The 57,671-nt window shown below is 64.6% G+C and carries 49 protein-coding genes and 1 other RNA gene (1 of these 50 running past the window's edge); 36 read left to right on the top strand and 14 right to left on the bottom strand.

Annotated features, from left to right (window positions below; all coding sequences use genetic code 11):
- Nucleotides 1-133: 133 nt before the first annotated feature.
- From NT151_10725 to NT151_10740, 4 genes are all read right to left on the bottom strand, one after another.
- Nucleotides 134-622 (bottom strand): Crp/Fnr family transcriptional regulator, encoded by a 489-nt coding sequence (locus tag NT151_10725; protein ID MCX6539387.1) that lies wholly within the window; start codon nucleotides 620-622, stop codon nucleotides 134-136.
- 68 nt (nucleotides 623-690) lie between these two features.
- On the bottom strand, nucleotides 691-1,038 hold the full coding sequence (locus tag NT151_10730) for a hypothetical protein (GenBank protein MCX6539388.1): 348 nt from the start codon (nucleotides 1,036-1,038) through the stop codon (nucleotides 691-693).
- A gap of 140 nt (nucleotides 1,039-1,178) precedes the next feature.
- Nucleotides 1,179-2,591, bottom strand: coding sequence for a sigma-54 dependent transcriptional regulator (locus NT151_10735; GenBank protein ID MCX6539389.1), 1,413 nt, complete (start codon nucleotides 2,589-2,591; stop codon nucleotides 1,179-1,181).
- Nucleotides 2,591-4,486: an ATP-binding protein gene (locus tag NT151_10740; GenBank protein ID MCX6539390.1), complete on the bottom strand. Its 1,896-nt coding sequence runs from the start codon at nucleotides 4,484-4,486 to the stop codon at nucleotides 2,591-2,593. Before NT151_10740 ends, NT151_10735 begins: the two co-directional genes overlap by 1 nt.
- A 192-nt stretch (nucleotides 4,487-4,678) precedes the next feature.
- On the opposite strand from NT151_10740, the gene ttcA reads away from it, so the two are divergent.
- The 10 genes from ttcA to NT151_10790 all read left to right on the top strand — a co-directional run bounded on the left by ttcA (nucleotide 4,679) and on the right by NT151_10790 (nucleotide 15,391).
- Nucleotides 4,679-5,479, top strand: a complete 801-nt coding sequence (gene ttcA / locus NT151_10745) for a tRNA 2-thiocytidine(32) synthetase TtcA (protein MCX6539391.1) — start codon at nucleotides 4,679-4,681, stop codon at nucleotides 5,477-5,479.
- Between the two features lie 35 nt (nucleotides 5,480-5,514).
- Complete coding sequence (gene dapF / locus NT151_10750) at nucleotides 5,515-6,318, top strand: diaminopimelate epimerase (protein MCX6539392.1); 804 nt, start codon at nucleotides 5,515-5,517, stop codon at nucleotides 6,316-6,318.
- Between the two features lie 209 nt (nucleotides 6,319-6,527).
- Nucleotides 6,528-7,199, top strand: a complete 672-nt coding sequence (radC, locus tag NT151_10755; protein MCX6539393.1) for a DNA repair protein RadC — start codon at nucleotides 6,528-6,530, stop codon at nucleotides 7,197-7,199.
- A gap of 19 nt (nucleotides 7,200-7,218) precedes the next feature.
- On the top strand, nucleotides 7,219-8,430 hold the full coding sequence (gene larC / locus NT151_10760) for a nickel pincer cofactor biosynthesis protein LarC (protein MCX6539394.1): 1,212 nt from the start codon (nucleotides 7,219-7,221) through the stop codon (nucleotides 8,428-8,430).
- A 5-nt stretch (nucleotides 8,431-8,435) separates the two neighbouring features.
- On the top strand, nucleotides 8,436-9,215 hold the full coding sequence (locus NT151_10765) for a TatD family hydrolase (GenBank protein MCX6539395.1): 780 nt from the start codon (nucleotides 8,436-8,438) through the stop codon (nucleotides 9,213-9,215).
- A gap of 72 nt (nucleotides 9,216-9,287) precedes the next feature.
- Nucleotides 9,288-10,298 (top strand): polyprenyl synthetase family protein, encoded by a 1,011-nt coding sequence (locus tag NT151_10770; GenBank protein ID MCX6539396.1) that lies wholly within the window; start codon nucleotides 9,288-9,290, stop codon nucleotides 10,296-10,298.
- Nucleotides 10,299-10,323: 25 nt separating this feature from the next.
- On the top strand, nucleotides 10,324-12,375 hold the full coding sequence (gene ligA, locus NT151_10775; protein ID MCX6539397.1) for an NAD-dependent DNA ligase LigA: 2,052 nt from the start codon (nucleotides 10,324-10,326) through the stop codon (nucleotides 12,373-12,375).
- 7 nt (nucleotides 12,376-12,382) lie between these two features.
- A complete protein-coding gene (locus NT151_10780) occupies nucleotides 12,383-13,759 on the top strand; it encodes a sigma-54 dependent transcriptional regulator (GenBank protein MCX6539398.1) in 1,377 nt (458 codons plus the stop codon).
- 81 nt (nucleotides 13,760-13,840) lie between these two features.
- Nucleotides 13,841-14,339: RNase P RNA component class A (gene rnpB, locus NT151_10785), an RNA gene on the top strand.
- A gap of 104 nt (nucleotides 14,340-14,443) precedes the next feature.
- Nucleotides 14,444-15,391 carry an SDR family oxidoreductase gene (locus NT151_10790; GenBank protein ID MCX6539399.1) on the top strand — a complete coding sequence of 316 codons (948 nt, stop codon included), beginning with the start codon at nucleotides 14,444-14,446 and terminating at the stop codon, nucleotides 15,389-15,391.
- A gap of 140 nt (nucleotides 15,392-15,531) precedes the next feature.
- Here the strand turns inward: NT151_10790 and NT151_10795 are convergent, their stop codons facing one another.
- On the bottom strand, nucleotides 15,532-16,887 hold the full coding sequence (locus tag NT151_10795) for a hypothetical protein (protein ID MCX6539400.1): 1,356 nt from the start codon (nucleotides 16,885-16,887) through the stop codon (nucleotides 15,532-15,534).
- Between the two features lie 409 nt (nucleotides 16,888-17,296).
- Here NT151_10795 and NT151_10800 point away from each other — a divergent pair, with 409 nt between their 5' ends.
- The 10 genes from NT151_10800 to gcvP all read left to right on the top strand — a co-directional run bounded on the left by NT151_10800 (nucleotide 17,297) and on the right by gcvP (nucleotide 27,593).
- Nucleotides 17,297-17,641 (top strand): helix-hairpin-helix domain-containing protein, encoded by a 345-nt coding sequence (locus NT151_10800; protein MCX6539401.1) that lies wholly within the window; start codon nucleotides 17,297-17,299, stop codon nucleotides 17,639-17,641.
- Entirely contained in the window at nucleotides 17,638-18,264 is a 627-nt protein-coding gene (locus tag NT151_10805) for a GspH/FimT family pseudopilin (protein ID MCX6539402.1), read from the top strand. Before NT151_10800 ends, NT151_10805 begins: the two co-directional genes overlap by 4 nt.
- Before the next feature lie 437 nt (nucleotides 18,265-18,701).
- Nucleotides 18,702-20,156: a sigma-54 dependent transcriptional regulator gene (locus tag NT151_10810; protein MCX6539403.1), complete on the top strand. Its 1,455-nt coding sequence runs from the start codon at nucleotides 18,702-18,704 to the stop codon at nucleotides 20,154-20,156.
- Between the two features lie 444 nt (nucleotides 20,157-20,600).
- Nucleotides 20,601-21,266 (top strand): hypothetical protein, encoded by a 666-nt coding sequence (locus NT151_10815; protein ID MCX6539404.1) that lies wholly within the window; start codon nucleotides 20,601-20,603, stop codon nucleotides 21,264-21,266.
- A complete protein-coding gene (locus NT151_10820) occupies nucleotides 21,238-21,423 on the top strand; it encodes a hypothetical protein (protein ID MCX6539405.1) in 186 nt (61 codons plus the stop codon). The genes NT151_10815 and NT151_10820 overlap by 29 nt, the downstream gene beginning before the upstream one ends.
- A 211-nt stretch (nucleotides 21,424-21,634) precedes the next feature.
- A complete protein-coding gene (locus NT151_10825) occupies nucleotides 21,635-22,069 on the top strand; it encodes an NfeD family protein (protein MCX6539406.1) in 435 nt (144 codons plus the stop codon).
- A 9-nt stretch (nucleotides 22,070-22,078) separates the two neighbouring features.
- Nucleotides 22,079-22,996 carry a paraslipin gene (locus NT151_10830; protein MCX6539407.1) on the top strand — a complete coding sequence of 306 codons (918 nt, stop codon included), beginning with the start codon at nucleotides 22,079-22,081 and terminating at the stop codon, nucleotides 22,994-22,996.
- Between the two features lie 140 nt (nucleotides 22,997-23,136).
- A complete protein-coding gene (gene gcvT, locus NT151_10835) occupies nucleotides 23,137-24,255 on the top strand; it encodes a glycine cleavage system aminomethyltransferase GcvT (protein ID MCX6539408.1) in 1,119 nt (372 codons plus the stop codon).
- The gene (gcvH, locus tag NT151_10840; protein MCX6539409.1) at nucleotides 24,252-24,629 is read left to right on the top strand and encodes a glycine cleavage system protein GcvH; all 378 of its coding nucleotides are present in this window, start codon (nucleotides 24,252-24,254) and stop codon (nucleotides 24,627-24,629) included. The genes gcvT and gcvH overlap by 4 nt, the downstream gene beginning before the upstream one ends.
- 99 nt (nucleotides 24,630-24,728) lie before the next feature.
- Nucleotides 24,729-27,593, top strand: a complete 2,865-nt coding sequence (gene gcvP / locus NT151_10845) for an aminomethyl-transferring glycine dehydrogenase (protein ID MCX6539410.1) — start codon at nucleotides 24,729-24,731, stop codon at nucleotides 27,591-27,593.
- Here the strand turns inward: gcvP and NT151_10850 are convergent.
- Nucleotides 27,584-28,738 (bottom strand): aspartate/glutamate racemase family protein, encoded by a 1,155-nt coding sequence (locus tag NT151_10850; GenBank protein ID MCX6539411.1) that lies wholly within the window; start codon nucleotides 28,736-28,738, stop codon nucleotides 27,584-27,586. The two genes, gcvP and NT151_10850, sit on opposite strands and share 10 nt — an antisense overlap.
- A gap of 110 nt (nucleotides 28,739-28,848) precedes the next feature.
- The gene (locus NT151_10855) at nucleotides 28,849-29,745 is read right to left on the bottom strand and encodes an aminotransferase class IV (protein ID MCX6539412.1); all 897 of its coding nucleotides are present in this window, start codon (nucleotides 29,743-29,745) and stop codon (nucleotides 28,849-28,851) included.
- Nucleotides 29,746-29,911: 166 nt separating this feature from the next.
- Here NT151_10855 and NT151_10860 point away from each other — a divergent pair, with 166 nt between their 5' ends.
- Together NT151_10860 and tsaE are read left to right on the top strand one after the other, a co-directional pair.
- Nucleotides 29,912-31,465 carry an NAD(P)H-hydrate dehydratase gene (locus NT151_10860; protein MCX6539413.1) on the top strand — a complete coding sequence of 518 codons (1,554 nt, stop codon included), beginning with the start codon at nucleotides 29,912-29,914 and terminating at the stop codon, nucleotides 31,463-31,465.
- Between the two features lie 5 nt (nucleotides 31,466-31,470).
- Nucleotides 31,471-31,905, top strand: coding sequence for a tRNA (adenosine(37)-N6)-threonylcarbamoyltransferase complex ATPase subunit type 1 TsaE (tsaE, locus tag NT151_10865; protein MCX6539414.1), 435 nt, complete (start codon nucleotides 31,471-31,473; stop codon nucleotides 31,903-31,905).
- Here the strand turns inward: tsaE and guaB are convergent.
- The 5 genes from guaB to NT151_10890 all read right to left on the bottom strand — a co-directional run bounded on the left by guaB (nucleotide 31,890) and on the right by NT151_10890 (nucleotide 40,997).
- The gene (guaB, locus tag NT151_10870) at nucleotides 31,890-33,383 is read right to left on the bottom strand and encodes an IMP dehydrogenase (protein MCX6539415.1); all 1,494 of its coding nucleotides are present in this window, start codon (nucleotides 33,381-33,383) and stop codon (nucleotides 31,890-31,892) included. The genes tsaE and guaB overlap by 16 nt on opposite strands.
- Nucleotides 33,384-33,457: 74 nt before the next feature.
- Nucleotides 33,458-36,373, bottom strand: a complete 2,916-nt coding sequence (gene secA / locus NT151_10875; GenBank protein MCX6539416.1) for a preprotein translocase subunit SecA — start codon at nucleotides 36,371-36,373, stop codon at nucleotides 33,458-33,460.
- A gap of 99 nt (nucleotides 36,374-36,472) precedes the next feature.
- Nucleotides 36,473-37,387 carry a M23 family metallopeptidase gene (locus tag NT151_10880; GenBank protein MCX6539417.1) on the bottom strand — a complete coding sequence of 305 codons (915 nt, stop codon included), beginning with the start codon at nucleotides 37,385-37,387 and terminating at the stop codon, nucleotides 36,473-36,475.
- Between the two features lie 167 nt (nucleotides 37,388-37,554).
- On the bottom strand, nucleotides 37,555-39,072 hold the full coding sequence (locus NT151_10885) for a YifB family Mg chelatase-like AAA ATPase (protein ID MCX6539418.1): 1,518 nt from the start codon (nucleotides 39,070-39,072) through the stop codon (nucleotides 37,555-37,557).
- Between the two features lie 167 nt (nucleotides 39,073-39,239).
- Nucleotides 39,240-40,997, bottom strand: coding sequence for a LysM peptidoglycan-binding domain-containing protein (locus NT151_10890; protein ID MCX6539419.1), 1,758 nt, complete (start codon nucleotides 40,995-40,997; stop codon nucleotides 39,240-39,242).
- A 227-nt stretch (nucleotides 40,998-41,224) separates the two neighbouring features.
- On the opposite strand from NT151_10890, the gene NT151_10895 reads away from it, so the two are divergent.
- The 12 genes from NT151_10895 to NT151_10950 all read left to right on the top strand — a co-directional run bounded on the left by NT151_10895 (nucleotide 41,225) and on the right by NT151_10950 (nucleotide 53,297).
- Nucleotides 41,225-42,091: a hypothetical protein gene (locus tag NT151_10895; GenBank protein ID MCX6539420.1), complete on the top strand. Its 867-nt coding sequence runs from the start codon at nucleotides 41,225-41,227 to the stop codon at nucleotides 42,089-42,091.
- 257 nt (nucleotides 42,092-42,348) lie between these two features.
- Nucleotides 42,349-43,515, top strand: a complete 1,167-nt coding sequence (locus tag NT151_10900) for a type II secretion system F family protein (GenBank protein ID MCX6539421.1) — start codon at nucleotides 42,349-42,351, stop codon at nucleotides 43,513-43,515.
- Nucleotides 43,516-43,582: 67 nt separating this feature from the next.
- The gene (locus tag NT151_10905) at nucleotides 43,583-45,199 is read left to right on the top strand and encodes a GspE/PulE family protein (protein MCX6539422.1); all 1,617 of its coding nucleotides are present in this window, start codon (nucleotides 43,583-43,585) and stop codon (nucleotides 45,197-45,199) included.
- On the top strand, nucleotides 45,196-46,161 hold the full coding sequence (gene pilM, locus NT151_10910; protein MCX6539423.1) for a pilus assembly protein PilM: 966 nt from the start codon (nucleotides 45,196-45,198) through the stop codon (nucleotides 46,159-46,161). Before NT151_10905 ends, pilM begins: the two co-directional genes overlap by 4 nt.
- 2 nt (nucleotides 46,162-46,163) lie before the next feature.
- Complete coding sequence (locus tag NT151_10915) at nucleotides 46,164-46,754, top strand: hypothetical protein (protein ID MCX6539424.1); 591 nt, start codon at nucleotides 46,164-46,166, stop codon at nucleotides 46,752-46,754.
- Entirely contained in the window at nucleotides 46,751-47,350 is a 600-nt protein-coding gene (locus tag NT151_10920; GenBank protein ID MCX6539425.1) for a GspMb/PilO family protein, read from the top strand. Before NT151_10915 ends, NT151_10920 begins: the two co-directional genes overlap by 4 nt.
- A complete protein-coding gene (locus NT151_10925; GenBank protein MCX6539426.1) occupies nucleotides 47,340-47,909 on the top strand; it encodes a hypothetical protein in 570 nt (189 codons plus the stop codon). The genes NT151_10920 and NT151_10925 overlap by 11 nt, the downstream gene beginning before the upstream one ends.
- Before the next feature lie 47 nt (nucleotides 47,910-47,956).
- A complete protein-coding gene (locus NT151_10930) occupies nucleotides 47,957-50,479 on the top strand; it encodes a hypothetical protein (protein ID MCX6539427.1) in 2,523 nt (840 codons plus the stop codon).
- Nucleotides 50,480-50,496: 17 nt separating this feature from the next.
- On the top strand, nucleotides 50,497-51,000 hold the full coding sequence (locus tag NT151_10935) for a type II secretion system protein (GenBank protein ID MCX6539428.1): 504 nt from the start codon (nucleotides 50,497-50,499) through the stop codon (nucleotides 50,998-51,000).
- Entirely contained in the window at nucleotides 50,990-51,424 is a 435-nt protein-coding gene (locus tag NT151_10940; protein MCX6539429.1) for a prepilin-type N-terminal cleavage/methylation domain-containing protein, read from the top strand. The genes NT151_10935 and NT151_10940 overlap by 11 nt, the downstream gene beginning before the upstream one ends.
- Before the next feature lie 143 nt (nucleotides 51,425-51,567).
- A complete protein-coding gene (locus NT151_10945) occupies nucleotides 51,568-52,527 on the top strand; it encodes an Ig-like domain-containing protein (GenBank protein MCX6539430.1) in 960 nt (319 codons plus the stop codon).
- A complete protein-coding gene (locus tag NT151_10950) occupies nucleotides 52,527-53,297 on the top strand; it encodes a type II secretion system protein (protein ID MCX6539431.1) in 771 nt (256 codons plus the stop codon). The genes NT151_10945 and NT151_10950 overlap by 1 nt, the downstream gene beginning before the upstream one ends.
- A 23-nt stretch (nucleotides 53,298-53,320) precedes the next feature.
- Here NT151_10950 and NT151_10955 read toward each other — a convergent pair whose 3' ends face one another.
- Together NT151_10955 and murQ are read right to left on the bottom strand one after the other, a co-directional pair.
- Nucleotides 53,321-54,409, bottom strand: coding sequence for a serine hydrolase (locus NT151_10955; GenBank protein MCX6539432.1), 1,089 nt, complete (start codon nucleotides 54,407-54,409; stop codon nucleotides 53,321-53,323).
- A gap of 5 nt (nucleotides 54,410-54,414) precedes the next feature.
- On the bottom strand, nucleotides 54,415-55,380 hold the full coding sequence (gene murQ / locus NT151_10960; GenBank protein ID MCX6539433.1) for an N-acetylmuramic acid 6-phosphate etherase: 966 nt from the start codon (nucleotides 55,378-55,380) through the stop codon (nucleotides 54,415-54,417).
- On the opposite strand from murQ, the gene xerD reads away from it, so the two are divergent.
- Nucleotides 55,379-56,362 carry a site-specific tyrosine recombinase XerD gene (xerD, locus tag NT151_10965; protein ID MCX6539434.1) on the top strand — a complete coding sequence of 328 codons (984 nt, stop codon included), beginning with the start codon at nucleotides 55,379-55,381 and terminating at the stop codon, nucleotides 56,360-56,362. The genes murQ and xerD overlap by 2 nt on opposite strands.
- A gap of 20 nt (nucleotides 56,363-56,382) precedes the next feature.
- Nucleotides 56,383-57,671 carry the 5' portion of a hypothetical protein gene (locus NT151_10970; GenBank protein MCX6539435.1) on the top strand. The gene runs 430 nt beyond the window's last position, so the window shows 1,289 of its 1,719 coding nt (coding positions 1-1,289); the start codon lies at nucleotides 56,383-56,385; its stop codon lies off the right edge, out of view.

Genomic DNA, 57,671 nt, shown 5'->3' on the forward strand with positions numbered 1-57,671 from the left:
GTCGCCCGCATCGCGCGCGGGCCACGCGGCCTACCAGCGGCTGGAGCACGCGATGGACGCCTATCTGACGGAGGTGCACCTTGCTGCGTAGAAAACTTGACTCAAAAACTCAGATCCGAATCAATCAAGACTTCTAGGCCGTCGAGCCCTGTCCGCCGGGGCTGAACGTCCGCAGCAGTTCCCGCATCCAGAGCGCCTGAAACATCGTGAGGCGGTTCGCCATCAACTCAGAGACCCGGCCGAGCACGACACGTTCGATCTCAGGATCGCCCGCGAACACCTGCAGCAGCTCCGGCCGTGCGAAGGCGATCACCTCCGAGGCCCGAGCCGCCCTCGCCGACAATGTGAAGCGGAACGGCTTGACCAGGGCGGACCAGCCGACGGTCTTGCCGGGCCCTGCAGCCTCGACGGTGATGTCCTTGACGACGCCACCGAAACTGATGGGACAGCACAGATCAACCAGTCCGCTCGTGACGACGCTGGCATACTGCGCGCTGTCTCCGAGCAGGAACAGGTACTCGCCGCTGCGCAGCGTCAAAACCCTGCCAATCGCGGCCAGGCGTTGGACCCTGCCGGCGCTCAGTCCATTGAACAGTTCGGCCGCCCTGATCTGGTCATGCATGAGCATATGTTCTTGGTGGACTGGCGATGAACCTGATGGCCCACAGCCGCGCGCGGAGCCATCTGAGATCAGTGCATGTGAACAGGTGTGGTCGGATGCCGATAGAGATTGTCGAGCGACGGGTGATGGACGAATTGAGCCACCAGGGTCTGTTCCAGCCGGACGTGGTGCTCGAGTCGATTGACCAGCGCGTCATCAAACACGACCATCGTCGGCGGCTGGATGGCGTGCGGCGGCGCAAAGAATCCGGGCAAGGCGACCATCATCGCCGCGGCCTGCTGGACTGCCTCGGCCTGGCGCGCTTTCGCCTGCAGTGCGCGTTTCTGCTCGGTGTCCTGATAGCCCATGGCGAGCATCAGGACCATTCCGCCGAAAAGGAATCCCATAGCGAGCACGAGAACGATTGTGGTGGACATGCCCCGTTCTCCTTCGCGGAAACCCCAAGCAAGTCTCGTGCCTGTCGGCGTATGCAGGGATTTGCGGCCGGGCGGGGAAACACGGCGCCGCAGAACTGACAGATCCGACAGGGTGGGCAGGACTGGACGTGACAGAACTGTCAGGGTTCCCGATTCGCGTGGCGGTCGGCAGGGCCGCCCGGAACAGGTGTGCTACCCCGGTGCCGCTCAAGAAGTCTGTAGAAGGTCCGTTCGGACATCCGCAGCGCGTGCGCCGCCTTCGCACGGTTTCCTGCCATCTTTTCCAGTACCCACTGGATGTGCCGGCGCTGGACCTCTCGAAGCGAGGGAATCTCGTCGCCGCTCACCTGTGGCGTCTGGTCATCTCCGGTCGGCCGAATCCCGACGGGAAGGTCTTCGACGCGGATGACGTCGCCATCGCAGAGCACGACGCTCTGCTCAATGACATGGATGAGCTCCCGCACGTTGCCCGGCCACGTGTGCCTCTGCAGGATCTCCATGGCAGCCTCGTCCACGCGTTTCGAACATGAGAACCGCCGGTTGAACCGTCCGATAAAGTGCTCGACCAGATCAGGAACATCCTCTGGCCGCGCGCGCAACGGCGGAATCGTCACGGTAAACGTCGCCAGCCTGTAGTAGAGATCCTCCCGGAAGTGACCGCGCGCCGTCGCCTGGGTGAGGTCACGATTGGTCGCGGCTACGACACGCACGTCGACGAGGGTCTCGCGGCTGCTGCCGAGCCGGCGGAACCGGCCGGTCTCGAGCACGCGCAGCAGCTTAGCCTGCGATTCGGGGCTGGTTTCGCCGACCTCGTCGAGGAAGATCGTTCCGCCGTTGGCGACCTCGAACAGCCCGTGCTTCAGGCGATGGGCCCCGGTGAAGGCGCCCTTCTCGTGTCCGAAGACCTCGCTCTGGAACAGTTCATCATGGAGCGCCGCGCAGTTGACCGCCACAAAGGGTGCGTCGCGCCGCCCGCTCTGCGTGTGGAGCAGCGTGGCCACCAGCTCCTTGCCCACGCCGGTTTCGCCCAGGATGAGCGTGATGGAGTCGGTCTTGGCGATTCGGGCGACCGTCTCGAGGAGTTTCTGGTTGGCGGCGCTCCCGCCGATGATGTCGACAGCCCTGTCGGGAGCCGCATAGCCGTCTTCGAGCACGCGCTGGCGTTTGAGCAGGCGCACGTGCTCGTGGGTCTTCTGGATTGCCATCTCCAGCTTGGCGATCGGGCACGGCTTCTCGAGGTAGTCGTGTGCCCCCATCTGGATCGCCTTGACCGCCGTGTCGATCGTCCCGTGGCCGGTGAGCACGACAATGCCGGCGGGGACGTTGCGTGCGCGAAGGTCCCTGAGCACCTCGAGGCCGTCGATGTCCGGGAGCCGCAGGTCGAGAAGGATGACATCCACGTCCGCGCTTGCGGCGGGGTCCATCGTGTCGCGGCCGGACGTGCGGGTGTCGACGCGGTAGCCCCGGCGGGCCAGCTCCCCCCCCATCGCGCGTCTGAAGGCGGCGTCGTCGTCGACCAGGAGCACACGAATATCGATAGTCGGGTGGGTCATTACGGTGCCTCGGCGATGGAGAAGGGAAACACGACTTCGATGCATGACCCGGCGCCAACGCGGCTCTCGACCAGGCGCACGTCGCCGTGGAAGCGCCGCATGAACGTGCGTGACAGGAACAGGCCGAGGCCCGTACCGCGCGGCTTCTTTGTCCGAAAGGGCTCGAACAGATGTCGTTGCACCTCGGGCGGGATTCCGCATCCGTTGTCGCGAATCTGCACGCGGACGTCGGTGTCGGTGACAAACCGCACGACGACCCTGCCGCCGGCATTCGCGCACGACTCAATCGCGTTGACGAGCAGATTGAGGACGACGTGCTGCACGACCTCGGTATTGGCCGAGACGATGGGGATCGATGCCTCCCCCTCGGCCACGATCTCGACGCCGGCCTCGCGCGCCGTCGGTCGGGCGAGCGCGATCACGTCGTCAACCACCTGCCGGAGATCGATGGGTTCGGTTTCGGGCGGAATGCCGCGGGCAAACCTCAGGAACTGCTCCGTCATCGTCCGGCACCTGAGGACCTGTTCGCGAATGACGTACGCGCTGTCGCGAATCGACTCGATGGTTTCGGGCGCCACGCCACCCTCGCCCGCGTCCTGGAGCTGGTCGATGATCGCCTCCGAGCAGGTGAGCGTCGTCGCCAGCGGCGTGTTCACTTCGTGCGACAGGCCCGACGCCAGGACGCCGAGCGAGGAGAGCCGCTCGATCTCGGCTAGGTGTTCTTCCTCGCGTACCCGCTCAGTGATGTCGCGCCACGCCTCGACCACCTGGCCGACCACGCCGCCATCGGTGTAGACGGGCGACGCGTACACCTCGAAGACGCGTTCTCCGCCTTCGTCGGACGCTGGCAGGCGGTAGGTGGTCTGTTCGAGACGACCGGTCGTGAGGCAGCGAGCCGTCGGGCAGTCGGGGTCTTCCTGGCATGGCAACGCGTGGCCCATGACGTGGCGGCACGATTGGCCACGCAGCATTTCAGGATGCGCGCCGATCCACTTGGCGATGGGACGATTGGCCGCGACGATCGTGAACTCCCGGTTGAGCACGATCAGACCGTCGTCGAGACTGTTAAGGACGCCCGCCATCTGCTGCTCGCGTTCGCTGATCTCGCGGATCAGTCGCGACGTGGCATCGGCCATCGCATTGAAGTCGGTCGCGAGCGCGGCAATGACATCATTTCCGGAGGTATCCGCCCGCTCGCCGAGCGCGCCGCCCGCGATCGCGCGTGCGGTCTGCCTGAATTTCGCCAGGCGCGAGAGTACGATCCTGCGGAGGTGCCATCCCGCTCCGCCCAGCATGAGGAACGTGACGACGGCTGTTGCGCCGCCCAGCCATCTCAGGTCCCAGCGGAACCGCGCCTGGACCTGGGCCAGCGACACGTCGAGCACGAGCATGCCCCTCAGCTTGACGGCCGGGTCGTGACATCGGTGGCACTCGGGTCCATTCTCGATCGGCCTCACCGATCGAAGCAGGTCAACGCCACCTTCTTTCAGCAGCACCCACCGCTGCCGGCTCGCCGCCGTCTCCGCGTGGCACACGAGACAGGTGGGAGAGGTCGGGGGCGTCTGGCTGCCGACCTCGGCTGGCCGGCTCGAGAACTTGACGACGCCGTTGTGATCGACCACCATCGCGCGGATGATTTCGGGTTCACGCCCGACAGCCTGCAGGGTGCCGGCCATCAGCGTCGTGTCCCGCTCGACCATCGAGTGGCGCAGGGCGGCCTCGATGAGTCGGTTTTCGAGATCGGCCGCGACTCGGCGCGCGTCGACGGCGTGATCGTACTGCACCCTGGACAGCAGGTACAACCCGCTGGCCAGCGGGACAATCACGAGCAGGCCGATCCCAATCGCGATTCGCGCGGAGAGCCGCTCCACTTCGGGAAGGCGCAGCCGTCTCATACCGGTCAGTAAAAGAGACAGTTCCGAATAACAGATGTGTTGGTGCCGAACCCTGTGCAGTCTAGCAGGTTTCTCCAGGCGGGCCGACCGGGTGGCTCCCCGCCACGTCGTTCGCCGCCGCATCGAGCCCTCGGGCATTCTCCTGTCCGTGCCCCTCTCGACCGACTCCTCCTGCGATAAACTTGGGTTTAGATGTCGTATCGCAACACGCTCGAAGCGCGGCTGGCACGCAAGGTCACGCGCGCCATCACGGAATACGACCTCATCGGCGATGGCGACCGTGTGATAGTCGGCTTGTCGGGAGGCAAAGACAGTTGGGCGCTCATGCAGATTCTGGACGTGCTGCGCCAGCGCGCCCCGATCGCCTTCAGCCTGGTCGCGGTGACAGTTGATTCCGGCTACGCCGACTTCCAGTACGACGCGATCAGCCGCGCCTGCGCGGAACGGGGCTGGGAGCACCACGTCGAGCACACCAACATTGGCGAGACCATTGACGACCTGCTCGATCCGGCCGATACGCCGTGTTCGCTGTGTGCGCGCTTTCGTCGGGGAGTGCTGTATCGACTGGCGGCGCGTTTCGGGGCCACCAAAATCGCACTCGGTCATCACAGTGACGATTTCATCGAAACGGTTCTGCTGAATCTGCTGTTTGCGGGCGCCTTGAAGGCTATGCCCGCTCGCCTCGTCTCCGACAAGGGACAACACGTGGTCGTGCGACCGCTGGTGCTGGTGAGCGAGGATGACGCACGCGCGTATGCCAAACAGTCCGGGCTGCCGATCGTCGGCTGCTGCTGCCCCTCGTGCGGGGACCTGGGACTTCAACGTCAGCGCGTGAAACGGCTCATCTTCGAACTCGAGCGCGAACACCCGGGCGTTAAATCGTCGATGCTTCGGGCGCTGTCGAACGTCGTCTCGAGCCATCTGCTCGACAAGCGACTGAATCCTCCCGCCAGCCTGGCCGCCACGGTCGCGTCTCTGGACGTCGCGTCGTGAGAGCCGTTAACCGAAAGGGAATCTGAGGGCCCGCCATGCCGATTGACATCGCCAAAGCCCACGCATACGGAAACGATTTTCTGTATGTGAAGGTCGCTGGATGGGACAGTCGCGACTGGGCCTCGACGGCCCGGGAAATGTGCCAGCGCCAGACCGGACTAGGCGCCGACGGCCTGATCCTCTATCAGGCTGGATCGCCGAGGCCTCGGATGCGACTGCTGAACGCCGATGGAAGTCCGGCAGAGATCTCCGGGAACGGCGTTCGTGGCCTCGCGGCCCTCTTGTCCTGGCAGGCTGTGCAAGAGGGTCTGGATGCGCCGAAGGAATGGGTGATTGACACCGATGCCGGGGCCAAACGCCTGACGTTGCTTTCGTACGACGGCACGCGCTTTACATTCCGGGCGGCCATGGGCGAACCGACGGACATCCAGCAGATGACGCTCGATGTCGGAGGGGAGCGCGTGGGCGTCGTGACGCTTCGCGTGGGAAATCCGCAGTGTGTGGTGCTCGAAGCGGTTCTGGATGACGAGCGGTACCGGCGTCTCGGTCCGCTGCTCGAGCGGCATCAGGCGTTCCCTCAGGGCACCAACGTCAGTTTTGCCAGGGTGGCCGGTCCCGATCGCGTCGACATCCTGATCTGGGAGCGGGGCGTGGGGCCGACGCTCGCCTCGGGAACCGGGGCGTGCGGGGCCGCCGTGGCCGCGATGACATACGGGGGCTGCACCAGGGAAGTCGACGTGGTCGCGCCTGGGGGCGTGCAGCGCGTGGCCTGGACCAGCGCAGGGATCGAGCTGACGGGTTGGGCCGCCGTTGTGTGGACAGGCCAATGGCTCGGGTAGGGAGGTCCGGGACGCGGCGTCGCAACACCACGGGTGCAGTTCCTTCGTACTGATTTGACTGCCGACATGGCAGAAGTTGACACGGCCAACGCTGCGCGCCGTCCACGACTGTTCACCGCGGGTAGTTCACACGGCCCGATTTCCACGTGTTGGCGCGCATCAGGCGGCGAGCGGCGCGTTGTGATCAGTTCTTGCACTGTATTGGCGGCGTGCAACACCTGACGAACCGTGACCGTCCCCGCGAGAAACTTGAACGGCTCGGTGCTCCGGCCCTCGGCGACAACGAACTGCTCGCGGTCATCCTGGGCTCAGGCACGAGCGACATGGACTCGCTGGCCATGGCCAACGCCATCCTCGAGACGGTTGGTGGAGTCCACGGACTTATCAAGGCCAGTCTCGACGACCTCTGCCGTGTGCAGGGCGTTGGCGCGGCGCGGGCAGCGCAGATGCTGGCATCGCTCGAGTTTGGCCGACGCACGCTGCTCAAGGCGCCACCTGTGAGGCCGCGTCTCGCAACGCCCAAAGACGTCGCCCTCCACCTCCTTCCCGAATTCGGTGCCCGCGCCGTCGAACAGTTTGGGATTGTGCTGGTCGACGCCAGGCACCAGTTGCTGCGCACCCGCATCCTGTCGGTCGGAACGGTCGACCGCAGCGTCGTCCATCCCCGGGAAGTGTTTCGCGAGGCGGTGTCGGCCCGCGCAACCGGCATCGTTCTGTTCCATAATCATCCATCGGGGGATCCCGAGCCGAGCCCGGACGACGTGGCACTCACCAGAAGGATGGTGGAGGCGGGCGAGTTGATGGGCATCGAGGTGATCGACCACTTGATTCTGACGGAGACCCGATATCTGAGCTTCAGGGATCTCGGACGTCTCAGGTAGTCGGACCAAGACACTAAACATGGGCAACCTGCTGTATCTCGATTGTTCGTCTGGCGTGTCGGGCGACATGCTCCTCGGCGCGCTCATCGACATGGGCCTGCCGGTCGAGCGCCTCCAGGCGGCGCTGGCGGGCATTCTTCCGGCGGGCTGTTCACTGCAGGCCTCGCGCGTGCAACGCTCAGGTATCTCGGCCACGCAGTTCACCGTGGTTGAGCCGGTCGGCGCGGGCCATGACGCTCATCACGCGCATCGCCACCTCTCGCAGATCGTGGCGCTCATCGAGGGGACGCCACTCCCGGTGTCCGTCAGGAACAAGGCCATCGAGCTGTTCCGACGTCTCGGCACGATCGAGGCCGACATCCACGGCATTCCTGTTGAACAGGTGCACTTTCACGAGGTGGGCGCGCTCGATTCGATTGTCGACATCGTGGGCGCTGTGTGGGCGATCGAGCAGTTGGACGTATCGCAGGTGGTGTCGTCGCCGTTGAACGTGGGCGCGGGCACGGTCGAAACGTCGCATGGACGCTTGCCCGTGCCGGCACCAGCGACGCTGCGCCTGCTGGAGGGGACGCCGGTGTATTCGAGCGGAACGCCCATGGAACTGGTGACCCCGACCGGGGCGCTGCTGGTGACAGGCCACGCCGCTTCGTTTGGCCCGATGCCGGCGATGACCGTCAGGCAGATGGGCTATGGCGCCGGAAGCCGCGAGATCAAGGGACACCCGAACGTACTCCGCGCGGTGATGGGGGAGACACAGGACACCGGGGCGCAGTCGACGGTTGCGGTCCTCGAGTGCAATATCGACGACATGAACCCGCAGGTGTTTGGGTACCTGCTTGATCGGCTCTACGGGTTGGGCGCACTCGAAGTCTTCTATACGCCCATCCAGATGAAGAAGAGCAGGCCAGGCACGCTGGTCACGGTGATCACGCCCGTCCACGTGCGCGATGCGGCACTCGACGTGCTGTTCCAGGAGACGACCACGATTGGCGTGCGCCATCAGGAAATGCTCCGCGAATGCCTCAACCGGGAGTGGATCACCGTGTCGACGAAGTTCGGCGCGGTTCGGGTCAAGGTCGCGAAACGGGGTGCGCGCGTCACCAACGCGGCGCCAGAGTTCGAGGATTGCGCGCGGCTGGCTGCTGAACAGAAGGTCCCCGCCAAGGACGTGCACGCCGCGGCGGTCAGCGCGTATCTGGAATTGGAAAAGCCCGGGACGCGGGTGAAGTAGTACCGATGGTCGACTCGCATTGTCACCTCGCCGACGAGGTCTTCATCGCGGATGTTGCCGACGTGGTGGCACGCGCGAAGGCGGCGGGCCTGCTCGAAGCGCTCTGCGTCCTGGACGCATCCGATCCGGCTGAATTCACCAGAGCGCACGGGGTGTGCGAACAGTGGAGCCGGATCCGGCTGGCCGCCGGTGTGCACCCGCATCGAGCGGGGGCGTTCGCCGGGGAGCCTGTGCGCGCGGCCGACCTGGTACGATCGCGGCTGGATCAGGAGCCGCTGGTCCGCGCGATCGGCGAAATCGGCCTCGACTATCACTACACGTACGCGCCGCGCGATGTTCAAATCGCCGTGTTCTCGGCGCAGGTGGCGCTGGCGCGGGAACGCGATCTACCCGTGATCATCCACACACGCGAAGCCGACAGCGACACGATTCGCGTCATCGAGGAGATCGGCCAGGGTTGCGTGCGCGGCGTGTTTCACTGCTTCTCGGGCGATCGGGACCTGGCCCTGAAGGCGATCGCCATGGGTTTCCATGTGTCGTTCTCCGGCATCGTGACGTTTCAGAAGGCGGATCGTGTGCGAGAGGCGGCAGAGGTGGTACCCCTGGATCGGCTGCTCGTCGAAACCGACAGTCCGTATCTCGCGCCGGTGCCACACCGGGGGAAACGAAACGAGCCGGCTTGGGTCGTTCGGGTCGCCGAGGCCGTCGCCGCGATTCATAAGGTGAGTCCGGGAGAGCTCTCGGAAGCGGTCACCCGGAACTACCGAGACCTCTTCCGCCCGTAGCCCCCGCGAACCGGCCGCGTGCGGGTTCCGCGCCCTGTCAGCGCGTTGACACTCATCGGTGATTGTGTTGTGATGAGCGGACGCGCCAAAATCGTGAAGAACACCGCTCTCGACCTCACCCACATCTTCGAACCCATCCGTGAAGACCTCGAGCGGGTCGACGCGGAATTCGGCCGGCACGTCCAGTCGCAGGTCGAATTGATCCCCCGCATCGGCAAGTACATCCAGTCGAGCGGCGGGAAACGGGTCCGACCCGCGGTGCTGTTGATGGCGGCGCGGCTCTGCGGCTATCGGGGCGATCGCGCCGTGCTCTATGCCTCGGTGGTCGAGTTCGTCCATACGGCGACGCTCGTGCACGACGACATCATCGACGATTCGAACATGCGCCGGGGCCGCCTTGCCGTGCATTCGCAGTGGGGCAATGACGTCACGGTGCTGCTCGGCGACTACCTCTACATCAAGTCGATGGCCCTCGCGCTCACCCACGACGAGCTTGATATCATCCGCCTCTTGTGTGACGTCACGCTGCGGATGATCGAGGGTGAGTTGTACCAGCTCACCAAGAACGGCGATCCCGATCTGACGGAAGAAGAGCACTTCGAGATCATTCGCCGGAAGACGGCCTATCTGTTCAGCGGGTGCGCCCGGATTGGCGGCATGTTGGCGAAAGCGTCGCCCGAACGAGTGGCGGCGCTTGGCGAATATGGATTCAAGATGGGCGTGGCGTTCCAGCTCGTCGACGATCTGCTCGATCTGACCGGCAGTGTCGAGCGGCTGGGGAAGCCAGTTGGAAGCGACCTGCGGGAAGGGAAAATCACGCTACCGGTCATCCACCTGCTGAAGAAGGCCGATGCCGCAACCGGCGACCTGGTCAGGGAGGTCGTGCGTGACCGCGAGTTGCCTCACGAGCGGTGGGAAGCGATCAGTCGCAAGCTGGTCGAGCACCACGCCATCGAGGACGCCTACGCCCGCGCGGTCACCTTTGTCGAGGAAGCGAAGCAGGCGCTTCAGGTGTTCCCGCCCAGCCCGGAACGGGAGGCCTTGATGGCTCTTCCGGACTACGTGCTGTCCAGGGACCGGTAGACGTTTCGCTCCATGACGGGTGCCCATGACAGCAGCCGCCAGAATCATTGAACTGCGCGATCTCATCCGCTACCACGAGGACCGGTACTACGTGCTGGCCGAGCCGCAGATCTCCGACAGCGAATTCGACGCCCTGATGAACGAGCTGAAGGCGCTCGAACGTGAGCACCCCGAACTGATCACGCTGGATTCGCCAACTCAGCGGGTGGGCGGCCGCGCCGTCGACGGATTCGCCACCGTCGAACATGCCTCGCCGATGCTGAGTCTCGACAACGCGTACGACGTGGACCAACTGCGGGCATTCGATGAGCGGGTGCGCCGCGGGCTGGCCGAGTCGGGAGCGGCGGTCGACCCGGTGACGTATGTCGCCGAACTGAAAATCGACGGGTTGAGCATCTCGCTGACCTACGAAGACGGCGTGCTTGTTCGCGGTGTCACGCGCGGCGACGGCGTCAGAGGCGAGGATGTGACGCCCAATGTGCGCACCATTCGGGCGATCCCGCTCACACTCAACGGCGCGGCGCCCGGCCGCGTCGAAATTCGCGGCGAGGTCTATCTGCCGCGGGCGTCGTTCGACCGCGTGAATCGCGAGCGGGAGGACGCCGACGAGGCGGTGTTTGCCAATCCGCGGAACGTGGCCGCAGGCACGATGCGGAATCTGGACCCGGCGCTGGTCGCTCGACGCGGGCTGTCGGCCTTCGTCTACCAGGTGATGGACGAGGGGCGAACCGGGAACACGTGCCAGAACGACGCACTGACCCGGCTTCGAGCGTGGGGGCTGCCGGTTGAATCACACTGGGAACAGTGCCTGGGGCCGGAGGCGCTCGCAGGCTACTGCGCGAAGTGGGCAGAAGCCCGCCACAGCCTTCCCTTCGACACCGACGGCGTCGTCGTCAAGGTCGATGCGTTCGCACTGAGGGAACGCTTGGGGGTCACCGCCAAGTTCCCGCGTTGGGCGACGGCCTACAAGTTTCCGGCGGAGCAGGCGAAGACGACGTTGTTGCGCATCGAAGTCGGTGTCGGGCGAACCGGTGCGGTCACCCCCTATGCCGTGCTGGAGCCGGTCTGGCTCGCCGGGTCGACGGTCCAGATGGCGACGCTCCATAACGAGCAGGAGATCGCGCGACGCGACATCAGGCCCGGCGACACGGTGATTGTGGAAAAGGGCGGGGACGTCATCCCCAAGGTGATCGGCCCGGTGGTTGGCGAACGTCCCGACGGGCTGCCCGCCTGGACGATGCCGTCAACCTGTCCGTCGTGCGGCAGCAGATTGACGCGTCCCGAAGACGAGGTCGTCTGGCGTTGCGTGAACGCGGCGTGCCCGGCCCGGATTCGGCGCAGCCTGTTGCACTTTGCGTCGCGCAAGGCCATGAATATCGAGGGTCTCGGAGAGGCGTTGGTCGACGCGTTGGTCGACGCGCACCTGGTACGGGATGCCGCCGACCTGTACGGGCTGGACGCGTCCGTACTCGAAGCCCTCATCGTGGCGCCCAAAGACCCCAAGTCAGATCGAGCGCGTCCGCGAAAGCTTGGCAAAGTCGGCATCAATGTCGCCGCGCAGATCCAGGCCAGCAAGCAGAACGAGTTCTGGCGCGTGTTGTATGCGCTGGGCATCAGGCACGTGGGCGAACGCGCGGCGCAGGGCCTGGCCGTCGCGTTCGGGTCGATCGACGCGCTTATCGAGGCGAGCGCGGACGCCCTGGAGAACACGCGGGACATCGGCCCTGTCGTGGCGGCCGCTCTTCGTGGGTTTCTCGATGAGCCGCACAATCGGGCGCTGGTGGATCGACTGCGCGCTGAGGGCGTGACGATGGCCACAAGTCTTGCCGCACAGGTCGTACCCCAGACGCTGAGTGGTCGTACCTTCGTGCTCACCGGAACGCTGGCGGGATACACGCGGGAAGAGGCCCAAGCTGCGATCACGGCTCGCGGCGGGCGGGTGGTGGGATCGGTCAGCAAGAAGACGTCGTATGTCGTGGCCGGCGCAGAGGCGGGCAGCAAGCTCGACAAGGCGACGACGCTCGGCGTGCCGGTCGTCGATGAGGCCGCGTTCGTGCGGCTGATTATGGGAGAATGACCGGGACATGAAATCACGCATTCTCGTCATCGATGACGAAGCGGCCATCCGCGATTCGCTGCGGATGATCCTCGAGTACGAAGGCTATGAGTTCGTGGGTGCCGCGACCGGCGAGGAAGGCATCGGCGTGGTCGAACGAGAGGCCGTCGACCTGGTCTTCCTCGACATCAAAATGCCTGGTATGGACGGGCTGGAAGTGCTTGGGCGCCTGAAGAAGGTGGCCGAATCGCTGCCTGTCGTGATGATCTCGGGCCATGCCACGGTGGCTACGGCGGTCGAGGCCACTAAGCTGGGCGCCTTCGACTTTATCGAGAAGCCGCTGACCACCGAGCGCGTGCTGCTGACGATCAGGAACGCCTTGGGGTTCACGCGGCTTCGCGACGAGAACCGATCGCTGCAGCGCGTGATTGAAGTCCGCACGGAGATGGTCGGGGCGAGCCCCATCCTGAACCAGGTACTGGAGTCGGTGCGCCGGGCGGCGCCAACCACAGCGACCGTGCTCATCCGGGGCGAGAGCGGTGCGGGCAAGGAGCTCGTGGCCCGCATGATTCACAGGAGCAGCCTGCGCAGCCGCGAGCGCTTCATCCAGGTGAACTGTGCCGCCATTCCGGACGACCTGATCGAATCCGAATTGTTTGGACACGAGAAAGGGTCGTTTACCGGCGCGACCGAGAAGCAGATCGGCAAGTTCGAGCAGGCCGACCGGGGAACGATCTTCCTCGACGAAGTGGGCGACATGAGCCTGAAGACGCAGGCCAAGGTGCTGCGCGTGCTGCAGGAAGGCGAGGTCGAACGGCTGGGATCGTCGCGCACCATGAAGGTGGACGTGCGGGTGATCGCCGCCACGAACAAGGACCTCGAGCAGGAGATCGAGAAAGGGACCTTCCGCGAGGACCTGTTCTTCCGGCTGAGCGTCATTCCCATCACCGTGCCGCCGCTGCGTGAGCGGGGCGACGACATCGCGCTTCTGGTCAAACACTTCGCCGACGTGTTCACGAAAGAGAACAACTTCCGGCCGAAACGATTTTCGCCGGACGCGATGGCGATGCTGCAGCACTACCGGTGGAAGGGCAATGTCAGGGAGCTGAAGAACACGATCGAGCGCGTCTTGATCATGACGCCTGGAGATGTGATCGGGGAGGACGACCTGCCGGAGACCGTCCGATCCGCGCCGCGGCAGGCGCCGCAGGAAGGCGGGCAGGAACGCGCAGGCACACTTCGCGAATTCAAGGAGTCAGCCGAGCGGGCCTTTCTCCTGGAGAAGCTCCGGGAGAACAACTGGAACATCTCCCGGACCGCCGAAGTCATCGGCACACCAAGAAGTAACCTATACAAGAAGCTGGAGCTGTACAATATCAAGCAGGAGCTCGACTCCGGAGTTTAACTGGAGACGGTTACATCACCTGCGTAACGCGGTCTGATCTCGCCGCAAGAACGGGTGATGAAATCGGTTGTAGATTCCGCCGCAGTCAGCCAGACGACCGCTGTTTCCGGAGTGCTTGCGGCACGGGCGCCGTCGGCATTACCGGGAAGGGAGGAAAGTCCGAACTCCGCAGGGCAGTGCGCCGGGTAACGCCCGGTCAGGGTGACCTGAAGGAAAGTGGCACAGAAAATATACCGCCCGACTTCGCGCTCGGCGCTTCGTCGGGCAGGCCCGCAAGGCTTGCCCGCCGTAGCTCGCCGGCAGCCGCAAGACTCCGGCAAGCGGAGGAGGGTAAGGGTGAAAAGGTGCGGTAAGAGCGCACCGCGCCCGCGGCAACGTGGGTGGCAGGCAAAACCCCGCACGGAGCAAGACCAAATAGGGAGGCGCATCAGGGTGGCCCGCCCGATGCCTCCGGGTCGGTTGCTGGACCCCGTCAGCGATGGCGGGGCTAGAGGAATGGTCGTCACCCCGAGCGAGCGCGGGCCGTAAGGCTCGCGCGAGTCGAGGGGAACAGAATTCGGCTTACGGCTCGACTGCGGCACTTACCGGGGACGATTTCAAGACCTGCGTACGGCGGCCTGTTCTGAGGTCGCCAGAACGGGTCTTGAAATCGGTTCCTTTCACCTCATGAAGTGAGGGATCTGGATGGCGGCATACTTGGTGACGGGAGGCGCGGGGTTCATCGGATCGCACATGGTCGAGGAATTGGTGCGCCGCGGCGAGCGCGTCCGCGTGGTCGACAGTCTCGTGACCGGCAAGCGACGTAATCTCGCCGCGGTCGAGTCGTCCATTGAGTTTATCCAGGGAGATCTTGCCGATGCGGCCGTCGCGCGGCAGGCCGTGGCGGGCATGGACTATGTCCTGCACCAGGCCGCGATTCCGTCGGTGCCGCGATCGGTCGCCGACCCAGTGACGTCGCACCGATCGATCGTCGAGGCCACGCTCAACATCCTGGTCGCCGCGCGTGATGCCGGCGTCAAGCGGGTCATCTACGCCGGGTCGTCGTCTGTATACGGGAACCAGCCCACACTGCCAAAGCACGAAGGCATGGTGTCGAAGCCGCTCTCGCCGTACGCGTTGCAGAAGATGGTCGGCGAGCAGTACGGGCAGATCTTCACGACGCTGTACGGACTGGAAACCGTGTCGACGCGGTATTTCAACGTCTTCGGGCCGAGACAGGATCCCTCCTCGCCGTATTCGGGCGTCATCTCCGTCTTTGCCCGCGCCGTCGTGTCGGGTCGGCCGCCAACCATCCATGGAGATGGCGAACAGACCCGGGACTTCACCTTCGTGGCGAATGTTGTCGATGGCGTCCTCAAGGCATGCCATGCCCAGGGGGCAGCCGGCCAGGTCTTTAACGTCGCGACGGGCGGCCGCATTTCGCTGAACCAGTTGTTTGACGTTGTGCAGAAGCTGGCGGGAAGTCACATGACGCCGGTCTACGGTCCCGAACGGGTCGGCGACGTCAAACACTCGCAAGCCGACATCTCGCGCGCACGAGCCGTCCTGCACTACGAACCGATCGTCAGTCTCGAAGAGGGATTAGCGCAGACGATCGCCTGGTTCAAGACTGATCCCGAGGCCCTTAATTAGAGACGGCTTCATAACCTGCGTACGGCGGCCCGATTTCGCCGCGAGAACGGGTTATGACGCCGGTTCAAATCTCTCCCATATTTCCTGTGGTCAACCGCCGGCGCCGCCATACCGCCTACGAACAGCCCCCACTGAGCGGGCTATTTCTTGAGGAGGACGTATCCCTGCGGCGGCGGATCCAGAGTCGAGTTCCAGAGGAGTCCCGACGAGGGGTGGTAATAGAGCGGATGACTCCCTCCGGGGATTGAGTTGAGCGGGACATCGATCCGTTCTCCCGTCGGCGTGCGATACGGTTCGTAGCCCATGATGGACTCTTGGCGTTTCGCCGAGAGTTCGGCATCGACATTGTTCTTATATGCCGAGCTGCCCATGATCGTCGAGGAGTCGTAAGGATTGTTTCGGGGCAGAATGCGTCCGGTGATAAGTTCGCTGGCCCGAAGAATCTTGAGATTCTCCTGGACGATTGCCGTCGCCGCAGCCTGACTTTCCCACCGGTCGGGCCGGGCGCTACGGGTCGCTGTGGCGATGAACCAGCCATAAAGGCCAGTGACATGGCGTCCGTTCATGACCATCCCGGTCAGGACTCCGTGAACGCGGGAGCCGGCCGCGTCGACAAGCGTTGCCTCGAACTCCTCGGCCCGGGCTTTCCAGATTCTTCCCAACGCATCCTTGAAATCCGGAGCGTCGACGAAGGCCAGGCGGTTGTAGGTCTTGGCGACGCTCCAGCAGGGTTGCTGGCCGGGAGAACACGGTTTGGTGGCGGCCTCGAAGAGGCGGGGGACCGTCATGGGAGAAGGATCTCCGCCGAAATCGGCATACGCCGACATCACCCCCGCGTCTCCGGTCGCATTCACGAAACTGACGGAGTTCGACGATTCCTCCAGGATCCGCCATCCCTTTGGGGCCATCGTCTCGAAATAGGTCCCGCTCAGCTTGACCAGGGCGACCCCCGGGACGCGCCGATAGCTTCCGGCAATCTCGCGCAGTCCATTTTGTTTTGCGGCAAACTCCGCCGCCGGGGCCCAGATGACCGTCAGGACATAATCAGGGGCCTGGGCGACCGCGGTCGCCAACCCGGAAATCGGCGTTCCGGAAACCACGCCCGACACTCGGGCGGTCGCCCCGAGGCGGTCGGACAAGAGATCCGCGAATTCGATTCTTGCCGCGCTGGTCGGAGATGCCTTCAGAACCGTGAGATAGCTTGTTAGAAATGCCTGGAGGGTGAAACCCGGCTTTGGTTTGACCGGGTAGATCAGGACGCCTTCCCTGGCTTGGTCGTCCTTGAGAACGGCGATGACCCCCGTCGTATAGCGGAGCCGCCATCCCGCGGGCCGTTTCAGACTGAAACCGACGACATCATCCGTGAATGCGGTTAAGGCCGGAATTGGGGGGCTTTCATGCTTGCCGCGCTCGATCGACCGTAATACGGGACTGAACAAGATCCCCAAGGCCAGGCAAACGCCGGTCCACAAGACAGTTCGACGAGCGAAGCGCATGCGTCCTCTCAATCTTCTCCTTATCGGACACCGCCGGCACCGCCACACCGCGTACGACCAACCCCACTCGGGCCCACGGTATCGCCTAGGCTCCGTGGGCGTCAACCGCCGTTGTCCGCCCGGATAGGGTGAGACGGTCGTGGGGGCGGATTCCGTCAACCATGGATGCCCGCGTCGATGGGCATGCCGCCTCGATGGACGCGCTCTGGGCCGATGTCTGCGTATCACCTGTTCTTCCAGGTAGTTACAGTGGCGGCAGGTTGGCGCCGCCGTTGGCTCTCGTCTTGCCATCCATGCCTGCGGTCTGGCGTTTCATCTGGCGCTTCCGTGCCCGACCTCCACGGCAGCGCTGGGTGACGCCGGGCCGCCCGAGCGGCCTGATGCCGCCCGACTTCAAAGGAGCATGGATATGCGAAACCCGTTCAACCGCCTGTGTGTGCTGTTGCTGGCTCTCTCTGTTGTCGTGCCGACGTGGACGGCGACAACCGACGCGCGTGACGCGCAGGACGCCAAGCCCTCCGGCGTGGCTCTCATCAATCTCAACACCGCCACGGTCGAACAACTCGATCGCCTGCCAGGCGTCGGGCCCAAGACCGCCGCGCTCATCATCGAGTACCGGCAGAAGAACGGCGGATTCAAGAAGGTCGAGGACCTGATGAACGTCCGCGGCATTGGTGAGAAGAGCTTTCTGAAGCTCAGACCGCATATCACCGTGACGCCGGTGAGAATCGACCGATCCGGCAGCGACAAGTGACGCGGCGCGCGGCTGCCGGCGGGCTGGGCGCGGCGCGCGCCCGGGCACAGCAGCGCGGCACCACGCTGGCCGAAGTGCTGATCGTGCTGGCAGGAATGATGGTTGTCGGCGCGATGGCTGCGCCCACGCTCGGGAGCCGAAGAGACGAACTGGCAACCGCTGGCGCAGCCCGTCATCTGGCCACGTTGCTTCAACACGGCCGCATGCAGGCCATCGGGCGCGCCACGCACGTGGCGTACCGGTTTCAGGTCGTGGGTGCGGGCATTCGATATGCCCTGTTTGCCGATGGCAATGGCAACGGCGTCCGCACGGTGGACATCGGCCATGGCGTGGACGCGCAGGTGTCAGCATGGGAATCCCTGTCAGACCACTTCGCCGGGGTGACCTTCTCGATTGCTCCCGGGGTGGTGGACATCGACAGCGGAAGCCCGATCGCCGGCGACCCTGTGCGGGTCGGTGGAAGCGAACTGTTGTCCTTCAGTCCCACTGGCACCGCCACCTCCGGAACGCTCTATCTGTCGGGGCGCACCGGGCAACAGTACGCGGTCAGGGTACTCGGAGCGACGGGACGCGTCCGAACCCTGCGCTTCGTTCGGGGGGGAAACCAATGGGCCTCACCATGAATCGGAGTACGGAGCGACGTCGCGCCGAGCGACGACCTGCCGAGGCTGGGCTGAGCGCGTTGACACTGGCTCTTCGCACAGGGGCGACCGTGAAGGTCATCGACATGTCGGCCGACGGGGCGTTGGTCGAAACATCCGCTCGCCTCGAACCAGGAACGAACCTCGCGATCCGTGCATTCTCTACTCGGACGGGAGTGGTCCATCGGGCGACAGTCATCCACTGCCGGGTGTGGTCGCTGGACAGCCGTTCCGGCATTCGATTCCAGGCCGGCCTCCGGTTCGAGACGTGTAATAGCTACACGTCGAAACAGCCGCCGCGTGTGTATGGGAACGCGCTTCCCAATCATTCGAAGTATCAACCGGGGTTGTGGGCGGCGCGTGGCACATTCAACCGTGATTACCGTGTTGGCACGCAGGTTGGATAGGCATCACCCGAGATGAGCAACAAGACCATGTGCGACTGTTCCACGCAGGGCGGGTGCGAGATGATCCCCCTCACGCCCAGGCAGTGTCTCCTCGAAGATGTCATCGGGACGCGCCGGGGACGAGGGAACGAGCAACGGCAGACCTGGTCGGTCGGCGGCGCCATCGAAACGATGATGTGCCGTCGGCTGTCGGCCAGATGGGTCCGGCTTCGGATGGGTCACAGTGCCAACTGGACCCGAGAAGAGTGGGCCGAAACACCGGGTATCCTGCGCGTTCCCGCCCCCGTCGGTCCGATGATCCCGACCTTTCAGCTGGAGGTGGCGCTGCACGATGGGCAGGTGCTCACCGAGAGCCAGCACCGTCTGCTCGACAGGGCCGTTGCGCTCTGCGCGATGGTCGCCGAGGTTGAACACCGCGGACCCGGCTGCCGCCCCGTGCCGCCCTCCAACGCGCACGTCAGAGACGGTGCCGCGCCGCTGATTGGCAGCAGTGGGCCCATTCGAACCCTCCGAGAGCGGATCGAACGAGTCGCCGCGACCGACTTCACCGCGCTGATCGAAGGCGAGAGCGGCAGCGGCAAGGAACTGGTCGCACGTCAGATTCACGAGCTCAGCGCGAGACGACGAGGTCCATTTGTCGCCGTTAACTGTGCGGCCCTGGTCGATTCACTGCTCGAAGCGGAACTGTTTGGGATCGAGGATCGTACCGCGACGGGAGTGCGTGGCCGGAAAGGGAAGTTCGAACATGCCGCCGGTGGAACGCTCTTTCTCGATGAAGTGGGGGACCTGTCGGCGCAGGCGCAGGCCAAACTGCTGCGCGCCATCCAGGATTGCACCGTCGAGCGGGTAGGTGGTCACGACACCAGGCGAATTGATACGCGCCTTGTGGTGGCCACCAATCGGCATCTGCGCGACATGGCCGATCAGGGCCTGTTCCGGCACGATCTCTACTACAGGCTCAGCGGCGTCGAGCTGAACGTCCCGCCTCTGCGGTCTCGCCGGGAGGACATCATCGAGTTGGCGGAGTATTTCCTCGAGCGATTCCGACCGAACCGCGAACTGCGACTCTCGACCGCCGCGACCGACGCGCTGGTGACCTACGACTGGCCAGGCAACGTCCGCGAACTCGAACGTCTGATTGAGGCCATTCTGACCATCGCGCGCGGTGAGTGCATCGAAGTCGACGATCTGCCCCTGGCAGTCCGGGGCCGCTACCAGGAGGTCCTCGAACCGTCGGTTCACGAGCAGGACTCGCTCAGAGCGTGGGCAGCGCGCTACGTCCGTCTGGTGCTTCAGCGATGCGCCTACAACAAGCGCGACGCGTGCCAAGTCCTCGAGATCAGCTATCACACGCTCCAGACATACCTGGTGCAGTCTACAGAGTTACGAGACAAGGTGAGGACGCCCCCGGCTGGCGCGAGTCCCCCTCTCGGCGAGCGCGCGATGGAGCCGGCTGCCATGTTGTAAACCCTAAGCCCACTTGTGTGGCGACCTCCGCGCGCCCGCCGCACCGCCGACCAGCGATGCCAAGCGGACGACGCAGCAGCGCAACACAACTCGGGTCGAAGGGAGAGTCACGAGGTCGACGGGCGCGACAGGTGTCGCGCCACCCGGATGCCACCGGTCGAATTCAGCCGACGTGGCAGGTTCGCCCCAGGAGGGGCGATCGAGGTCGTGCATCGGCTCGTCAGGCTGCCGCCCGCGCGTCGGGTGAGCAGGCCAGAGGCGAGAATGGACATTCGACATGCAATTCCACTGGGCCTGGCAGGACTACTGTTGGTATCAAGCGCGGCGTTCGCGGCAGAGGCCGACCCGTGTCGGCAGGGGCCTTCCCCCCAATCGGCGTCCCCGCAAGGCCGACACGCATGGCGTGCGACAACCCACCTGATCGACGACAGCACGGGGACGGCGATGCGTCTGACCCGTCTGCCATCTGGTGCGCTTCAGGTCGACATCGACGGCGACAATCTGAACGTCAGAAAGACGCTTCACGCCAACGGGGATTTCGACCTTGCGCTGCGGGCAGACGACGACCTATTCGCTGTTGTTCGACGCGGCGAGCATGTGCGCGTGTCGCGGCGAAACCTTACGGTCGACCTTGGGACAGAGGCGCTCCGCGAAACTGACCTTGATCAACTTCAACAGGTGCTGGCTGGATCGACGGCCGTTCGGCGATTCCGGGCCATGAGGAGCATGCTGGCGCCGGCCACCCGGTGCACCGGACTGGGCGCCGCCGTCGACGTGATCGACATGCTGATTGGTGTGCTCAAGGGGGAACCACCCACTCCAAGCCCTGCGACGACAGCACCGACGGTGTCGACCATGTCTGACGTGGACGACGAGGCTGAGATCGACAATTCCAACTGCTATCTGAATTGGGTGGCGGAAGTGGTTGCGGCGTGGAACGACTACGAGGGGTGCATCTACAGCTTTGCGTGGTACAACCCGCTCAGGGAAGTATGCGCCTTCGCGTGGATCATCCGCGTTGAATCGGCCTGGTTCCGCCTGGTTGGCTGCTCCTCGATTCCCATCAAGGGAGGGTCGTGCGATGTGGAAGGCGAAGACCTTCTTCGTTAATGTGCTCGTCGGTCTGTTGCTGGCCGGTCCACTGGCGGCACTGGCCTTGGTGGCCCTGCCAGAGCAGTGGCGCGGACCGGCCGTGCCATGGGCGGTCTCGGCGCTGGCGGTCGCTGTGGTCGCTATCGTTCGGCAGCCCAAACGGCCGTCCGGTTGATCACGTGGCACAGGTGCGCGAGAGGGGCGATTCCGGCGGCCGGGGTGGCCCTTCTCCCTCCTTGTCGGCGGGTAACCCAGATTATGGCGCGACGATTTTTCCCTCGGTAACACTCTACGTGGCGCGATACGACTGGTAGACACCGCAGGCTCCCTGGCCCGATAATGGCACGGCCACGGCCGTCGACACACGTGGCGAGGGGGCGTTTGTCATGTTCTGGTGGCACTGGGCAGTGCTGGGATTGGTCCTGGCTGCCCTCGAGATTCTGACACCGGGCGGGTTCTACCTGTTGTTCTTCGGCTTGGGCGGCCTGGCGGTGTCGGTCTTGACCCTGCTGGGCATTGGGGGACCGCTCTGGCTGCAGGTCCTGCTCTTCTCGCTGTTCTCCATCATCAGCCTGGCGCTGTTCCGCAACCCGTTGTTGCGGATGATGCAGCGCAAGACCGGCGGACACGCACCCGTGAATACGCTGGTCGGCGAACTCGCGATCCCGGTGACGGCGATCGAACCTGGCGCGGTCGCCAAGGCCGAACTGCGCGGCACCACCTGGACCGCGCGCAACCGCGGCACACAGGTCATTCCGGCGGGCTGCCGGTGCAAGGTGGTCCAGATCGATGGCCTGGTCATTACGATTAAACCGGAGTGAGGTGACAGCATGGGCACACTGATCGTCTTTGTCGCGCTGGCATTCCTCGTCATCATCGTCCTCATTAAGACGGCCGTGGTCGTGCCGCAGCAGACGGCCGTCGTGGTTGAACGCCTCGGCAAGTACGCGGGCACGCTGAATGCAGGCTTCCATGTCCTGGTGCCGTTCGTGGATGCGATCCGCTACCGGCACACGCTCAAAGAGCAGACCATCGAAATCCCTGCGCAGATCTGCATCACGCGCGACAATGTGCAGGTGCACGTCGACGGCGTGCTCTACCTGCAAGTGCTGAACCCCGAGCGCGCGTCATACGGAATCAGCAGCTATCTGTTCGCCATCATGCAGTTGGCCCAGACCACCTTGCGTAGCGAGATCGGCAAGATCGTCCTCGACAAGACCTTCGAAGAACGCACGAATATCAACACCGCCGTGGTCAGCGAGCTCGACAAGGCCACCGAGTCGTGGGGCATCAAGGTCCTGCGGTACGAGATCAAGAACATCACACCTCCCGTCGACGTGCTCGCCGCGATGGAGAAGCAGATGCGCGCCGAGCGAGAAAAGCGCGCCGTGGTCCTGACGTCGGAAGGTCAACGCGACGCCGCCATCAACAACGCCGAAGGCGAGAAGCAGCAGGTCATCAAGGCCTCCGAGGCTCGCAAACAGCAGCAGATCAACGAGGCAGCGGGTCAGGCGGAAGCGATCCTGGCGGTGGCGACCGCGACGGCCGAGGGCATCCGCCAGGTGGCCATTGCCATCGAGACGCCTGGCGGCAGCGATGCGGTCCGGTTGCGCGTGGCCGAACAATACGTCACGCAGCTCGGCCAGCTGGCCAAGGGCAGTACAAACCTCATTCTGCCGGCCAACGTCGCGGACGTGGGAGCCATGGTGTCGCTGGCGATGAACGTGCTCAATCAGCAGAAGAAATAGGGGCTCAGGTCCCACAACCCGAAACGTGCTGCACCCGCAACGCGTGCGCGGGAGGGGCGATTCCGTCGGCCAACGTGGCTTGACCAGGTCGACGCTCGCATAGTACCGTGGATTCGTCTTCAGCCCCTCACGCGCATCCCATGACCCAACCAGGTTCGATCCAGCTCAAACTCACTCCCCTGGATGCGCAGCATCGCGCCCTCGGCGCCCGGATGGTCCCCTTCGCCGGGTGGGACATGCCGGTCGAATATTCTGGACTCTCGAACGAACACCTTGCCGTCAGAACCAGAGCCGGCCTGTTCGACGTCACCCACATGGGTCAGATCGAGATCGCTGGCAAGGACGCGCTCGCCGCCGTGCAATGGATCACCAGTAACGATGCGTCCCGACTCAAGACCGGTCAGGCCCACTACTCGGGACTGATGACGCCGGCGGGCACGTTCGTCGACGATGTGCTCGTCTACCGCTTCGCCGAAGAGCATTTCCTGCTGGTCGTCAACGCGTCGAATGTTGAGAAGGACTACGCGTGGATCCTCGAGCACATCCGGCAGTTTGGCGACGTCGCGGCCCTGGATAACAGTTCGCGCTACGCTTTGCTTGCGCTGCAGGGACCGATCGCCCGTCAAGTGATGCAGCGGCTGACGAACTTCGACCTGTCGGACATGAAGTACTACTGGTTCGCCCACGGGGAAGTCGCGGGCGTTCGAGCGACGCTGTCGAGAACTGGCTACACTGGTGAAGACGGCTACGAGGTCTTCGTGCCGCCCAAGCAGGCGCCAGCCGTCTGGAACGCGATTCTCGAGGCAGGCAAGGATGACGGCGTCATTCCCACGGGCCTGGGCGCCAGGGACACGCTCCGGCTCGAGGCGGCGATGCGGCTGTACGGCAATGACATCGATGCAGAGACGACGATTCTCGAGGCCGACCTCGAGTGGATCATCGGCTGGAAGAAGGACAACTTCATCGGCCGCGATGCCTTGCTGCGTCAGAAAGAATCCGGGGTGTCCCGGCGCCTGGTGGGCTTCGAGATGACGGACCGTGCGATCGCCAGGCATGGGTATCCGGTGATGATCGGCGGACAGAAAGCCGGCGTGGTGACCAGCGGGACGCAGACGCCATTCTTGAAGAAGGCGATCGGCATGGCCTACGTCCCGGCCAATCACACCGCCGAAGGCACGGAGTTCGACGTGGAGATCCGTGGGCGTCTGAACCGCGCTCGCGTGGTGCCGCTCCCGTTTTACAAGCGACCGAAAGGATGAGCATGTATCCTGCCGACTGCAAGTACACGAAAGATCACGAATGGATCAAGGTCGAAGGCGGCGTCGGCCGTGTCGGGATTACCGATTTCGCCCAGAAGCAACTGGGAGACGTCGTCTTTCTCGATCTGCCTCAGGTAGGCCGCGCACTGAAGCAGGGTGACGCGTTCGGCACGGTCGAGTCGGTCAAGGCGGTGTCCGAGCTCTACAGCCCGGTCTCCGGCGAGGTTGTGGCCGTCAACACCGCGCTCGCGGAGAAGCCCGAAACGGTCAACAAGGATCCGCACGGCAGCTGGATGGTCGAAATCCGCCTGTCGGCGCCCGCCGAGATGAGCTCGCTGTTGGCTGTCGCCGACTATTCAGCGCTCGTGAAGTAGGCTGCCGCCACCATTTCTCCTCGTGACGCCGTCCGCGCCGTGAGGCGAGGCGGAGTACGGCCGATCCCGCCTGGAGGCAATTCCTGTTTGAGGGTTACTATGAGTCGTGAACTGACAGGCTCGTTTGAGTCCCGCCACCTTGGTCCGCGGCCGCACGAATGCGCCGCGATGCTCAAGACGATTGGCGTGTCGTCGCTCGATCGGTTGATGGACGAGGCGATTCCGCCCGCCATCAGGCTCGCCCGGCCGCTCGCGCTGCCGGAAGGGGAGAGTGAGTACCGTTTCCTCGGCAGGCTCAGGCGCGTCGCCGCGAAGAACAAGCCGTTCCGGTCCTATATCGGCCTCGGCTACTACGATTGCGTGACGCCGACCGTGATTCTCCGGAACGTGCTTGAGAATCCGAGCTGGTACACGCCCTACACCCCCTATCAGGCCGAGATCGCCCAGGGGCGCCTGGAGGCGCTGCTCACGTTCCAGACGATGATCGAAGATCTCTCGGGCATGCCGATCGCGAACGCATCGCTGCTCGACGAACCCACGGCCGCCGCCGAAGCCATGACGATGCTCCGGCGAGTGCAGGGAGGGACGCGGTCGGCGTTTGTCGTGGCGAGCCATTGTTATCCTCAGACCATTGACGTGTTGCGGGGACGCGCCGAACCACTCGGGATCGAACTGATCGTCGCGGATCTCGACAAGATCGAGTTCAACGAACGCGTGTCTGGCGTCCTGGTCCAGACGCCAGACGCGCAGGGCGCCCTGCACGATGTCCGTGCCCTGATCGAGCGCGCGCACGCCGCCAAGGTACAGGTCGCGGTGGCGACGGATCTGCTGGCCCTGGCGCTGGTGACACCTCCGGGAGAGTTGGGCGCCGACGTCGTACTCGGAAGCGCCCAGCGTTTTGGTGTGCCGATGGGCAATGGCGGTCCGCATGCCGCCTTTTTCGCGACGCGAGAACAGCACGTGCGGCAGACGCCCGGCCGGATCATCGGCGTGTCGGTCGACGTACACGGCAACCGGGCCTATCGGATGGCGCTGCAGACGCGCGAGCAGCACATCCGGCGCGAGAAGGCGACGTCGAACATCTGCACCGCGCAGGCGCTGCTGGCCACCATGGCGGCCATGTACGGCGTGTATCACGGCCCCGAGGGCATCCGACAGATCGCGACGCGGGTGCACGCGATGGCCGTCGCCCTCGACACCGAACTCAAAGCCTTGGGTTGCGACCAGCGCAATGCCGCGTACTTTGACACGCTCGATGTCCGCGTCCCGGCCGGCAAGCGCGATGCGGTTCGTGCCGCTGCCCTCGACGCCGGGATCAACTTCCGATTCGCCGGCGGAGCAGACCAGATCGGGATTGCGCTCGACGAGACGGTTGACGAGTCGGATATCGACGATATTCGGAAGATCTTTGCGCGCGGCCTTGGCTCAGAGACACCTGGTGCGCCGATCGTGATCACAACAGGTTCGCCCGAATGGCCAGCCGCCCTTCGACGGACATCGCCCATCCTGCAACACGCGATCTTCCATATCCACCATTCCGAAACGGCCATGATGCGCTACTTGAAGAGCCTCGAGCGCAAGGACGTCGGGCTCGACACGTCGATGATCCCGCTGGGCTCGTGCACCATGAAGCTGAACTCGGCCACGGTCATGGAAGCGGTCACCTGGCCGGAGTTTGGTGGCGTGCATCCGTTCGCGCCGGCCGATCAAGCCGCCGGCTACGCGGAAGTGGTGGCCGGTCTCGAGGCAGCGCTGCGGGAAGTCACCGGATTCGCGGCCGTCAGCCTTCAGCCTAATTCGGGCGCGCAGGGCGAATTTGCCGGCCTGATGGTCGTTCGCGCCTACCATCAGTCGCGTGGTCAGGAACGACGCACGGTGGTCCTGATCCCGTCGTCGGCCCACGGCACCAATCCCGCCAGCGCGGTGATGGCCGGCATGCAGGTCGTCGTGGTGGCCTGCGACAGCCGCGGCAACATCGACGTCGCCGATCTCAAGGCGAAGGCCGCGCAGCACAAGGACACGCTGGCGGCGTTGATGATCACGTATCCGTCAACGCATGGCGTGTTCGAAGACGCGGTCAAGCAGATCTGCGCCATCGTCCATGAGCACGGTGGCCAGGTCTACATGGATGGCGCGAACCTGAATGCGCAGGTTGGCCTGACCAGTCCGGCGGTCATCGGCGCCGACGTGTGCCACCTGAATCTCCATAAGACGTTTGCCATCCCGCACGGCGGTGGGGGACCCGGTATGGGGCCGATCGCGGTCGCCGCGCATCTGGCGCCGTTCCTGCCCGGCCACGCGCTGGCGAAGGTCGGAGGCGCGAAGGGGATTCACGCCATCGCGGGCGCCCCGTGGGGCAGCGCCAGCATCCTGTTGATCTCCTACGCCTATGTCTCGCTGCTTGGCGGGTCGGGCATGACGCAGGCCACGAAGTACGCCATCCTCAACGCCAATTACATCAAGTCGAGGCTTGAGCGCGACTTCCCGGTGCTGTACGCCAACGCCAACGGCCGGGTCGCACACGAGATGATCTTCGACATGCGCGCGTTCAAAGCCGCGGGCATCGAAGAAGGCGATATCGCGAAACGGCTGATGGACTATGGCTTCCACGCGCCGACGGTGTCATTCCCGGTGGTGGGAACCCTGATGGTTGAGCCGACCGAAAGCGAGCCGAAGGAGGAACTCGATCGGTTCTGCGACGCGATGCTCGCCATCAGGCAGGAGATCCAGGACGTCGTCGACGGCAAGGCCGACCCGAAGGACAACGTGCTGAAGAACGCCCCCCACACGATGGGCGAGGCGACCAGGGACACGTGGACGCACCCGTATTCACGGGAGAAGGCGGTGTTCCCGCTGCCGTTCGTGCGCGCCAACAAGTTCTGGCCGAGTGTGGGGCGGATCGACAACCCTTATGGCGACCGCCATCTAGTGTGCGCGTGTCCGCCGCTCGAGGACTACACGTAGGCGGGGCAGGCCGCCCGAACGACCAGTCGGGCAGTGGCGCGAACCGGTCCCGCGACGGTAGGCAGGCCCGTGACCTGTTGGACCTCAGCCGCGAACGCGGCGGATTCCAGCGACAAGAACAGAAACGTCGCACCGGCACGTCTGAGGCGCTGTGCCGCATCGCGCGCGTCGGGCAGGGCGGCGGCGTACATCCTCAGGTGATCCTGCTCGTGCGCAGGAGCCAGCTCCTCGATGGTCGCTGAGAACACTGCGTGCAGGGTGTCCGTGAAGTCGCTCGGGGCACCCAGCTTCGCGATCAGATCGATGGTCGCCTCGGGCCCGAGTCCGCCAGCGATGCCGATCGGTCCCGGGGCTCCAAGCAGATCGGACGCCAACACCGCCGTCGCATCGACGAGCGGCACTCGCCGGCCGCGCACGTCGAGGTGCGAACCTCTCAGCACTAACGGAATCTCGGTGCAACCGAGTATGAGGGCTTCGGCGCCTCGGTCTACCAGCCGTCGTGCAGCTTCTTCCATAAGTCGACGCGGAAGCCCATCGGTGTGGCCGGCCTTGATGCCGTTGCTGCCGTAGATGGCTTCCATGACCAGGCCGTCCTGCTCACCTCGTGCTGCCACGAGGGCGGTCACCGGCGCTTGGATTTCAGTGGAATTCGCGGCCGACACGATCGGCGGCGTGACGTCGCCGGAGGGCGTGCATCCGAATTCCATTGAGTCAACACCGGATCTCCGGGCCTCGTCGTCGAGTGGCGTGAGAATTCGAAGACCCGCGTGGGCCAGGGCCTGCTGATAGAGGCCAGTTGAGATCGTGCCCGTTGTCGCGAGCAGACCCACAGCACGAATGCCCATCTGCGCCGCCCGGCCAGCCGCTTGTTCGATCATGTCCACGAATGGAATCGGCGGAGTCCAGGTTGCCGCGGCAACAGCCTCGCGCAGGAAGTGGTGGGCGGTGTTACAGGGAACGCCGAAATGGGAGGCGCCCATCGCGACCAGAACCCGGACAGACTCCTGAAGGTGAGAGAGGGGTGAGGGACCCTCTCCTCTGATGGCAGCGGTCCGGTCGGGGGTCTCGGGCGCGAAGACTGCAACCACCGGCACATGGCTGCGTCCGACGATGCCGGGGATGTCGATCTGGTGGCGCACACTCATGTTCTCGTCAATGCTCCGCAAACCGACCGCCTCAGGCTAAGCCTGTCGATCCACTCAGGCAGGCTCGGCTCGGTCGAGCACGAACAAAGCGAAGCCGCGCCCGCCGGAACCTAGACGGACCGTCGGTGGGCCAATTCGCGGGCTCGACGCCTGAATTCCACCAACAGCATGTGCGTGATCGGGCCCGGTTGGCCGTTGCCGATGACCCGATCGTCGACCCGCACGACGGGGATGATTTCGCGGGTCGTGACGCTCAGGAACGCCTCGTCGGCCGTGAACAGATCCTCATCGTGAAGCATCGTCTCGTGCCCCGGAATCCCGATGGCCTGGGCGAACTCGAGAATGAACTCCCGCGTGATGCCAGACAGAATCCCGGCCGTTAGCGGCGGCGTCATCAGTTCGCCGTGCCGGACAATGAAGATGTTCGACTGCGCGCACTCGGCGAGCTCACCTCGGTAGTTGCGCATGAGGCCCTCGAACGCGCCTCGTCGCATAGCCTCCTGCATCGCCATGGCGTTGTTCAGTAGATTGTTGGACTTGATAAGAGGACTCACGGTCCCGGGGTGGTTCCTCACGATGGGGACAAGCGCGATCGTCACGCCCTTCTCGTAGATCTCGGGAGGAGACGGAGCCAGCGGCCTCAGGATGATCACGGTCGTCGGCGCTGGGCTGGCAGCCGGGTCGTACGTCATGTCGCCGACCCCGCGCGTGAGAACGATCCGAATGTAGTAATCCGATCGGGTCGCGCCCGGAGCAGCCTCCAACGCTGAAATCGTGCTCCGGATGTTCGCTTCGAACTCAGCGTCGGTGGTCGCGACCTTCAGCGCGAGCATGCCGGCCGACGTGCGCAGACGCCGCAGGTGTCGGTCCAGCAGGAATGGCTCGCCGTCGTAGGTCCGGATCACTTCGTACACCCCTTCGCCAAACAGGAACCCGTGATCGAAGACCGAAATCAAGGCGTCCTGCTGACTGCAGATGCGCCCATTGACGTATGCGACGGCAACCATGCGGCTGTGCTCCGGTGATGGGTCTCTCGTCCGCGTGGATCGCGGCTCCCGCACCAATCCGCTACGGTACCTCTTGTGGTAGAGTGCGCGCAAGACACGATGTGACAGCGATCCAGCCGGCCCCAGGTGTTCGGAGTGAGTTATGCGCGTACTGAATGCTCGACAAATGCGTGAGGCCGATCGGCGCACGATCGAGGATCTGGGCATTCCGTCCATTGTCCTGATGGAAAACGCCGGCCGGCAGGTCATCGCCGCAATGGAAGCGGCGTTCGGCTCGCTCGCCGGCCGTCGCATGACCGTGATCTCAGGGCGCGGCAACAATGGCGGTGACGGATTCGTCGTGGCGCGAGGTCTCTGGCAACAGCAGTGCGACGTCGTTGTCTGCCTCGTTGGCGCGTCCGGCGAGGTGCGGGGCGATGCCCGGATCAACCTGGACATTCTTGGCAAGTTGGGCGTGCCGGTCATTGCCGTCGCGTCGAACGGGGAGTGGAAGCGACACAGCCAGTCCGTCCTCGACTGCGACGTCATCGTGGACGCGCTCTTCGGCACGGGCCTGAGCGCTCCCGTCACCGGTCTGTATGAGACCGTCATCGCTGATATCAATGCGGCAGGCGTGCCCGTGGTGTCGGTCGATCTGCCGAGTGGACTGTCCGCAGATCAGTGCGCCCCGATTGGTCCTGCAATCGCGGCCTCTCTGACGGTGACGCTCGGGGCGCCGAAACTGCCACTGGTGATGCCGCCCGCCGAGGCGCTGGTCGGCTCCCTCGTGGTGGCCGACATCGGCATTCCAAGAAACGTGCTGGGCGGAGTCAACGGTCCCAGCATCGAGTTCATGATTCCCGCCGAAGCGCGCACGCTTGTGCCTGCCCGGGTTGCCGACGCGCACAAAGGCACCTTCGGCCACGTCTGCATAGTTGCCGGCTCGCGCGGCAAGACCGGTGCGGCCCACCTGGCCGGGATGGCGGCGCTCAGAAGCGGAGCAGGGCTTGCGACTGTCGCGACACCCGAGTCTTGTCTGCCCATAGTGGCGAGCATGGGCGCGGAGTACATGACGGTCGGGCTGGGCGAGACGGCCGATGGCTGCGTCGCCCATCGCGCATCGAAGGCCGTCCTTGGAGTCAGTTGCGATGTGGTGGCCGTCGGCCCGGGTCTTGGGACAGGACCCGAGCAGCGTGCGTTCGTCGCGGACATACTGGCGCATTCCAGCAAGCCGCTTGTCGTCGACGCGGACGCGCTCAATGTGCTGGCCGAGGACGGGCGTCGTTTCCGGGCTCGCAAAGGCCAGGTTGTGGTCATCACGCCTCATCCGGGAGAGATGGCGCGGCTCATCGGCAGCACGGCGGGTGACGTCCAGAACAGACGCATCGACGTCGCGAGTGCGTTCGCGCGGGATCGCGGTGTCATCGTGATCCTGAAAGGCTACCGGACAGTGGTGGCGGCTCCCGATGGCCGGGTATTCATCAACTCCACTGGCAACCCCGGTATGGCGACCGGGGGCAGCGGCGACGTGTTGACTGGCGTTATCGCGGCCTGGTTGGCCCAGATAGCCGACCCCGTGGATGCGTGCCGCCTCGCGGTCTACCTGCATGGCGCGGCCGGCGACATGGCCGCCAGTGTCGAGGGCCAGGTGGCGATGGCGGCCGGCGACATCCTGAGGCATCTCGGCGAGGCGGAGCTGACGCTGATGGCTCCGGCAGAACCCTCTGCCGGTCTCAGATGACGCGTGTGATCATCACGCAATCCGAAGGCGAGACCATGGCGATTGGCCGCCAACTCGGACCCACGCTGCCGATCGGATCGACCGTCCTGCTCCGTGGTGAACTGGGCGCCGGCAAGACGGCATTCGTACGAGGAGTGGCCGAAGGGATGGGCCTTGCCACCGATGACGTGAGCAGCCCGACCTTCACGCTGATTCAGGAATACCGCGGCCCGCTCCCGCTGTTTCACGTGGACTTGTACCGGATCTCGGCAGCAGAGGCGGACGACCTCGGCCTCGAGGAGTTGAATCAACAGGGTGTTGTCGCGATTGAGTGGGCGGAGAAGTTATCGCGCGCACCGGAGGGCGCCGTCGACGTGCAGATTGAAGATCTGGGCGGCGACGCGCGCCGGGTGACCATCGTCACACCGGACCAGGATCTTCCAAACTACTCCACCCGATAATTCGGCGCTTCCTTGGTGATGACGACATCGTGCACGTGGCCTTCGCGGACACCAGCCGGCGTCACGCGAATCATCCGCGCGTGCTCCTGGAGCAACGCGATCGTGCTGCAGCCCACGTAGCCCATCCCGGCCCTGAGGCCGCCCACGAGTTGATGGATGACGCCGGCCACGGTGCCGCGATACGGCACGCGGCCTTCAATGCCTTCCGGAACGAGTTTCTCGGATGCGCCATCCGCCTCCAGATCGAAGTCGTCCTGGAAGTAGCGGTCACGAGCGCCTTTCCTCATGGCGCCAATGGAGCCCATCCCGCGGTATTCCTTGAAGCTGCGGCCCTGATACAGCACGACCTCGCCCGGGCTTTCGTCGGTGCCCGCCAGCAGGCCGCCCACCATCACGCAACTCGCGCCGGCGGCCATCGCCTTGGTGATATCGCCCGAGTAGCGGATGCCGCCATCCGCGATGATCGGCACCCCCGCGGCACGACCCACCGCCGCGCAATCCAGGATGGCGGTGATCATCGGCACGCCAATGCCGGCGACGACCCGCGTCGTGCAGATGGATCCGGCCCCGATGCCGACCTTGACGGCATCCACTCCCAAATCAATAAGGTCCTTTGTCGCCTGTCCCGTCGCCACATTGCCGGCGACCAGATCAACGTCCGGGTACTTCCGGCGCAATTCCTTGACCGTATCCATGACCTTCTGGGCATGGCCGTGGGCGGTGTCGACCACCAGCACGTCAACATGGGCGTTGACCAGGGCTTCGGCCCGATCGAGCGTGTCGGCGCCCACACCAACCGCCGCACCCACGCGCAGTCGGCCAAGACTGTCCTTGCTGGCGGCTGGATACTTGATCACCTTCTGGATGTCCTTGACGGTAATGAGTCCCTTCAGCATGAACTGGTGGTCGACGACGAGCAGTTTCTCGATCTTGTGCCGATGCAGGATCTCGCGCGCTTCGTCGAGCGTGGTGCCAACGGGAACGGTGACCAGGTTCTCGCGGGTCATCACCGACGAGATGGGCCGGTCCACATTCGTCTCGAAGCGCAAGTCGCGGTTGGTGAGAATGCCCACCAGCTTGCCTTCCTTGGAACCGTCCTCGGTGATCGGCACCCCGGAAATCCGGTACTTCGTCATCAGAGCGAGCGCCTCGAAGATCTTATGGGTGGGCGAGAGCGTGATCGGATTGACGATCATGCCGCTTTCCGAGCGCTTGACGCGATCGACCTCTGACGCCTGTTCCTCGATGCTCAGGTTCTTGTGGATGATGCCGAGGCCGCCGTGCTGGGCCATCGCGATGGCCAGCCGGGATTCGGTCACCGTGTCCATCGCGGCACTGGCGACGGGCACGTTCAGGCGGATGTTGCGCGTGATCCGCGTGCTGACATCGACCTGATTGGGCAGGACCTGCGAGTGCCACGGCACCAGGAGCACGTCGTCGAAGGTGAGTGCGGTCACCGGTTCGCTGCCAGCGTGCATCATGCCTGCGGTCACCGAGTTCAGATCCATGCCTCATTCTCCCCAGACAGCCGCCACCCGCGGCGTCGATGTCATCAGTTTTGCGCTCCGTGACACTTCTTGTACTTCTTGCCGCTGCCGCACGGACACGGGTCGTTGCGGCCGACCTTGGGTTCGTCGCGTCGCACGGTCGTGATCGGCGCGTCGTCTCCGCCGGTCCTGGCCGGCCTGGACGCCTCGCCCGCTCCAACGGCGGCGCTGGCGGGGGCCCGGCCAAAGAACCCGGCATCGCCGCTCGGGGCACTCAACGTCAGCGGAGCGGAGCGCCGGCTGGCAGGCCGTCGAACGTGTGAACCGGCATCTTCGGACGCGACCGGCTTCAGCCAGAACAGGTATTGCACCGTCTCGTCGTCGATCCGGGCCTTCATATCCTGGAAGAGCGCAAAGCTCTCCTTCTTGTACTCGACGAGAGGATCGCGCTGCCCGTAGCCGCGGAGGCCAATGCCTTCTTTCAAGTGATCCAGGCTGTACAGGTGATCTTTCCACTGCCCGTCAACGATTTGCAGCATGATGTCGCGTTCGACGCGTTGGAGCAGTTCGTCCCCGACGTTTGCGACCTTCTCCTGATACCGTTTGCTGATCCGCGACCACAACTGGTCGCGCATTTCCCCGGCCGAACTCCCGGAGAAGTCGAGCGCAGCCGTCTCGGCACCATCCAGCGCAAACGTCCGCGTGGTTTCGCGCTTGAGCGCGTCGAGATCCCAGGTGTCTGGTTCCTGGGCCTCAACGCAGTACGTGTCGATGAGACCGTCCAACACGTCCTCGGCGAGACGCATCAGGTACGCCCGGCTGTCAATCACTTCACTTTCGTCGACGCGAATCCGTCCTTCGAGCAGTTCCCGGCGCAGCGCGTAGATATTTTCGCGCTGCTTATTCATCACATCGTCGTACTCGAGCAGGTGTTTGCGGATGGAGAAGTTCTGACCTTCGACCTGCTTCTGGGCCCGCTCGATCGCCCGGGTGACCATCCCGTGCTCAATCGGCACGCCTTCCTCCATTCCCAGGCGCTCCATCAACCCGGAAATGCGGTCGGACCCGAAGATGCGCATCAGGTCGTCTTCGAGCGACAGGTAGAATCGTGATGAGCCCGGATCGCCCTGGCGGCCGGCGCGCCCGCGAAGCTGATTGTCGATGCGCCGCGCCTCGTGGCGTTCGGTGCCGATGATGTGCAGACCTTCGTTGGCGACGACGGTCTCGTGTTCGGCGGCCGTCAGATCGCGGAGGTTTGTAAAGAGCCGCTCCCAGTCCGGCCGTTTGCACCGGTAGAACCCGTCGAGGTGATAGAAGTAGACGAACTCCTCGTCATCGATGAACTTCTCTTCCCCCTTCGGCAGTCGCTCGGCCAGATCATCGGCCAGGGCGCGCTGGCGAGCCATGAACTCCGGGTTGCCGCCAAGCAGAATGTCCGTGCCGCGGCCGGCCATGTTGGTGGCAATCGTCACCGCTCCGAACCGCCCGGCCTGCGCGACAATCTCGGCTTCCTGGGCGTGGAATTTTGCGTTCAAGACGACGTGTTTGACGCCGCGACGGCGGAGCATGCCGGCGAGCTTCTCGGACTTCTCGATGGAGACCGTGCCGACCAGTATGGGCTGTTTCTTCTCCTGCCGCTCGATGATGTCCGCCACGATGGCGTCGTACTTCTCAGTGGCCGTCCGATAGATGAGGTCCGGCAGTTCTTCGCGTCTCAGGACGCGATTAGGCGGCACAACGACGACTTCGAGGTTGTAGATCTTGGCGAATTCCTCGGCTTCGGTTTCCGCCGTGCCGGTCATGCCGGAGAGCTTGGCGTACTTCCGGAAGAAGTTCTGGAAGGTGATCGTCGCGAGCGTCTGATTCTCGCGTTCGATCTTCACCTTTTCCTTCGCCTCGACCGCCTGGTGCAACCCATCGCTCCATCGGCGTCCCGGCATCAGGCGACCGGTGAACTCGTCGACGATGAGCACTTCGCCGTCCTTCACCATGTAGTCGACGTCGAGCTTGAACAGCGAGTGGGCGCGCAGAGCCTGGTTGATGTGGTGGAGCAGCGGCATGTTGACCGGGTCATACAGCCCTCCCGGCTGGATGCGGTGCGCCAGCAGTTGCTCGCACTTGGCCATGCCGCTCTCGGTGAGCGTCACCGTCTTGTGCTTTTCGTCGACCAGGAAGTCGCCCGTCGCTTCGAGCGCCTCGCGCTCCTCGGCCTTCGCGTCGCCGTGCGTCACGGCGCCTGGTGCGAGTTTCGGGATCACCCGGTCGACTTCGTAATACAGGTCGGTCGACTGTTCCGCCGGCCCAGAAATGATGAGCGGCGTCCGCGCCTCATCGATCAGGATGCTGTCCACCTCGTCGACGATGGCGAACCCGTGGCCCCGCTGGACGTAGTGGGCCAGGTCGAACTTCATGTTGTCGCGGAGGTAATCGAACCCGAACTCGTTATTGGTGCCGTACGTGATGTCGCAGGCGTAGGCGTGCTGGCGTTCCTGGTCGTTGAGTTCGTGCTGAATGACGCCGACGCTCATCCCGAGAAAGCGGTAGATCCGCCCCATCCACTCCGAGTCGCGCCGTGCGAGGTAGTCGTTGACCGTGACGACGTGGACGCCTTTGCCGGCCAGGGCATTGAGATAGGCGGCGAGCGTGGCCACCAGCGTCTTGCCTTCGCCCGTCTTCATCTCGGCAATCATGCCGCGATGCAGCACCATGCCGCCGATGAGCTGAACGTCGAAATGCCGCATGTTCAACGTGCGTCGACCCGCCTCGCGGACGGCGGCGAACGCGTCCGGCAGCAAATCGTCGAGCGTTTCGCCGCGCGCCACCCGCTCCTTGAACAGGGTGGTCTGTCCCTGAAGTTCGTTGTCGCTGAGGGCGCGAACACGCTCTTCGCGCGCATTGATTTGGCTGACAGACGGCGTCAACTGCTTGAGCGTTCGCTCGTTCTGGGTGCCGAAGATCTTGGCCAGAAGGGTATTAATCATGTAGGGATCGCGCAAGACGGGGGGTATCCGATGATTGTAGGTAACCGCGCGCGGATCCGTCAAGGAACCGGCGGCTGACCACAACAACGGGGAATCAGGTTAGCGCGGGGAAACGAGCAACTGCAGCGGGTTGATAGCCTGCCCGTTCGTCATGACTTCGTAGTGCAGGTGGGGGCCGGTCGTACGCCCGGTGGCGCCCACGTAGCCAACCACCTCGCCACGCCGCACCGTTGCACCGACGCTCGCGGCAAACGCTGCCAGGTGGCCATAGCGCGTCTTGATGCCGAAGCCGTGGTCGATCACCAGCAGGTTGCCGTAGTTCCCGCTCCACGAGGCGCTCTCGACGACACCGTCGGCCGTCGCGACGATCGGCTTGCCGGGGTCCGTCGAAATGTCGAGGCCCTGGTGATACCCGGGGTCACCGGTGAGCGGGTCGGCCCGTTCGCCGTAGCCGGCGGAGAGCCAGCCGACCGTGGGCCAGATGGACGGTGTCGCAGCGGCCAGCGCCACGCGCCGATCCACATCGGTTCGCACCACGCGGAGCTGACTTTCAAGTCGGCCGAGCACGTTACGGAGCAGTCCGAAGGTGTCTTCCGGGGAGGACAGGGCCGAGGCCAGAAGCGATGACGATGCAGCCGTCGTGCCGCCACCCATCGCGCGCGCCTTGATCATCGTCGGCAGCTTCTGCATCGCCCGCGCGACTTCAGGATCAAGCGCCGATCGTGTGCCCAGTTCGTCGATCACGCCCTGAAGTGACGTGAGCTGCGTCGTCAGTTCGCCGGTTGCCGTACGGTAGCTGGCGTTTTCCATCTCAAGGGCGACGGTGTTCGAGCGCAGGGCCGACAACTCGGCCACGGTGCTCCAGCGAATCCCCAAGCCAACCAACACCGGCAGGGCAAACAGAAAGCCGACCGTCCCGAGCGTCCAGCCAAGTCTCACGGAGAAACGGCGGCCCACACCCGAGACGCGGTCAACGACGACGACGGTGTAACGGTGGGACAGAAATCCTGGCATCAGCCTCGTCTCAGGCGGGCGATTTGACCATCGCCTCCGGGACAGGGTTACCGGTACCGGCACACGAAGTCCGGTCCGAAAGTACGAATACCGGACTCTACCACACGAAACCGGGCATGGAAAGGGCGGCGGGCGTTAGACGCGAACATAAAGCGAATCATACCCCGTCAGGATACCAGCCGATATTGCAACGCCTCCGCCAGGTGCTCCGACCGGACATCGGCGTCGTCGGCGAGGTCGGCGATGGTCCGTGCGACGCGCAGGATACGGTCGTGGGCCCGGCCGCTGAGTGCGAGTCGGCGGATGGCCGCGTCCAACAACGCCCTTCCATCGGCATCGAGCTTCGCGTAACGCCGCAGCATCCGCCCTTTGAGCAACGCGTTGAGCCGAACGCCTGTTTCGCCACTTCGCGCGGCCTGGCGTTCGCGTGCCCGAAGCACGCGCTCGCGGATCAACGCCGATGACTCCTGTGGCCGCTCGTCGCCGAGTACATCAGGCGGAACCCATGGCACATCCACACACAGATCGATTCGATCGAGGAGAGGACCCGAGATCCGTCCCGTATAGCACTCGCGCTGGAGTGGCGTGCAGCGACACACGCGCACGGGATGCCCTGCGTATCCGCACCTGCACGGGTTCATGGCGCCGATGAGCAACACGCGAGCGGGGAATTCAGCCGAACGCGCAGCCCGCGCGATACGGATGCGGCCTTCTTCGAGCGGCTGCCGCAGCACTTCGAGGGCGCGCCGATCGAACTCGGGCATTTCGTCGAGGAAGAGCACCCCGTTGTGCGCCAGGCTCAACTCCCCTGGACGAGGCAGCTTCCCGCCGCCTACCAGTGCTACATCCGAGATCGTGTGATGGGGCGCGCGGAAGGGCCGTGCGGTGAGCAAACCCGACCCCGGCAACAGCAGGCCGGCCACCGAGTGGATCGACGTCGATTCGAGGGACTCTTCGTCAGAGAGCGGCGGGAGTATTCCGGGCAGCCGACGCGCGAGCATGGTCTTGCCGCTGCCGGGCGGACCGACGAGCAGCAGGCTGTGTTCGCCGGCAGCCGAGATCTCCAGCGCCCGCTTGGCGAGCGCTTGTCCGCGGACGTCGGCCAAATCGCCCCAGTCGTCGATGGCGGTGTCTGTCCGCGGCCGGGGTGCGGCAGCCGCCTCGGTGATCGGCTCGATGCCGTTGAGCACGTCGACGGCGGCCATCAGTGTCGCAACCGGCTGTGTCTGGACGCCACCGACCACCCGCGCTTCCGCGGCGTTGTTCGCCGGCACGAGCACCCGCGCGCATCCAGCCTTTCGAGCGGCGATCGCGACCGGCAACGTGCCACGCGCCGCCTGAATGGCCCCATCGAGCGAGAGTTCGCCGACGACGACGGTGTGATCGATCGTGCGCTCCAAGACGATGCCCGTGGCGGCCAGCACGCCGAGGGCGATCGGCAGGTCAAATGAGGACCCAATCTTCGGCACGTCGGCGGGACCCAGGTTGACCGTCACGCGCTGGTCGGGAAACGGGAAGCCGGAATTGCGAATCGCCGTGCGGACACGGTCGCGGCTTTCGCGGACGCTCGTATCCGGAAGACCGACCATCGTGAAGCCCGGGAGGCCGGACGACACATCAACCTCTACCTGGACGATGGTGGCGTCGATGCCGACAACGGCGGCGCTGAGGAGCGTGGCGAGCACGAGTGGGGAAGTGCAAACTCGAGGCCGCCGGCGCGGGCCACAAGACGGTGTGATTCTCTAACAATCAGGCGGAATCGCCAGACAAGCGCCTTGACCGGTCGCAAGATCTGCCACCGACACCAACCGTGGCCCTGGCAGTTTCTGCGACCTGCGAGGGGAGAGCGGGCTCAGGGACGATGGCCGCCCGAATGCTGGCGGCTTGTGGAGATCGTGAGTCGTTCGCCGGGCGTGATGCGGTCGCTCTTGAGGCCGTTCAACGAGCGGATGTTCGCGATTGTCGTGTGGAACTGCTGCGCGATCGAATAGAGCGAGTCGCCTTTCCGGACGTGGTAGGTGATCTTGACGCGATCCGCCGAATCTGAGACCGAGGGAGCCGCGCGGGCCGGAGCCGACCGGGCAGGTGTCGGTGCGGGCTCGGGCCGATCTGTTCTCGACGCCAACAGCGTGCTAAGGGCCAGCGGGATCACCAGTTTCTGGCCCGGCGTCACCGCGGTCTTCAAGCCCAGGTAGTTCGCCTCGGCAAGGTCGGTGCGGCGCACGTGCAGTTTGTTCGCGATGGTCGTCAACGACTCGCCGCGACGGACGGTGTGCCACTGGAGTGGCGCCAGTTCCTCAGGCGGCAACTCGCCCAGCCGCTGCTCGACCATCTGGGCCGTGCCCTTGGGAACGCGCAGGAGATAGGCCTCGCCTCGGACGGGCGTCGTCCAACGCCGCAGTTCAGGATTCAGCCGCTGAATGTCGTCCACCGATACCCCGGCCCACTCCGCGATCTTGCGGAGATCAGCCGGTCCCGGCAACGACACGGTCTCGTACTCGGGCGGCGCGACAGGCTCGAAGGTAAAACCGTACTGCGCCGGATTGCGGGCGATGACGATCGACGCCAGCACCATCGGCACGTACTCGCGGGTTTCCCGCGGCAGCGGCGACGCCTTGTCGGCCAGCGCCCAGAAATCGGGTTGCCCCTTCCGTTTCACGACGCGCTGAATGTACCCGGGACCGCCGTTGTACGACGCCAGCGCAAGGTGCCAGTCGCCATCGAACATCTCGCTCAGCAGCTTCAGATACCTCGCGGCGGCCAGCGTCGCTTTTTCGGGATTCGATCGCTCGTCGATGTACCAGTTCTGCGTGAGCCCCAGGGAGGTGGCCGTGCCCTTCATAAGCTGCCAGAAGCCCTTGGCCGACGCGCGCGACAGCGCGTCGGTTCTGAACGCGCTCTCGACAATCGGGATGTAGGCGAGATCGAGTGGCAATCCCTGCGACCGGAACGTGTTCTGAATCATCGGGAGGTACGGCATGCCACGTTGCATCGACGTCTGGAACCAGTCGTGCAACCGCCCCTGGAACACCTCGATCCACGAGAGCACTTTGTCATTGAGCGGGATGGGGACGTCGTGGAGCGTGGTCTGCAGATCCGCCGCCACGACCTCGCGGATTTCCGGTTTCGGCGTGGGTGTGTCCGACGTCGGCTGGTCGAGCAACTGGTCGATGGATGCGGGGACGGTCGGTTTCTCGGCGAAGCCGTCACCTTCGGCCAGCGTCCGCATCTCAAACGCGCTAATCCGATCGACGAGCCGGTCGAATTGCTCTTGAAGACGGCGATTGGAGCGAGCTCCGGACGGGGACTCCAGCAGGAGATCGATGGCGGCGTTGAACTCGACTTTCGCCCGGCTGAGGTGGCCGAGTTTCAACTCCGCAGCGCCGGTGTCGAACCTGGCTTGCGATTGGGCGATGAGCGTATCGATCGCGTCCGGTGGGGGAGTCGCACGCGGCGTCTCGGGAGTCGGCGAGAGTGCCGCCACGGTGGTCGGGGGTGCCGGCTGGGGCGTTGCCACTGGCGGACGACTCGCCATCGCGCCGCCGCAGGCCACAGCCAGCAGTCCCGCAAGCGCCGCGCAACCGCCCCGCAGCCAGAATCGTCGGTGCATCAACACATCCGGAATCGTCGTGGAGCCCTCGCGATCGATGACCGCGGGCAGACGTTGGCCACGTTAGCACGCAGATTGCGAGGCGGTCAACGTAAGTTCAAGCGCGTCAACAATAGCAGCGACGAGCGCCTGCCGCCTCGGGAGCCTGACGGGTTGCCTGTACGGGTGGCGACAGGTATCATTCCTTGATCGAGCCCTGCATCTGCTTTTGAACTGGTGAACTGAACATGCGAAGACTGATCGTCCTGGCCGGCATGGTGTTTCTGGTCGCCGCCTGCGGCAGCAAGAAGGACACCGCCGCGCCCCTTGGCTCCGCGACATTGGCACTCAATCACACCAAGATTCCCCTTGGGAGCCCGGTTGAGCTGACCTATCGATTCGAACTCGCGCCCGGCACCCAGTTGGGCAAGGACTACTGGGTGATGGCCCACTTCCTCGACGCCAATGACGAGCTGATGTGGACCGACGATCACAAGCCACCCGTTCCGTCGACGCGGTGGAAACCCGGCACGCCCATCGAGTACAAGCGCACGATGTTCGTCCCGCTCTACCCGTATATTGGCGAGGCGACCGTCACGATCGGTCTGTACATGCTTGGCACCAACGAACGCGTCCCGCTGTCGGGCCAGTTGGTGGGACAGCGGTCCTACCGCGTGGCGAAAATCCAGCTCCAGCCCCAGACCGACAACATCTTCCTCGCCTTCCTCGATGGCTGGCACGGTCCCGAGGTGGCGCCGCAGAATCAGTTCATCGAATGGCAGTGGACCCGGAAGGAGGCGACGATTCGCTTCCGTAATCCGCGGCGCAACGCCACGTTCTACCTGCACTACGATGGCATGCCCAAGGTCTTTCCCACTCCCCAAACCGCAACGATCACGATCGGGGACACTGTCGTCGACACGTTCCAGGTGGACACGGCCGACGAACAGATCCGGCGGATTCAACTCAAGGCCGCGCAGTTCGGGAACGACGACATGGTCGTGGCGCGCATTTCGCTCGATAAGTCGTTCGTCCCGGCGATCGTCACGCCGGGGAGCCGCGACACTCGCGAACTCGGCATCCGGGTGTTCCACGCATTTATCGAGCCTCAATAACGAACATGCCCGGCAGGTCTCCGGATTTCCGTGGCGGCCCCCTTCGGGATCGCAGCCGTCTTTTCGGCCTTCGACGATGTCTAAAGGACTGGTTGTCGACACGGGAGATCGCTTGAAGAGGCGGGCTCCTGTACGACAACCTGCTATAATCGCGCAACGCGTCTGGATCGCGCTAATTGTCTGACTCTCCATGGGTTGCGATGGAATATCGCTGCAGGCTGGGAACGCAAACGGGCGAAATCGTGGAGCAGTTCCACATGGCCGACGACGAGTCGGGCCTCCGGCACGATCTCGAACAGAAGGGCTTCTGCGTCATCGCGCTGCAGCCGAAAAGCGCGTTCGGGAGATTCTCGCTGCCCGTGGCGCTGGCGCGGCGCAAACGCATTCCGACGCGCGAGTTCCTCGTGTTCAACCAGGAGCTGGCCACGCTGCTGAAAGCCGGCATGCCCCTGGTCCAATCCCTCGATATTCTGCGCAGTCGTGTCGTGCACCCCACGTTCCGGTCAGTGCTCGATGCGGTGTACGAACGCGTCAGAGCCGGCAGTTCACTCTCGGACGCGTTTGCCGAACACGGCGACCTGTTTCCGGGCGCGTACACGGCGTCGCTGCTCGCCGGAGAGAAGAGCGGTAGCCTCGAGGGCGTGCTTCGCCGGTACGTGAGCTACATCAAGATGGTGGGAGTGGTGAAGCGCCGGATGGTCTCGGCTCTTGTGTATCCGGCCGTGCTCATCACGCTCGCGCTGGTCGTCGTCGGCATCATCGTGCTGAAAGTGGTGCCGGAGTTTTCGTCGTTCTACGCGAGTTTCGGCGCGGAGCTTCCGCTCGCCACCCGGGTGATCGTGAAGGGATCGGCACTGATTCGCGATCACGTCGTGCTGATCGCCGCCGTCGCGGCCGTGGCGATCGCCAGCGCGTGGAACTGGCTCGGACGCAAGGAGCAGCGGACCCGGTTCGACCGCGCCGTGCTCAAGTTGCCCTGGATCGGGTCGGTGGCGCAACGATTTGCGACATCTCAGCTGGCCAGGACGCTCGCCACACTGCTCGGAGGCGGCCTGCCGCTGGTGACTGCGATCGATATCGCCGCGCGTTCGGGCGGCAACCAACACTTGTCAGAACAGATGCGCGTGGTCGGCGCACGGGTCCGGGAAGGGGAGCCGTTTGCCGGCGCCCTGGCCTCACGGGGCGTCTTTCCCGAAGTGGCGATCAAGATGGCCGAGGTGGGCGAGGCCACAGGTGCGCTGCAGGACATGCTCACGAGCCTGGCGGATTTCTACGACGAGGAAGTCGAGACCGAACTGGCGCGATTTGTCGCCTTGATTGAACCGGCCCTCCTCGTCATCATGGGGTTGGTGATTGCGAGCCTGCTGCTCGCGCTGTACATGCCGCTGTTCCAGCTGAGTTCCGTGGTCGGCACACGGTACTAGCGGCGAGGGGAGTGTCCTGATCGTGAACGCGAACCGTTCAACCAACCCATCCACCCCGCCGAGCGAGCTGTTCGCCGATCGGACGTCGGACACGACTGGTGATCCTGCCGCCGAACTCGCGCACGCTCAACGTCTCGCGGAGCGGTACGGACTGGACTTCGTCGACCTCGAGCACTTCCGCATCGACCACGATCTGTTCCGTTCGATCCCGGCCGATCTGATGTTGCGATACGGCTTTGTGCCCTATCGCCGCGACGGCCGCACGCTGGCCATCGTCGTCTCCGACCCGAGTGACCTGGCCGTGCTCGACGAGCTTGAGGTCGTGCTGTCGACGCCCCTCCGCGTGATGGTCGGCACGCACTCCGCCATTGAATCGATTCTCCAGAAGAGCGAGAGTTCCCAGCGTGTCCTCGATGAAGCCACGGAAGGCTTCCAGATCCAGTTGCTGAAAGACGACGACACCAGCGACGAGAACCTCACGGTCGAGCGGCTGACGAGCGACATCAACCCGATGATTCGGCTCGTGGATTCCACCATCTTCACCGCCATCCAGCGCCGGGCCTCCGACATCCATATCGAGACACAGGACGATGCGGTCTGCGTGAAGTACAGGATTGACGGCGTGCTGCAGTCGGCGTTCCGGCCGATTGCCAAGCAGCACCACAGCGCCATCATCTCGCGCATCAAGGTCATGGCCGAACTCGACATCGCCGAGAAGCGCGTGCCGCAGGACGGACGGTTCCGGTTGCGCCTGCCGGGCAAGACCATCGACTTCCGCGTGTCGATCATGCCCAGTGTCCATGGCGAGGATGCCGTCATCCGCATTCTCGACAAGGAGTCGATCAGCGAGCAGTTCAGCGAGCTTCGGCTCGACATTCTCGGGTTCCCCGAGGCCGAACTGCGACGCTTCCGCAAGTACATCGCGGAACCCTACGGCATGGTCCTCGTCACGGGGCCGACCGGCAGCGGGAAGACGACCACGCTCTATGCGGCGCTCTCCGAGATCAAATCTCCCGAAGACAAAATCATCACGATTGAGGATCCGGTCGAATACCAGTTGAAGGGCATCACGCAGATTCCGATCAATGAGAAAAAGGGCCTGACCTTTGCGCGCGGCCTCAGGTCGATCCTGCGCCACGATCCCGACAAGATCATGGTCGGAGAAATCCGCGATCCGGAAACAGCACAGATTGCGATTCAATCTGCTCTGACCGGCCACCTGGTGTTCACGACGGTTCACGCGAACAACGTGCTCGACGTGCTCGGTCGCTTCCTCAATATGGGGGTCGAACCGTACCAGTTCGTGTCGGCCCTCAACTGCGTGCTGGCCCAGCGGTTGGTGCGATGCATCTGCGCGCATTGCAAGCGGCCGGCGACGATCTCGCGCGCCATGCTCGAGGAGTCTGGACTGGACCCGGTGGGCATGCAGTCGCACGTCTTCTACGAAGGCGCCGGCTGTATCGAGTGCGGCGGGACCGGATACAAAGGGCGCACGGCCATCTGCGAACTCCTTGATCTGTCGGACCGGATTCGGGAGATGATTCTCGAACGCAAGCCCACGTCCGAGATCAAGAAACAAGCCCGAGACGAGGGGATGCGCTTTCTGCGGGAGAGCGCCGTCGAGACCGTGATGCGGGGGCTCACGACACTGCGCGAGATTAACAAGGTGACGTTCGTCGAATGAGACTGCCACGCATGCTGCGCACGCCACCTCCAGCGGTGGCCGTCGACATCACGCCGCGCCATGTGGCGGCCGTCGAGGTGTCTGGCAGCACCGCAGCCGGGTTCCGCGTCACCCGGTACGGGGTCGAACCGTTGGCCGCCGGCGCCGTGGTTCCGTCTCTGAACGCGTCGAACGTCGCACGGCCCGCAGACCTCACAGAGGCCCTGCGGCGCGTCTGGGACCAATTGGGGCACCGTCCGAAGCGGGTGGCGCTGATCATTCCCGATGGTGTCGCCAAGGTGTCGTTCGTCCGATTCCAGCAGGTCCCCGCTCGAACGTCCGATTTGGACGAGTTGATCAGGTTCCAGATCAAGAAAGCGGCACCGTTCCGGATCGAAGAGTCGCAGATCTCGTACAGCAAAGGCCTGGAGACGGCCGACGGCCAGGAATTCGTCGTCGTGCAGGCTCGGCGCGACCTGATCGGCGAGTATGAGGCGGCCTGCCAGGCGTCCGGCGCGACGGCGGGCATGGTGGACCTGGCGACCTTCAATGTCGCCAATGCGGTGATCGCCGGCGATCCGGCGCTGAGGGGGGACTGGCTGCTCGTGCACGTGACCCCGGGTGGCGCGGCCCTCGCGATTCACCGCGGCCGCGATATCGCCTTCTTCCGTCACCGTGGCGGCGAGGGCGATGGCAACCTTGGCGATCTCGTGCACCAGACGGCCATGTTCTACCAGGATCGCCTCGGCGGCGCGGGATTCACCCGGGTGCTGGTGGCCGGCGGCACACAGGCCGACGGCCCGCAGACAGCACGCAAGACCATTGAGACCCGCCTGGACAGGTCGGTCGAAGAGGTCGATCCAATGAAGGCCGTGAGTTTTGCGGATCGCACGTCGCTGCCGCCCGATCTGGCCGATGCCCTGACGGCCTCAATCGGTCTGGCGATTGCGCAGCGAACCGCCGACACGGACAGGGATTTCTAGAGATGCTCAGACACAACCTGTCCACGCGGCCTTTCTATAATGAGCGCGCGGTCCACGTCGTGCTGGCAGTGGTGTCGCTCGTGGCCGTTGGGGCCACCGCGTTCAACGCGTGGCAGTTCTCCGTCCTCTCGGGCCGGACTGGTCAGTTGGAGTCGGGGCTCCAGACCACCGAACGGAAGGCCGACGACTTGCGTACCCGTGCCGCCAGGCTTCGGACTTCCATCAATCCAAAGGAACTCGACTCGACGATCGCGGCTGCCGATGAGGCCAACATCCTGATCGATCGGCGCGTATTCTCGTGGACGGAGCTTTTCAACCAGTTTGAGACGACGCTGCCCGAATCGGTCCGTATCACCTCGGTGCGTCCCCGGATCGATCGTGGCGCAGGCATGACTGTGTCGGTCGTGGTGGTGGCGAAGAACGCGGAAGGCATTGATACCTTCATCGAGAAACTGGAGAAGACGGCGGCCTTTACCGGATTGCTCTCACGCGAGGAGTTCGTCCGGGAGGATGGCACGCTGCAGGCCTCGCTCGAAGGACAGTACACGCCCGGCCTGTCGCGGGCGGCCCGGCCGAAGGCGGTGCGGCGATGACGGGCGGACTCCTGGGGCGCGTCGTGCGCGAGAAGCGGGCCGTCGTGCTGATCCTGGCGGTCGCGTTGCTGGCCAACCTCGCGATCGCGGCGCTGGTCGTGTATCCGATGTCGGCTTCGGTCCAAACCGGCGAGCAGCAGGCAGAGATCGCCGCGCAGGCCCTGCGCGCCGCGCAACGAGAATTCGCCACCGCCAACGCCACGATGACGGGCAGGACCCGCGCGACCGACGACTTGAGGCGCTTCTACACGAAGCTCCTACCCGCAGATCTCGCCGGCGCCCGGCGGGCGACGTACCTCAAACTGACGCAACTGGCACGCGATGCGGAACTCAAGGCGCAGCGGCGCCTGGAAGAGGTCCACGAGCCGCGGCAGGACGAGGTGGACGCCGGAATCACGCTGGCGAGACTGGCCATCTCGATGGTGCTCAAGGGCGAGTATGAGAGTGTTCGCCAATTCCTCAGAGACATCGAAGCGGCCAGCGAATTCATCGTCATCGACAACGTGGCGTTGGCGGAAGGCGCCGAGCCTGGCTCGGCGCTGGTCCTGACGGTGGAATTGTCGACCTACTACCGGATGGCGAGCCATGGGAATTAGTCGAAATCGGCTCGTCACGCTGGCCGTCGTGATCGCGATCCTGGCGGTGACGATCTGGTGGCAGTCCGCCGGCGATCCGGCGCCTGTCGCGCCGTCAGGGACGATGGCGCCGTCGGGTGGTCAACAGAGTGCATCGCCTCGTCCTGGCGTGGCGAAGGCGGTTCCTGTTGTCGCCCTGACGCGCTTGAGCCGAGAGGCACCAGAGCCAAGCGATACGGGTCGCGATCCGTTCCGATTCTCCGCGAACGGGCCCGGTTCAGGACGCGCGGGTGCGGGAACTGCGTTGCCGGTGACATCGGCCCCGCGGCCAGTCGCCAGCTCGGTCGAGTCGGCCGGTCCGCCACCACCGCCGCCGATACCGCTGAAGTTCATCGGGGTGGTCTCGAGGGGCGCAGGCACGAAGATCGCGATGCTCACCGACGGCCGTGGGGTCTATTACGGGACCGAAGGATCTGTCATCGAAGGGCAGTATCGCATCGTCCGAATCGGCCAGGATTCGATCGACATGACGTACCTGGACGGCCGCGGCCGCAGGACGATTCCGCTGTCCGGAAGCTAGAAGTTGGCTGTCAAGCGCGGCTGTCACGGAGCGTGGGAATGTTGAGCATGCAGAGACTGCACACTACACGGTGGACGTCGACCTCGGTCCGCGGGATGGTCCTCGTCTGCGTGGTCGGCGCGCTTGTGACGGCGTGTTCGACAGGCGGCGTCTTCCAGCGTGGCGGCCAGGCGGCCATGCGTGGCGACTGGGACATGGCAGTGTCCTACTACAGCGCCGCCCTGCAGGCCCAGCCGAACCGCGTCGAGTACCGGATGGCGCTGGAGCGGGCGCAGATTGCCGCCGCGCAGATCCACTTCGACAAGGCACGTGATATGGAGCGGCGGGATCAGCTCGACGTCGCCCTGATGGAATACCGCAAGGTGGTCGAATACCACCCGGGCAATCAGGAGGCTCGCGGGAAGATCGCCGGGATCGAGCAGACCATCCGGGATCGCGTCGAGGCGGCGCGGCCGCGTCCCGCCATCGAGGCGATGCGGGAAAAGGCGCGGAAGGCTCCGGCCGAACCGATGCTGAATCCGAAGTCGCGCGATCCGATTGACTTTACCTTCCGCGGTCAGTTGCGAGACCTCCTGATCGGGATGGGCGCGGTGGCGGGCATCACCGTCAATTTCGACCGCGACTTCCAGGAAAGGCTCTACAGCGTCGACCTGAAGAACATCTCGTTCGAACAAGCGCTGCAGCAGGTGACTGCCGCCAATCAACTGTTCTACAAGGTGCTCGGCGAAAGCAGCATCATCATCGTCCCGGACACCGCGCAGAAGCGGCCAGCCTACGAGGAACTGGCGGTCCAGCCCTTCTACCTGTCGCACGCCGATCCGACCGATCTGATGACGCTCATCAACACGATCGTGCGAGTGTATCCGCCGACCATGCAGACCATTCAGCCGGTGCTCTCCGCAAGTAAGGCCAGCAACGTGCTCCTGGTGCGGGCGACGGTCCCGATGCTGCAGATTATCGGAAAGATCATCGAGGCCAACGACAAGCCGCGTGCGGAAGTGGTCATCGACGTGGAGATTCTCGAGGTCAATCGGAGCCGGGCGAAGCAGTATGGATTCGAGTTGAGCCAGTACCAGCTCGGCCTGACGTTGTCTCCGGAATCCGCGCCGGCCGCCGGGACCACGAGCGGAACCACGACGACGAGCACGCCGGGGCCGTTCAATCTCAGCACAGTGTCCAAAGGCGTGAGCACCAACGATTTCTACGCTGCGGTGCCCACCGGCCTCATCAAGTTCCTCGAGTCCGACACCAACACCAAGGTCATTGCCAAGCCTCAGTTGCGGGGAACAGAAGGCGAAACGCTGATCCTGAACCTCGGCGAGGAAGTCCCGGTACCGAGCACCACGTTCACTCCAATGCTGTCGGGGGGGACGGCGTACAGCCCGATGACGTCGTTCGCGCTCAAGTCGATCGGCGTCAACATGGAGTTGAAGCCGCGGGTGACGTACGAAGGCGACGTCATCATCGAACTCAAACTCGAGGTGAGCGCCCAGGGCGCGGACAGGAACGTCGCGGGGCAGAACCTGCCATCGTTCACGTCGCGAAAAGTGGGCACGAAACTGCGCCTGCGCGACGGCGAATCTAACCTGCTGGCTGGACTGCTGCGCGAGGACGAGCGCACGTCGCTCAAGGGATTGCCCGGGACGCTGCACATCCCCATCTTGTCCAGGTTGTTTGCCTCAAACGACAACACGGTGGCGCAGACCGACATCGTGATGCTGCTGACGCCGCATATCGTGCGGACGCATGAACTGACGCAGGAGAACTTCATGCCGATCTACATCGGCTCGCAGCAGAATCTGGGTCTGAGCGGACCACCGCCCACGCTCGGACAGACAACCGAGCCTGAGATCGTGCCTCAGGCCGCCGCACCGCCGACGCCTCAAGCAGGCCTCCTCGCGCCAGGAACCGTGGTGCCCGGGCCGCCCGGATCGCCCATCAAGGCCGTGATTCCGGCCGGTAGTTCTCCGATTCCCGGAACCGTTGGCGTGCCTGCACAGCCAGCCGCCGCGCCGCCGGCGGTACCCCCCGCACAGCCACCACAGGGCGTCGCACCACCCGCGCAACAGGCGGCCGCGCCTCCTGCACAACCACCGCCGCAAGTAGCGCCCGCGGCTGCTGCGCCATCAGCGCCGCCGCCCGCCAAGGCGGAAGCGCAGACGCAAGTGCTGGTGGGAGCACCAACAACGCCCATGATGGTGGCAGGTGGGCCGTACACGGTGCCCCTCGCGATCTCCGGGGCCTCGAGACTGAGCACCGTGACCTTGTCGGTCACCTTCAACCCACGCGTCTTGCGCGTGCGGCTCCCGCAAGAGGGCGACTTCATGCGGAAGGGCGGAGCGAAGGTGACCTTTGCGCACAAGATTGACGAGACGGCCGGGCGGATTGATCTGACGTTGACCCGCGCAAACGACACTGTGGGGGCATCCGGCGATGGTGTGGTCGTGGGTATCATCTTCGACGCGATTGGCGCTGGCACATCGACGCTGACCGTGGCCGGCGTGGCGACCGCACCTGGCGGTACCACGGTTCCCCTCCAATTCGTGCCAGCGACGGTGACGGTGCGGTAGGCCCGGCGGGATCGGCGATGACGATGAGAGTAGCGGCTGCGAATCGGCGGACGAGGGGCGCTGGAGGATTCACCTTCATTGAACTCCTCGTCGTCACGACGATTCTGCTGATCCTGTCGGCGGCGGCGATGCCGCTCGCGCGGGTCACGATTCAGCGACAGAAGGAAATCGAGTTGCACCGGGCCCTGCGCGAAATCCGGACGGCGATCGACAAGTACAAGGACGCCGTCGATCAGGGTGTGATCGGCGGAATCGAGGTGAAAGCCGGCAGCGAGGGGTACCCCGCTGATCTCGACACGCTTGTTGAGGGCGTGACGCCCCTCAACGACATGACCGGCCGGAAACTGAAGTTCTTGAGGCGCGTTCCGTTCGACCCGATGACTCGCAGCGATGGATGGGGCATGCGCTCGTACCAGGACAGCCCTAAGTCGAGTTCGTGGGGCCGGCAGAATGTATTCGACGTGTACACGAAGAGCGAGGGCGTCGCGCTCGACGGGACCAAGTATCGTGATTGGGACTGACCGTCGCCGCATCGGCTCGTCGCGGGCTCGCGCCGCATCCTGGCCCGCCGGGTTCACGATCATCGAACTGCTCGTTGTGGTGTCGATCATCGTGATCCTGGCCGGCCTCGCGATGGCGCAGTACCGCAACAGCGTGACCCGGGCTGAGGAGGCTGTGCTCAATACGGATTTGTTCCGAATGCGCGATGCGCTCGACCAGTACTACGCCGACAAACAGCAGTACGCGCCAACGCTCGACGCGCTGGTCACCGAGGGGTACCTTCGACAGATTCCGAAAGACCCGTTTACCGGATCCGTCGACACGTGGCAGACGGTTCAGGCCGAGCCGGACCCGAGCAATCCGTCGGCCGAACCAGGAATCTATAACGTCAAGAGCGGCTCGGACCGGAGCGCGCTTGACGGCACCCGATATGCGGAATGGTGATGGACCGAAGTCCTTCGATTCATAAGTTCGTTGGCGAACTTATTCACTCAGGACTTCGTGCTGAGCGAGCAGTGTTCAACGGATCGCTTCGTAAGAATAGGCGACCGTCGTCGCGAGTCGAAGCACTCAGGGAGCAGGCCGGTATGACACGACAGAATCCGACAACGGCACGGCGCCACAGCCGATGGCTGCAGGCATGCGGACTCGCGTTGGGGCTGCTGCTGACGGCGTCCTGCAGCAAGGCGTCGCTGATGGCGCCCAGCAGTAGCACGCTGACGCTCCTGGTGAGCCGCACGACGGTCGGCCTCAGCGCCTCGGTGACTGTCACCGCCCTGGTGAATGAGTCGAGCGGTACGCCGGTCCACGATGGCACCGTCGTCGCCTTCTTCTCAACCCTCGGGACGATCAGTCCTGCGCAGGCGACCACGACGAATGGCCAGGCCACCGTGCAACTGCTGACGGGCACGCAATCTGGCGTCGCGGAGATCACCGCGACATCCGGTGGCGCCAAACTCGCGTCGACCGTCAAGGTCGGCGTGGGCGCCGCGGCCGTGGCCCGTGTCGACCTGATGGCCAGTCCCACGTCATTGCCTTCGATCGGCGGCACCACGTTGTTGACCGCCACCGTGAGTGACGGCGACGGCAATCGTCTCTCCGGGATCCCGGTCACCTTCTACACCGACAACGGGAACCTCGACCAGAGCGGTGTGAGCACGAATAGTAATGGACAAGTCCAGGGCCAACTGACGACGACGGTGAGAGCCAGCGTCACCGCATCAGTCGCCGGGGGCACCAGCGGGTCGGTGAGATCCGATCCGGTGATCATCACCGTGAGGACCCAACCGACGGCGTCGTTTGGCACCGTCACGGTCTCGGGGTTCCAGGCCACCTTCGTGTATTCCGCGTTTCCGGGAGCGGGTGGCGCGGCGGTCACCTCCGTGAGCATCACGTTCGGGGATGGCACGTCACAGGGATCACTTTCACCGGGCAACCAATCCGTGGTGCATGTGTACCCCAGGATTGACAACTTCTCCGCACTCCTGACCGTTACCGACGCCGCCGGGGAGACCATGACCGCCTCGACGACCGTCGTGGTGAAATGATGCCGGGCGCGCACGCGCGACTCACTGGCCAGAGCGGCTACGCGATGGCGGTGCTCCTGGTGACACTTGCCGTGATGGGCGTTGTGATCGGTGTGGCGATGCCCATCTGGCGAACAGTCATCCAGCGGGAGAAGGAAGAGGAACTGATCTTCCGCGGCCGGCAGTACACCAGGGCGATCGGCCTCTTCCAGCGCCGCTTCGCCAATACCTACCCGCCGTCGTTTGACATGCTGGTCGAACAGAAATTCCTGCGCAAGAAGTTCAAGGACCCGATGACCGAGGACGGCGAGTTCCAGGTTCTGTACCAGGGATCGGCGCTCGCGTTGCCTGGTGGTCGCGGCAGTCAGTCGGGCACGACCGGTCTGCAGACGGGCAGCGGGGCCAGCGCGTTCGGCGCGGGGTCCCAGGGCGCCGTCATCGGTGTCGCCAGCAGCCGGCAGGGTGAACTGCCCTCCATGATGAGCATCACGGGCGGACGAGGCGGCACGGGACCCCAAGTCGGCGTCATCGGTGTCGCCAGCAAGAGCACCGACAAGTCGATCAGGATCCTGGATGGCCGCTCGCGGTACAGCGAGTGGCAGTTCATCTGGCAGCCCACCGCAGCGCCGGGACGTGGCGGCGGTGCGAACCAACCCGGAGGTCGTGGCGGCAGGGGAGAACAGGGTGGTTTCGGCATGCCGGGTTCCGGCGCAGGGCCAGGTCGTGGACAGGGAGGCGGCCGCCAACCAGGTAGCGGCCGTCAGGGTCCTGGGATTCCACCGTCCGCCTGAAACATTGGGTCAGACCCATTTTCTCAAAGGAGAGCGTCGATGACAGCGTCGTGTACTGCGCGCCGGACCTGTTGGATGGGTTCGGCCGCGCCCGCCCGCGGATGCACTCGGTTGGTGAGCAGCACGACGTAGAGGCCGACTCTCGGATCGATCCAGAGCGATGTGCCTGTGAATCCCGTGTGTCCAAACGCATCGGGCGACATCCGGCCTCCGCACGAAGAGGTCGGGCGCATGGTGTCCCAGCCAAGTGCGCGTGAACTTTCCGGAACCGCAGAGGGCGTCACAAACGTCCGCATCGTTGCCTGACGAGCCAGTTGGCGAGTTCCGTTTTCATCGCCCCTCAGCGACGCCATCACCGCACGAGCAAATTGCCCGAGCGCGCCAGCCGTGCCAAAGAGGCCCGCATGGCCCGCCACCCCGCCAAGCGCCCAGGCATTGTCATCGGCGACGTCGCCAACCAGCAGACGGCCCCGCCGCGAATCGACCCGCGTCGGGGCGATCCGTTCGAGCCAGTCGGCCGGCGGCCGATACGTCAGCGCCGTCGCCCCGGAGTCGCCGAGGACGTCATGGAGGATGCGCGTCAGCTGTTGGTCCAGCGTGGCGCCGCCCGCTGCTTCGAGGGCGCATCCCAGCAGGATGAAATCGAGATCGCTGTAGAGCGAGGCGGTTCGCGGCTCGTACTCCAGCGTGCACCGATCGAGAGCCGCGACAAACTCCGTCCGGCTGGTGCACGTCTCGAATAGTGGCATCCACGCCGGCAGACCAGCGCAATGCTCGAGCAGATCCCGGATGGTCGTCGCTTGTCGATCGGCGTTCTGCCATCCGGCCACCCACGACCGGACAGGGGAGTCGAGTTGCACGACGCCGCGGTCGACCAGGCGCATGGCGATTGTCACCGTGGCAACGACTTTCGTGAGCGACGCAAGGTCGAAGACCGTTTCGATGGTCGTGGAGCGAGCCAGCGCCTCGTAGGTGAGCGTGCCAAACGCCTCGGTCCACAGCACTTCGTCAGCCGTGCCGACCTCGATTGAGGCGGCAGGGAACACTCTTGCGGTAATCGCGTTCCCGATCACGCGACGGATCGGCTCGATCTCTCTGATGGCTGGACTCAAGGACGTCAGGTGGATTCGGTGGTCGAGCCGTGAGCGTCCAGCAGACCCCGGAGGCGATTCTCGATATTCTCATCGAGCGCGTCGCGCATCAACCCCTTGGCCTTGCGCAGTCGCGACAACGACCTGGCATACGGCAGCCCGGTTTTCTGCATGACGATGGCCGCCTTGGCGTTCCAGTGGGCACGCTTGAGAATCTTCTCGGCGCCAGCCTGATCAAGGCCCGTCACGATGCCGACGATGCGCATGGCCCGATCCTTCAGCTTCTCCGATGTCGACTGCACATCGACCATCAGGTTGCCGTACGTCTTGCCGATGCGCACCATGGCGGCGGTCGACAGCATGTTCAGCACGAGCTTGGTCGCGCTGGCGGCCTTCAATCGGGTCGATCCGGCGATGACCTCGGGACCCACGCCAAGCGCAATGGTGATGTCGACGAACGTCTGCAGCTCGGAGGCCGGATCGCAGGTGACGAAGATGATCCGCGCACCGGCCCGGCGCGCCGACGCGAGACCGCCGCGCACGAACGGCGTCATCCCGGAGGCCGAGACGCCCACAAAGGCGTCGCGCCGGCTCGGGCGCATTCTCGCCACCGTGCGGGCACCCTCTTCGTACTGATCGTCGGCGCCTTCGCGGGGCCGGAAGAAGGCCGACTTGCCGCCGGCCATCACGGCCTGCACCATGTCTGGTGAGGTACCAAACGTCGGGGGCATTTCCGCGGCTTCGAGGACTCCGAGGCGGCCACTCGTGCCCGCACCAACAAACACGAGGCGTCCCCCTTTGCGGAGCGCCTGAGTGATAATGTCGACAGCCAGCGCAATACGCTCACGCTCGCGCGCAACGGCCGCCAGCATCTTGCGGTCCTCACCGAGCATCACGTCGATGATTTCGGCGGGCTCAAGCTTGTCGATGGCCAGGCTGGCTGGATTGATGGCCTCGGTTGGCAACTGCTGCCACTTAGACGGAAGCGGCATGAAACACCCCGTGACGCACAAACGGCAACGGCCGATACTAGCGCCCACAGGTACGGGTGTCAAACCGCGTGGTCGGCCTGATGGCGAGCACGGCGGCTCTGCGCGGGCCTTTGACGAGTATCTCGACTTCCTCCGCGTGGAACGGCGTCTGGCGGACAATACGGTTGAGAACTATGCCCGCGATCTCGCGAGGCTCGGCGCGTTTGCCGCCGCCAACGGTGGAGACTTTCGCGCGCTGACCCGGCAGGATCTCGAGCGGTTCGTTCGCAACCTGGTGTCTGACGAACTCGCCCCGCGGTCGGCCGCGCGTCTGGTCGCCACCGTACGGGGATTCTATCGATATCTGGTACGCGAAGGACGTCTCGAGGCCAGTCCGGCCGACGAACTTCGCGCTGCGCGCCCTTGGCCATCATTGCCGACGTGCCTGAGCCCAGACGAAGTTGATCGTCTGCTGGCGCTGCCCGATCCGTCGAAGCCAGCAGGTCTTCGGGACAAGGCCCTGATTGAAGTGCTGTACGCGACCGGCCTGCGGGTCTCCGAACTGGTGGGTCTGCGAGCCGCCGATATCCACCTGTCGGCGGGCTACCTGACGTGCACCGGCAAGGGAGACAAGCAACGAGTCGTGCCGATTGGCGACGAGGCCGTCCGGTGGGTGAGGCGCTACCAGCAGGAAGGGCGGCCCAGACTGATACGCCAACGGTCGACGTCCCGCCTGTTCGTCAACACGCATGGCGGCCCGCTCAGCCGCGTGGGATTCTGGAAGATTCTCAAGGCCTACGCGCGACAGGCCGATCTGCGCCAGAACGTGAGCCCGCACGTGCTCAGGCATTCGTTCGCCACCCATCTGCTGGAACGCGGCGCTGACCTGCGCGCCATCCAGATGATGCTGGGCCATGCGGACCTGTCGACCACGCAGATCTACACACACGTACTCGAATCCCGATTGCGAACGATCTACGACCAGTTTCATCCCCGCCGGTGAAGGCGAGAAGGACACCCGCAGTGAAGCGCATATTGATTGTCATCCTGGTGGCTCTTGGCGGGTGGGCCGCCTGGTCGCTGGTCACGCTTCCGCCGGCGGCTATCGCGTTGCCTGTCGTCGCGACGACCCGTCCGGTCGTGACCGGCGCGTACCACATCCACTCGCGGGCGTCTGACGGCACGGGAACGGTGGAGGAGATTGCCGCGGCGGCGGGGCGCGCCGGATTGAACTTCCTGATCCTGACCGACCACGGCGATGCGTTTCGCACGCCAGCGCCGCCCCGGTACTACGGGCGCGTCCTGTGCATCGACGCGACGGAAATCAGCACGACCGATGGCCACTACGCCGCGATTGGGCTTGGCAAGCCTCCGTACCGGCTGGCTGGCGAAGCACGCGACGTCATAGAGGATGTGGCGAGACTCGGTGGGTTTGGTGTGGCCGCGCACCCGGACTCGGGCAGAGACTCGCTCAAGTGGAACGAGTGGGACGCGCCGTTTGACGGCATCGAATGGCTGAACGGCGACTCGCAGTGGCGCGACATGTCGGCGTGGCAGTTCTTTCCGATCCTCGTGCAGTATGGCGTCCGACCGGCAGAGACGCTGGTATCGCGATTCACCCGCCCGCAGACGGTGCTCGATCGCTGGGACCGCCTCACCGCCCGACGGCCCGTCGTGGCGCTCGCCGCCAGCGACGCGCACGCCAGGCTTGGACTGCGAGGTAAGGGCGATCCAGATGAGGACTCGCTCTACCTGAAGCTTCCGTCCTACGAGGCGGTATTCCGGGCCTTCTGCCTGAGTGTGGACGTGGACGCGGCGCCAACCGGCGACGCGGCAAACGACGCGCAATCGATCGTGTATGCCCTCAGGAACGGACGCGTATCCACCACGATGTCGGCTCTGGCGACACCTGCCAGTTTCACGTTTGCCGCCTGGTCGGGATTGGCGGCGACGCGGCAGGGAGGTGCGCTGCCGCTGGAACACGGCGTCATGCTGAGGGCGTCGGCCAACATCCCGCCAGGTGGCTCGCTGGTGCTGCTGAAAAACGGAAAGGTCGTGCAGGAAGAACAGAGCCAGACGATCCGCTTTGCGACCGACCAGCCTGGCATCTTCAGGGTCGAGGCGCGACTGCCCGGCGCATCAGGCACCCACGCGATGCCCTGGATCCTGAGCAACCCGATCTACGTCGGTGTCAGACCGCAGGAGCCAGTCGACAGTCCGGCGCCACTGACCGATGCCACGCCGTTTCCGGCATGGGCCGACTGGCAGATCGAACACGATCTGTCATCCACGGGAACGGCCACGGCGGTGGC

It is taken from the genome of Acidobacteriota bacterium, from assembly GCA_026393675.1.
GTDB lineage: Bacteria > Acidobacteriota > Vicinamibacteria > Vicinamibacterales > JAKQTR01 > JBAXOX01.

What these genes read in the sequence shown, in the direction of transcription:
- NT151_10725 (MCX6539387.1), bottom strand. Translation starts at nt 622, where the DNA reads ATGCATGACCAGATCAGGGCGGCCGAACTGTTCAATGGACTGAGCGCC.
- NT151_10730 (MCX6539388.1), bottom strand. Translation starts at nt 1,038, where the DNA reads ATGTCCACCACAATCGTTCTCGTGCTCGCTATGGGATTCCTTTTCGGC.
- NT151_10735 (MCX6539389.1), bottom strand. Translation starts at nt 2,591, where the DNA reads ATGACCCACCCGACTATCGATATTCGTGTGCTCCTGGTCGACGACGAC.
- NT151_10740 (MCX6539390.1), bottom strand. Translation starts at nt 4,486, where the DNA reads ATGAGACGGCTGCGCCTTCCCGAAGTGGAGCGGCTCTCCGCGCGAATC.
- ttcA (MCX6539391.1), top strand. Translation starts at nt 4,679, where the DNA reads ATGTCGTATCGCAACACGCTCGAAGCGCGGCTGGCACGCAAGGTCACG.
- dapF (MCX6539392.1), top strand. Translation starts at nt 5,515, where the DNA reads ATGCCGATTGACATCGCCAAAGCCCACGCATACGGAAACGATTTTCTG.
- larC (MCX6539394.1), top strand. Translation starts at nt 7,219, where the DNA reads ATGGGCAACCTGCTGTATCTCGATTGTTCGTCTGGCGTGTCGGGCGAC.
- NT151_10765 (MCX6539395.1), top strand. Translation starts at nt 8,436, where the DNA reads ATGGTCGACTCGCATTGTCACCTCGCCGACGAGGTCTTCATCGCGGAT.
- NT151_10770 (MCX6539396.1), top strand. Translation starts at nt 9,288, where the DNA reads ATGAGCGGACGCGCCAAAATCGTGAAGAACACCGCTCTCGACCTCACC.
- ligA (MCX6539397.1), top strand. Translation starts at nt 10,324, where the DNA reads ATGACAGCAGCCGCCAGAATCATTGAACTGCGCGATCTCATCCGCTAC.
- NT151_10780 (MCX6539398.1), top strand. Translation starts at nt 12,383, where the DNA reads ATGAAATCACGCATTCTCGTCATCGATGACGAAGCGGCCATCCGCGAT.
- NT151_10790 (MCX6539399.1), top strand. Translation starts at nt 14,444, where the DNA reads ATGGCGGCATACTTGGTGACGGGAGGCGCGGGGTTCATCGGATCGCAC.
- NT151_10795 (MCX6539400.1), bottom strand. Translation starts at nt 16,887, where the DNA reads ATGCGCTTCGCTCGTCGAACTGTCTTGTGGACCGGCGTTTGCCTGGCC.
- NT151_10800 (MCX6539401.1), top strand. Translation starts at nt 17,297, where the DNA reads ATGCGAAACCCGTTCAACCGCCTGTGTGTGCTGTTGCTGGCTCTCTCT.
- NT151_10810 (MCX6539403.1), top strand. Translation starts at nt 18,702, where the DNA reads ATGAGCAACAAGACCATGTGCGACTGTTCCACGCAGGGCGGGTGCGAG.
- NT151_10815 (MCX6539404.1), top strand. Translation starts at nt 20,601, where the DNA reads ATGCGTCTGACCCGTCTGCCATCTGGTGCGCTTCAGGTCGACATCGAC.
- NT151_10820 (MCX6539405.1), top strand. Translation starts at nt 21,238, where the DNA reads ATGTGGAAGGCGAAGACCTTCTTCGTTAATGTGCTCGTCGGTCTGTTG.
- NT151_10825 (MCX6539406.1), top strand. Translation starts at nt 21,635, where the DNA reads ATGTTCTGGTGGCACTGGGCAGTGCTGGGATTGGTCCTGGCTGCCCTC.
- NT151_10830 (MCX6539407.1), top strand. Translation starts at nt 22,079, where the DNA reads ATGGGCACACTGATCGTCTTTGTCGCGCTGGCATTCCTCGTCATCATC.
- gcvT (MCX6539408.1), top strand. Translation starts at nt 23,137, where the DNA reads ATGACCCAACCAGGTTCGATCCAGCTCAAACTCACTCCCCTGGATGCG.
- gcvH (MCX6539409.1), top strand. Translation starts at nt 24,252, where the DNA reads ATGAGCATGTATCCTGCCGACTGCAAGTACACGAAAGATCACGAATGG.
- gcvP (MCX6539410.1), top strand. Translation starts at nt 24,729, where the DNA reads ATGAGTCGTGAACTGACAGGCTCGTTTGAGTCCCGCCACCTTGGTCCG.
- NT151_10850 (MCX6539411.1), bottom strand. Translation starts at nt 28,738, where the DNA reads ATGAGTGTGCGCCACCAGATCGACATCCCCGGCATCGTCGGACGCAGC.
- NT151_10855 (MCX6539412.1), bottom strand. Translation starts at nt 29,745, where the DNA reads ATGGTTGCCGTCGCATACGTCAATGGGCGCATCTGCAGTCAGCAGGAC.
- NT151_10860 (MCX6539413.1), top strand. Translation starts at nt 29,912, where the DNA reads ATGCGTGAGGCCGATCGGCGCACGATCGAGGATCTGGGCATTCCGTCC.
- guaB (MCX6539415.1), bottom strand. Translation starts at nt 33,383, where the DNA reads ATGCACGCTGGCAGCGAACCGGTGACCGCACTCACCTTCGACGACGTG.
- secA (MCX6539416.1), bottom strand. Translation starts at nt 36,373, where the DNA reads ATGATTAATACCCTTCTGGCCAAGATCTTCGGCACCCAGAACGAGCGA.
- NT151_10880 (MCX6539417.1), bottom strand. Translation starts at nt 37,387, where the DNA reads ATGCCAGGATTTCTGTCCCACCGTTACACCGTCGTCGTCGTTGACCGC.
- NT151_10890 (MCX6539419.1), bottom strand. Translation starts at nt 40,997, where the DNA reads ATGCACCGACGATTCTGGCTGCGGGGCGGTTGCGCGGCGCTTGCGGGA.
- NT151_10895 (MCX6539420.1), top strand. Translation starts at nt 41,225, where the DNA reads ATGCGAAGACTGATCGTCCTGGCCGGCATGGTGTTTCTGGTCGCCGCC.
- NT151_10900 (MCX6539421.1), top strand. Translation starts at nt 42,349, where the DNA reads ATGGCCGACGACGAGTCGGGCCTCCGGCACGATCTCGAACAGAAGGGC.
- pilM (MCX6539423.1), top strand. Translation starts at nt 45,196, where the DNA reads ATGAGACTGCCACGCATGCTGCGCACGCCACCTCCAGCGGTGGCCGTC.
- NT151_10915 (MCX6539424.1), top strand. Translation starts at nt 46,164, where the DNA reads ATGCTCAGACACAACCTGTCCACGCGGCCTTTCTATAATGAGCGCGCG.
- NT151_10920 (MCX6539425.1), top strand. Translation starts at nt 46,751, where the DNA reads ATGACGGGCGGACTCCTGGGGCGCGTCGTGCGCGAGAAGCGGGCCGTC.
- NT151_10925 (MCX6539426.1), top strand. Translation starts at nt 47,340, where the DNA reads ATGGGAATTAGTCGAAATCGGCTCGTCACGCTGGCCGTCGTGATCGCG.
- NT151_10930 (MCX6539427.1), top strand. Translation starts at nt 47,957, where the DNA reads ATGCAGAGACTGCACACTACACGGTGGACGTCGACCTCGGTCCGCGGG.
- NT151_10935 (MCX6539428.1), top strand. Translation starts at nt 50,497, where the DNA reads ATGACGATGAGAGTAGCGGCTGCGAATCGGCGGACGAGGGGCGCTGGA.
- NT151_10945 (MCX6539430.1), top strand. Translation starts at nt 51,568, where the DNA reads ATGACACGACAGAATCCGACAACGGCACGGCGCCACAGCCGATGGCTG.
- NT151_10950 (MCX6539431.1), top strand. Translation starts at nt 52,527, where the DNA reads ATGCCGGGCGCGCACGCGCGACTCACTGGCCAGAGCGGCTACGCGATG.
- xerD (MCX6539434.1), top strand. Translation starts at nt 55,379, where the DNA reads ATGAAACACCCCGTGACGCACAAACGGCAACGGCCGATACTAGCGCCC.
- murQ (MCX6539433.1), bottom strand. Translation starts at nt 55,380, where the DNA reads ATGCCGCTTCCGTCTAAGTGGCAGCAGTTGCCAACCGAGGCCATCAAT.